The following is a 55,356-nucleotide window of genomic DNA, read 5'->3' as shown; positions in this document are numbered from 1 at the left end:
CCCATATGAAGGTGGATGTCCAGGATTTGGATTGCGATTTCTTCGCGTTTTCCGGCCATAAAATGTGCGGTCCGACCGGAATTGGGGTATTATACGGGAAAAAGCATCTTTTGGAAAATATGGATCCGATTGAATTCGGCGGCGAAATGATTGATTTCGTCCATGATTTCGAATCAACCTGGAAAGAGCTTCCGTGGAAGTTCGAGGCCGGCACCCCGATCATCGCGGGCGCCATCGGCCTTGGTGCGGCAATCGACTTTTTGCAGGAAATAGGCATGGAAACTATCGAAGAACATGACCGGAGACTTGGTGCCTACGCGCTAGACAAGATGTCCAAAATTGAAGGTATGACGATCTACGGGCCGATGGATCCTTCCAAACGTACCGGCATCGTGACTTTCAATATCAGCGACGTCCATCCGCATGATGTCGCCACTGTCCTTGACGCGGAAGGCATTGCCGTCCGCGCGGGCCACCACTGCGCACAGGTGCTGATGAGGTGGCTGAAGGCTTCGGCCACGGCTAGGGCAAGCATGTATCTGTACAACACGGAAGAGGATATTGACAGGCTCGTTGACGGCCTTGTCAAAACAAAGGAGTATTTCAGCGATGTCTTCTAATAACTTGGATCAGCTTTACCGCCAGGTGATCATGGACCACTACAAAAACCCCCGCAACAAAGGGGTTCTCGAGGATGGCAGCCTGACGGTCAATATGAATAACCCAACCTGCGGCGACCGGATCCAGCTGACAATGAACGTTGAAGACGGAATTGTAACGAATGCGAAGTTCGAAGGGGAAGGCTGCTCGATTTCAATGTCTTCCGCTTCGATGATGACGCAGGCAATCAAAGGGAAAAAAATCGAGGATGCCCTCAAGATGTCCACCATTTTCTCCGATATGATGCAGGGAAAAGACTACGGCGACGATCTTGACCTCGGCGACATCGAAGCCCTTTCAGGCGTTTCGAAGTTCCCGGCACGGATCAAGTGCGCGACACTGGCATGGAAAGCGATGGAAAAAGGACTCGCGGATGCTACTAAAGAATAGGTTTGACAGCCTTTTGCAACGCTGTGCGTGCAGGGAACAGGCCGGGCTGCCGGTACTGGGCGTGGACGCAAAGCACTTTTTCCCAATAAAGGCCTTTAAAAACCTAAGAATGGAGGAAAACGGTGATGGCTAAAAAAGCGCCAGAAATCGGTGATTATAAATATGGCTTTGCCGACAGGGACGTTTCCATCTTCCGGTCGAAGCGCGGGCTGACGCGCGAGATCGTTGAGGAAATTTCGAAAATGAAGGAAGAACCCCAGTGGATGCTCGATTTCCGACTGAAATCGCTCGAGCATTTCTACAATATGCCTATGCCACAATGGGGCGGCGACCTGAATTCGTTGAACTTCGACGAAATCACTTACTATGTCAAGCCTTCCGAAAAAACTGAACGTTCGTGGGATGAGGTGCCTGAGGAAATCAAGGCGACCTTCGACAAGCTCGGAATCCCTGAAGCGGAACAGAAGTACCTGGCCGGAGTTTCCGCCCAGTACGAATCGGAAGTAGTTTACCACAATATGCAGGAAGACCTTGAAAAGCTGGGCATCGTCTTCAAGGATACCGACTCCGCGCTTAAGGAAAACGAAGAGATTTTCCGCAAGCACTGGGCGACGGTCATCCCTCCGACCGACAACAAGTTCTCTGCATTGAACTCGGCGGTCTGGTCCGGCGGCTCGTTCATCTATGTACCGCCAGGCGTGAAGGTCGACACTCCGCTCCAGGCGTACTTCCGCATCAACTCCGAAAACATGGGGCAGTTCGAACGGACACTGATTATTGTGGATGAAGGGGCAAGTGTCCACTATGTTGAGGGCTGTACGGCACCTGTCTACACCACGAATTCACTGCATAGCGCGGTCGTGGAAATCATTATCAAGAAGGATGCCTACTGCCGCTACACAACCATCCAGAACTGGGCGAACAACGTTTACAACCTCGTAACGAAGCGTGCGGTTTGTGACGCGAACGCCACTATGGAATGGATTGACGGCAACATCGGCTCGAAGCTGACAATGAAGTATCCGGCTGTCATCCTTCGTGGTGAGGGTGCGCGCGGTTTGACATTGTCGATCGCATTGGCAGGGAAAGGGCAGCACCAGGACGCGGGCGCGAAAATGCTCCACCTGGCGCCAAACACATCTTCAACAATCGTGTCAAAATCAATCTCGAAGCACGGCGGAAAGGTTACGTACCGCGGTATCGTCCACTTCGGACGCAAAGCGGACGGTGCCCGTTCCAACATCGAGTGCGACACGCTGATCATGGATAACAAATCGACTTCGGATACGATTCCGTACAACGAAATCCTGAACGACAACATTTCGCTCGAGCACGAAGCGAAGGTTTCCAAGGTTTCCGAGGAGCAGCTCTTCTATCTGATGAGCCGCGGGGTCTCCGAACAAGAAGCAACTGAAATGATCGTCATGGGCTTCATCGAGCCATTCACGAAAGAACTTCCAATGGAATATGCCGTTGAAATGAACCGCCTCATCAAGTTTGAGATGGAAGGTTCTATTGGTTAATATTTTGGTTTTCAAAACCGTCTGCCCATGTGGCGGGCGGKTTTTTGTTTTGGCCAAGATGTGTTTGTGGGAGAGAGACTTTCCCCTCAGCTTCTGACAGGAATCCAAGTTTTCGGGCCAAAGCTGTCAGAAGTCCCTTCATCTTCTGACACGAATCCAAGTTTTCGGCCCAAAGCTGTCGGAAGTCGCCTCATCTTCTGACACGAATCCTTATTTCACGGCCCAAGCTGTCAGAAGTCCCCTTATCTTCTGACACGAATCCTTATTTCACCGCCAAAGCTGTCAGAAGTCCCGCCAACTTCAACACGAACCCCGATTTCAATGCCAGGGCTGTCAGAAATCTCCCGAACTTTTGACACGAATCCAGCTTATCCCGTCACCACTACCAAAAGCACGGCCCCTTATTATCTCGTACTGCCCCCACCCAACCCAAATCAGTGTTTAGTTTCCTCTCCCTCGGGAAAAAGACGTGAAAAAGGTGGTTTTTGGGTCTATTGTGCTATGATGGGACTGGAGGGATTGTATGATTTATATTGGAGTGACGGGGTGGGGGGACCATGACAGCCTGTATCGGCAGGGAATGCCCGCCCGTGAGAAGTTAAGCGAATATGCGGGCCATTTTCCGGTTGTTGAGGTAGACGCGGCCTTTTATGCCATTCAGCCCATAAAGAACTCTGTGAGATGGGTTGAGCAGGTCCCCGCCAACTTTCAGTTCATCGTCAAAGCCTATCAGGGAATGACCGGCCACCAGCGAGGCGACAGCCCGTTCGCGACGGAAGCGGACATGTTTGCGGCGTTTAAGGAGTCGCTTACGCCCTATTTGGAGCATGGCAAGCTTGCCATGGCACTGTTCCAGTTCCCGCCATGGTTTGAATGCAAAAAGGAAAATGTCGACTACCTACGCTTCTGTAAAGCCGAGATGGGCGATATTCCGTGCGCCATCGAATTCAGGCACCAATCCTGGTACTCACCGGCGTTCCGCGAGCAAACACTAACCTTCCTCAGGCATGAAAACTGGATACACTCCGTTTGCGACGAGCCGCAGGCAGGCTCGGGTTCCATCCCGATTGTCCTTGAAGCAACCCACCCCGACAAAACGCTCGTCCGCTTTCACGGCAGGAACGTGCACGGCTGGCAAAAGAAAAACGCAAAAAATTGGCGCGAGGTGCGCTATTTATATAAATACAACCGCGAGGAGCTGGAAGAATGGGCAAACTATCTGAAACAGCTCCAGCAACAAAGCAAGGACCTTTACGTTTTGTTCAACAATAACTCGGGCGGGGACGCAGCGGGAAATGCCAAGGAAATGATTGAAATCCTCGGCATTGAATACGACATCCTCGCACCGCGGCAGCTGGACCTTTTTTAAAAACACCAGACTTACGCCGTAAGACAAATTTTTTTTGAAAAACTGGCCCATGCCACCCATTACTATACTCATATAGAATCAGCAAACACCACGCAAACAGCACGCTGGTGCGCGCAACAATAGGAGACTAACATACAAATGGAATGGATATTCATTATATTGCTTGGAGTGGCGGCAAGCGCCCTTGGTTCACTCATCGGACTCGGCGGCGGAATTATCATCGTCCCGGCGCTTCTCTACCTTGGCTCGCTCGGCGTCTTTCCGGACATCACGCCCCAGCAAATCGTCGGAACCTCGCTTTTTACAATGATTTTTACCGGCGCCTCCTCAACTGTTGGCTATATCAAACATAAGACAGTAGACTACAAGAGCGGCCTCATTTTCCTGATTGGCAGCGCTCCGGGCGGGATTTTCGGCGCATGGATGGTCAAGCATCTTGATGTGCACACCTTTAATCTTTACTTTGGTATGTTCGTCCTGTTTGTTTCCGCCGTCATGGTCCTCCGCAACCGGATCAAGCCGCTTCCGTATAAAAAGGATTCAGGCTATGCGATGGCGTATACGGATCAGACAGGGAAAACGTTCGAGTACGGATTTAACCCGTTGCTTGGCATAATGATTTCCCTTGCGATCGGCTTCATATCCGGCATATTCGGCGTCGGGGGTGGATCGCTCATGGTGCCGGCAATGATTTTGCTCTTCTTTTTCCCGCCGCATGTGGCCGTCGCGACATCGATGTTCATGATATTTTTGTCCTCGATCATCAGCTCGGCCGCCCATATCGCGCTCGGAAACATCAACTGGCTCTATGCCGCAGCGCTCGTCCCAGGAGCATGGATCGGCGCGCAAATCGGCGTATACCTGAACAGGCGGCTGCAAAGCAAAACGATTGTCCTGATATTGCGCATCATTCTTGTCATTATCGGCTTTCGCCTCATCTATGAGGGCGTCTTCGGGTAACGCAGAACACCCACTACAGGTATACCATAATCGGGATACTCCAAAGAGTCCGATATTGCATGAACAGATTGCTTGTACCTTCTTCTAAAGCAAAGGAAGCGAACAGATGGAAAAGATACATATTTACCACACAAACGACCTACACAGCCATTTTGAGAACTGGCCGAAAATCAGCCGCCTCATCCGCGATCGTGTGAAAAAGCATCGGGAAGCAGGGGAGGAAGTTTTTGTTTTTGACATCGGCGACCATGTCGACCGCTGGCATCCGTACACCGAGGGGACGATGGGGAAGGGGAATGCCGCGCTTTTGGAAGAGGCCAGCTACACCGCCGTCACCATTGGCAACAACGAAGGAATTACCCTCCCGTATGAAGGGCTTAACACCCTTTTTCAGAAAAGAAGCTTCGACATTCTTGTTGCAAATGTTTACAACAAATATGGGCAGCGCCCCGATTGGGCAAAACCGTTTAGCATTTATACGACAGCGGCCGGGACAAAAGTTGGCGCGATTGGACTGACCGCCTATTTCGCGCTTTTTTACAAGCTGCTCGGCTGGCGTCTGGCAGACCCGTTCGAGGAACTTAAGCGCCAGCTTCCTGCCCTTAAAGAGCAGTCCGACGTCATCATTCTTCTTTCCCACCTTGGGATCTATGAAGATGAACGGATTGCGGAAGAGTTTCCCGAAATCGATGTCATTCTGGGCGGGCATACCCATCACGTCCTTCAGGAAGGCAAACTCGTAAACGGCACTCTCCTTGCCGCGGCCGGGAAATATGGAAACTTTGCCGGCCACGTCACATTGGAAATTGAAAACAGCCAGATCAGCAGCAAATCTGCCCATCTTTACCCAATAGAAGGCGTTGCCCGTGCACGATCGGAACTAAATGAAACAGAAGCACTATTCGAAATGGGCCGGAGCCTCCTTGAAAAAAAGGTCGCCGAAGTTGAGCCTCTGACCGCCGATTTCTTCATCGACTCGGATTTGCCCCAGCTTTTATGCGAAGCGTTGAGGGAGTGGTGCGATGCCGACTGCGCCTTTTTAAACGCCGGCCTGATCCTTGGCCCGCTTGAAGGAGCCGTGTCAAAGTTCGACTTGCTGTCCGTTTGCCCGCACCCAATCAATCCTTGCACGGTAACGCTCGATGGGGATGAACTGAAGGAAATCCTTCGCATGACCCGTGAGGAAAGCCTGCCGCACATCGAAGTAAAGGGGCTGGGATTCCGCGGGACGGTCATGGGGAAATTTGTGTACGACCGAATTCAGGTCCTCGAGAGGGAAAAGGACTTCCTCATTAATGGAAAACGGATTGACCCGGACGCGAAGTACATCGTCGCCATCCCCGACATGTTCACATTCGGCCGCTTCTTTCCGCAAATCGTCAGGTCCGAAACCAAATACTACTACATGCCGGAATTCCTGCGCGACGTCCTCGAATGGAAACTGAACCGAATCTAGGCACACAAGCGCCTTTTGCACGAAGCGAAAGGCGCTTTTCGCATTTTCCACCGCCGGAGATTGTTGCCAGGGCGGGGGGACAAGTTCACTCTCCCTCCGCACCCGCATACAGTAGTAATAGGGACAGGGGAAAGGAGTGGGCGGATGATTGACGTAACACCACTGGAAGTAGGCGGGAACACGTTCCTCGGAATCACAGTGAAACTCCCCAGGACGACCCTCCTCATCATCACAGGCGGCTCCGGCTACATTATGTGCGGCGCGCTCGACATCGGCCTGCTAAACCGCAAACTAAGGGACAGGAAAATCGTTGCCGGACGGGCGGTAGGCGTAAAAACAATCGACGAACTCCTCGATGCCCCGCTCGAATCCGTCACCCAGGAAGCCGAAAAGCGCGGAATCCACGCAGGCATGACCGGCCGGAACGCCCTGCCACGAATGATTTAAACACACAAGGCATCCACCCGTACACGGTGAATGCCTTTTCTTTTAAAAATTGGCCCATGAACCCGGTTCCGCTACCCCCAGCCACTCCTGCTCACACGTAGGGAAACTATGATCCCGGTCCTGCTTCAGCCCCCGTTCCCGCCATCACTTTCACTTTTAAAAAAGCATTTGTATAAAGAAATACTTTTCAACAAATAATTTCAATGAACCTTTCAATTATTTTCCAAACGTGATATTTTTTAAAGGCAAAAAAGAAAGTTATAAATTTACTGAGAAGAATCACCAATAATCCTATATTTTCCTTTTATGCTATATATTATTTAAATTTTAGTAATATTTCGGCAAAGTATTTAAATGTAAATAAAATAATTAGAAAAAATATATTAGAATAACGATTTTTTAGTTGACAGGCTACCCGAGAATCCATATACTAACGTTATGATTTCAAAAATCTGAAAAATACAAATTTTTAATCGAAAGATTCATGGGGGTATTTGTTTATGGAAAATAGACCGCAATGGGGAACACGCGCAGGCTTTGTCCTGGCTGCAATCGGTTCTGCAGTTGGCTTGGGGAACATCTGGAGATTCCCGGCGGTAGCGTACGAAAATGGAGGAGGAGCATTCTTTTTCCCTTACCTGTTCGCACTTTTGACAGCAGGGATTCCTTTGCTCATTCTTGAATTTACGCTGGGCCATAAGTATAAAGGGTCGTCGCCGCTCACATTTGCGCGGCTGAATAAAAAGTTCGAATGGCTTGGCTGGTGGCAAGTCGCCATTTCGTTTGTCATTTCAACTTATTATCCGATTATCATTGCATGGGCGCTTTCCTACGCATGGTTCTCTGTTAACCTTTCATGGGGGAAAGACCCGGGCACATTCCTGTTTGAAAACTACCTGAAGGTAGCACCAAATCCGGGTGAATTTATCGGGCTTGTCCCCGGCGTTTTCATTCCATTGCTTCTCGTTTGGGGAATTACGCTGGGAGTCCTGTTTAAGGGTGTTAAAAAAGGGATCGAGGCAGCGAATAAATTCATGCTTCCAACCCTTATTGTCCTGTTTTTGATTATTGTTGTCCGCGCCCTTACGCTTGACGGTGCTGTCGAAGGCCTTAATGCGTTCTTCAAGCCGGACTGGCATCAAATCGCGAGCCCTAAGGTTTGGGTTGCCGCATACGGCCAAATTTTCTTCAGCTTGTCGGTAGGATTCGCCATCATGGTCACGTATTCAAGCTATCTGCCAAAGAAAACGGACCTGACAAACAACGCCTTTATTACAGGCTTTGCGAACTCCGGCTTTGAACTGCTCGCAGGTATCGGCGTATTCGCTGCGCTTGGCTTCATGGCCCAGCAGCAGGGCGTGCCGGTTAACGAAGTCGTTAAATCGGGAATCGGGCTGGCATTTGTGGTATTCCCGCAAATCATCAACGAGTTTCCTGCATTTAACCAATTTTTCGGGCTTCTGTTCTTTGCCTGCCTGTTCCTGGCGGGATTAACATCACTCATTTCTATTGTCGAGACATTCGTAGCTGGAGTCCAGGACAAATTCAATGTCTCAAGGACAAAGTCGGTTATGATTGGCGGAGGACTTTCCGCTCTTGTTTCTATCCTTTATGCAACACAGGGCGGCCTGTATCTGCTTGATGCGGTCGACAACTTTATCAACCAGTTCGGTATCGTCATTGCCGGCCTCTTTGAAGTCGTCCTTGTCGCCTGGATCGCCAAAAAGCTTACGAACCTGCAGGATCACGCAAACGCCATTTCCGACATAAGAATCGGCAGCTGGTGGAAGGTTTCCCTGTCCACCATCACACCGCTTGTCCTAGGGTATATGACTGTCCAGAACTTCATTAACAATTTGAAGGAAAATTACGAAGGCTATCCAACATCCTTCCTGCTTTACGCGGGCTGGGGCGTTGCCATCGCGGCTGTTGTGGTAGGATTCGTCTTCATGTCCCTCCGCTGGGGCAAAAACAGCCTGAACGTGCCTGATGAAAGGGAGGTTTAATACTATGGCTGGAGATGCAATCGCAATGATGGTCGTCGGGATCGTCATCATATGGGGAGGCCTCGTCGCAAGCATCGCGAACGCGGCGATCAAATCAAAAAAAGCTAACTAAATGAATTGGAAAAGCCATTCCGGACAGCCCGGAATGGCTTTTTTGAATCCTTCAAGAGCGGCTACTGAAAACCAAACTCTAAAACCCAAAACAAGAAAAGAGACAAAAAAGCCGCCCGTTATCTTCGTTTGGCCTTCTTGTCCATGCGTTCCCACTTGCGCAAATGCGGATAAGGATCAAACGCCCATTCTGTAAAACCATTGTCCTTGTACATCCCGTAGTGGAGGTGGGGGGGGAATTTCCCGGACGTTCCAGGCGGCCCGTATCCTGAGCTGCCGACTCCGCCAATCAGCTTGCCCGGTTCAACAACATCCCCAACATTAATATCCTTGGCAAACCCGCTCATATGCGCGTAATAGTGATAATTATTATTCAAATCCCTTATGCCAATCCGCCAGCCGCCAAACCGGTTCCAGCCCTTCATTTCGACGGTCCCATAGCTTGTCGCCCGCACCGGAACCCCGTAGCCGGCAAAGATGTCTGTTCCTTCGTGCATGCGGCGGCCACCCCAGCCACGCGCATCACCCCATGTGTTTTTATAGCTATGGTTGCTCCGGTATGGCACAGGGAAGGCGTTCCCTTCGAGGTCAATCCGGCCAAACTGGCTGAAAACCTTTGCAAAGCCCATAATAATGCCGACAGCTTTGTCACGATGGTAATACTCCCATAGCGCAATCCGAAAGTTCTCATTATCCGAGCCATACTTAAGTACATGGTTGGCAAAAGCATGGAGGACGTCCTCATCCTCAAAACGGCTCGCCTTTCTGTTCCCGTTCCCGTCAATCCCCGCCCCATCAAAAAAGGCAATGGATACAGGATTTTTATCTTCCGGGTTAGGGTTCGCAGCGCCCGCCCATGTTTCCGGGGAAAAATAAATTGAAATGGCACCCTCCGGATCAGGCAAATCCTTGCGGGAAAGGCGGACATTCCGCTCATATCTGTCGACTGCAGCAATATAATACCACGGAATGCCGGTTGCCGCCTCCGTTTTTCTATAAAGCTGAAGCCTTGCCTTGTCCAAGTCCAGTTCCTCCGCGTAAGCACCTTCAAGACCAGGAATGGACAGCAGCACCAAAAGCGCCAGCAACGATAACAGTATCTTCAAATCAGGGTACCCTCCTTTCAGCCCGGCTTTTTCTGTATTTTGCCTCATTGGACCCCGCTTCATAAGCCACAATAATTGCCAGTGAGAGACTTATTCTTGAAAGGGTATTCCTGAGTGTGTTACAGTTCAAAAGAGATAGCATTCCGTACATAATTCATTGGAGTGGATGACATGACAACAAAAAAGACCCCATTGCGCAAGCCTGAATGGCTGAAAATAAAATTGAATACGAACGAAAACTACACAGGGCTGAAAAAAATGATGCGCAACAAAAACCTCCACACGGTGTGTGAGGAAGCGCGCTGCCCGAACATCCATGAGTGCTGGGCGGTCAGGCGGACGGCGACGTTCATGATCCTTGGCGATATCTGTACCCGCGCCTGCCGTTTCTGCGCCGTGAAAACTGGATTGCCTACCGAGCTCGACCTTCAGGAACCGGAACGCGTAGCCGACTCCGTAGCACAAATGAACTTGAAGCATGCTGTCATAACTGCGGTCGCACGTGATGACCTTCGTGACGGGGGAGCGGCCGTTTTCGCGGAAACAGTCCGCGCCATCCGCCGAAAAAATCCATTCACAAGCATCGAGGTGCTCCCATCCGATATGGGCGGCGTTGAAGAAAACCTACGTACGCTGATGGATGCCCGCCCGGATATCCTGAACCACAACATCGAAACGGTCAGGAGGCTCACGCCGAGAGTCCGCGCGCGCGCAACATACGATCGTTCGCTCGAATTTTTGCGCAGGGCAAAAGAAATGCAGCCTGACATCCCGACAAAATCAAGTCTTATGATTGGTGTTGGCGAAACTTGGGAAGAAATCCTCGAGGTTATGGACGACCTTCGCGCCAATAACGTCGACATCATGACAATCGGCCAATATCTGCAGCCGACAAAAAAGCACCTCGTGGTCGAAAAATATTACACGCCTGACGAATTCAATGAACTGAAGCAAATTGCCATTTCCAAAGGATTCAGCCATTGCGAAGCAGGCCCGCTCGTCCGCTCATCCTACCATGCCGACGAGCAGGTAAATGCAGCTGCCAAAGCACGGGCTGCGATGGCAGAAGCGGCAGGGAATGAAGCCGTAGAGGCGTAATCCAAGCTTTGCGGGAAAATCCGATTGATGCGGAACTTCCGCTTAGTCCAGTCCAAAAACCAACAAAGGCATCCGTCCTCGGCGGATGCCTTTACTGCGTTCCTTCGACCCATGTTAGGCTGCCTTTACACATGCACCTCCCCATGCCCGATCACCGCCCCATATTCCCATTCATTCCGCGCTTCATATCATCGGAAGTTTCGCCATTTTCATTTTCCGAAGCATTCATCCTCGCTCCCTGCGGCGACTTTTTCATCTCCCTGATCACAGCCGCGATGGACTCCTCCGCATTCTCATTATGCGTCGTCAGGCTCGAAAGTGTTTCCACATCGCGCATCAAGTTCTTATTGTCCGACACATACACATGGAAAAACCGCGGAACGCATGACATTGCCGTTTTCTTCACCTGGTCTGCCGTCAACTCCCGATTATTCGAATCCGTATCATAAGCGACAAGCACCTCTTCATCCGTAACAAGCACTGCCGCATCATTCACATTCGGCAACGTCGTACTGATCCGGCTGATGTCCTTCGCAATTTGCCCCCTATCAATTCGGGCCATCTCCTCCGCCGTCGACCTGTCCCCCATAACCGGGCTCTTTTGATGACGGTAAAAACCGAACCTCTGAGACTCATCTGGCCGCTTTTTATCGCCCAGGCCCCCATATACCTCCGACCGGCGGTTATCCGGATGCAAATGGCTTACGCCGCCATAATTATCCCCCTTGGGATTATCCTGGCAACCCGCAAGCAGCAGCCCACACAGCCCAGCAGCCAAAAACGCCTTCCTCATTCGCAACACCTCCTACCCAAAGTATTGCCAACCCGAAGTTATTTTCTGTTAGTAATTAGATGGGAATCGGTTATAATGGAAAAAGAGATTTGCCTGCAAATGAGGTGAGAGGAATGATAGTTGTCAACAACACCGCCTACGAAGTCATTGAAGACTTCAGGAACGGTTTCAATGAAGATGCCTTCAAGGACAGATACAGCGAAATCCTGGCAAGGTATGATTATATAGTCGGCGACTGGGGGTACGGCCAGCTCCGCCTCCGCGGCTTCTTTGACGACCAGAACCAAAAAGCCACCTTCGACACGAAAATCAGCACACTGACCGAATACCTTTACGAATTCTGTAACTTCGGGTGCGCCTACTTCGTCGTTAAGAAAATCAAGAAATAATGCTTTTTTTGGAAAAAAGGGGCAGCCATAAACCGGCTGCCCCTTGCCCATGCCATCCACCCGCGGCCCAACCGAGCAGCCGCACACAAACCGTTACACAATCTCTGCCAAAAACGACCGGAGCTCCTCCGCATCCTCCTCAGAAAGCTGGAAGGCGTACTCAAGATACCCTTCCTCCTTCAAGTCATCCTCACCAATAATCGCGAACCTGCTGCCCTGCATATCGAGGACAAGCGTTTTGCCAAAGTGCCTGCCGGTCTGGATGAGGGCCAAATCAAACCTATTGCTTTCACCAACGAAGCTCACGAACCTTGTTTTCGAAGCCTCCGTATCATCATAAAGAAAAAACCGCTCTGCCATAATCCTGCTCCTTTTAAAAAATATAATTAGTTTCAGCCCCCAAGTGATTACCGGGCCATTTACATTTTTTCAATTCTTCATTTCCCATCTTACCAAAATACTTATTGAAAATGCATGTTGATAACTTCAAATAAAGAGCGCAGATGAAACTGAAGAAAATGCATGTCGACAACTTTCAAGGAAAAGTAAAGATAAAAACGACGAAAAATGCCAAATTGTGTTACAATACGATTACAGGCACATCGGAGAGGAATGAAACGAATGGTCCGTCAGTATGTGGCAAAGGCAACACAACTTATGCAATGGGGCAAGATTGTTCTTCCCCTGTCATCCATAAAGTTTTTCCCTCCGCAATTCGTCCTCAGGAACCCGGTTGCACAGGGAGTAAAAAATGCTTTCCGGGAAGGCTATGAGGCTGCCGTTATCGTGTTTAACCTGAAAAATTTAAAGGAGCTTGCCGATTTCCTTGGTCCGGCCGAATTTCCGAAATTCATGGAGCAGTTCAGGAAGATATTCCGCGAGGCGGTTGAAACCGAGGTGGAAGAAGAGGACATCATTTCACTCCATGATTTTTATGGGGACGGACTGTCGCTTTTCGTCCGTGTCGGGCATGACCGGAACGGGCTGTCCGCGATTGATTCAATCATGAGGAAAGTGGCGGGCAAAGGACGAAGGGAGCTGCACGAAGAGTTCCCAACGGCGCAAATGGTCCTAGAAACAGGCTATATGTTCGTTGAAAAAAAGCATTATTCAATCCAGGAAGCCATTCTGAAAGCCCATCAGCAGGCTGTGGCAATGGCTGAAAAACGAATTGAATCCGAATTTAACGAAATGCTCTTCATCATGGGCAAAATCATTTCCCAAAAGGAAATTTTCCTGCTCGCCCAGCCAATTTTCGACGTGGCAACGAATGAAGTCCACGCATGGGAAATGCTGACACGGGGCCCGGCAGGCACAATGCTTGAAAGTCCGTTCACGCTTTTTTCCGTCGCAAGGCAGACGGGCAAGCTATATGAATTGGAACTCATCGTGCTCGAAAAGGCACTTGAGGAAATCGGCCAGCTTGAATGCAAGCAGAATTTCTTTATCAATTTCACTCCGCTGACGCTTGGTAACCCGCGGTTCATCCGCGACGTGAAAAGGCTGATGCATAAATATAAGAATATTTCCCCGAAGCGAATTACATTCGAAATCACGGAACGGGATTCAATTGAAGAGATGCGGGACTTCATCTATAACATTAAAGTTCTTCGCCTCATGGGGTTCCGGATTGCGGTTGACGATACGGGTTCCGGCTATGCAAGCCTGAACACGATCAACGAGGTGATGCCGGACATCATTAAAATCGACCGCTCCGTCATTGAAAACATCGACAAAAACTCCGTGAAGGAGTCAATGCTAAAGGGGCTTTTGCTTGTCGCCAGGGAGGCAGGATCGCTTGTTGTCGCGGAAGGCATTGAAAATGAAGAAGAAGCTTCCGTCCTAACCCGCAATAAGGTTGACCTTGCCCAGGGGTACTTCTATGCAAGACCTAGAATGCTCGCAAAAAAAATTGCTACTTAGGGATGTGGACATAAATGTACTTTGTCGATCGGGATCAAATGGAACAGAGGCTCCTCTACATAGAGCAGCTGACCGGGCTGTACAAGGCGCAAGAAAAGTGGGACTCCCCGCTTGAAAAAGCCGCCCTGGAAAGGATCACGCATATGCTGGCCGAAGCCGTACTCGATGTAGGCAATGCAATGATTGACGGCTTCATCATGCGCGACCCGGGCAGTTATGAAGACATAATTGACATTCTCCTTGATGAAAAAGTAATTGATGAGCCAATATCCGCTAGCCTGAAGTTGCTCGTTTCCCACCGGAAACAGCTTGTCCAGTATTATACAGCTATCGACCACGTACAGCTCGCGGCTGAATTGGCGGCAATAGTGGATGGGGTCGAGGCTTTCCCTGGCCTGGTCAGGACATACCTTGCCAACGAACTGGGGCCCGTTTCGGCTTTTAAAAAATAACAACCAACCCGGCCGCAAAATAGCGGCTTTTTTATTTTTTTTGTTTTCTGCCAACTCATGAACACCTGAACATATTAAGCAATTCGCCAGGGCTATACTAAATGAATGGACACTTTACCGGGAGTGATTTAGTTGAAAACATATAAAGGCTACATGATTGACCTTGATGGGACTATGTACAGGGGGACGGAACGGATAGAGGCTGCTTCCGATTTTATAAAAAGGCTGCAAACCAATGGGATTCCGTATTTGTTTGTTACGAACAACTCGACCCGTACCCCAGCCCAGGTCGCGGAAAAGCTCAGCCGCTTTGACATCCCTGCCACCACGGAGCAGGTGTTCACATCAAGCCTGGCTACAGCCAGCTTCATTGCGGGGGAGAAGCAAGGTGCATCCGTGTATATGATTGGGGAAGAGGGGCTCCGCCATGCCCTTCGCGAAAAAGGGCTTGTTCCGGGAGCGGAGCATGCCGATTATGTCGTCGTAGGGCTAGATACGGCTTTGACGTATGAAAAGCTCGCTGTCGCCTGCCTCGCTGTCCGCAACGGGGCGCGCTTTCTGTCAACGAACAGCGATTTGGCCGTCCCGACCGAGCGGGGAATGCTGCCGGCAAACGGGGCGATAACCGCTGCGATAACCGCATCTACCGGGGTGCAGCCGACATTCATAGGTAAGCCTGAATCAATCATCATGGAGCAGGCGTTGAAAGTTCTCGGAACAAACAAGGAAGAAACCATTATGGTCGGCGACTATTATGATACCGATATACTGGCGGGAATGAATGCCGGCCTTGACACTCTGCTTGTCCATACCGGCGTGACGAGCCGCGAACGATTGGCTAATTACGATAGAAAGCCAACATACTCAGTTGATTCCCTTGATGAATGGGACGTATGAATGCAAAAAGTCCAGCCGCTTCATGGCTGGACTATTTTTGAAACAAATAATCTTGTTACTCCGCATTTTCAGCACGGTGAGCGAGGCGGCTCGATGCGGCCGCGGCAACAGCTCCGACAATATCGTCCAGGAAGGTGTGCACCTCTCCGGTCGATTTATCGTTCAATCGCCTTAAGATCCCCGGTTTTTGCTTATCAATGTACCCATAATTCGTGAATCCGATCGAGCCATACACGTTCACGATTGAAAAAGCAAGAATTTCATCCACACCGTACAAGCTTTCATCCGTTTTTATAATAGACTGGAGCGGCTCCTCCAGAAGGCCTTTCTCGGCAAGCATGTCGAGCTGGATGCCGGTAATGATTGCATTTTGGACTTCCCTTTTTGAAAGAACGCGTTCCACATTGTGGAGGCAGTCTTCAATTTTCAAGTCTTCGTGGTATTTTTGCTGCAAGAAATAGACGAGGTCAGCGATATCCTGCACCTCGACCCCCCGCTCCTTCAGCCATCTGCGGGCGGTAGTTTCCGTTAAGTTTACGTTCTTCTTCTCAGACATGTGGTAGTCACCTTTCCCCGTAAGTTTCACTATATATATAACCCTATTTCTTTACATTATGCCTGACCTCTCCAAAAGGAACAAATTTGGGGATTCTTTCATATTGTTTGCAAGTGCTGCCGGTTCATCCGTTTTTTCTAAAAAAAGGGCGAAATAAGTTTGCCTCGCTTAGGCATATACATAGTAGGGAATCCGGGAAGGCAGGTGGTTTCATGCTCGGGCAAATGCTTGAAAAAGTGTACGGGATTTCAGCCGGTGAATATACGAGGATTGAATCCTATGATGCATTCAGGGGGAATGGCTTTTACTACTTTGTCGCCAACCCCCGAGGGAAAGACGAAGAAGAAGCGGCCGAGCTGCAAAAAATAGCCGCCCATTTAATGGCGTACGGGGACAGGAATGTTCCGGCGGTCCTTCCGACAAAAAGCGGGAGCATCGTAGCCGAATGGGAAGGAGGGAGGTATTGCCTGCTCGCTTCTGCCCAACCGATGCGAAAAGGGCAAATGCGGCTTGGGCGGAAACTCGCGAAATTTCACGAGCGGGGCAGGATGGTTCCTTTCCAGGTCGAAAAAACGGCGCGGATTGGCCAGTGGAAAAATATGTGGGAAACAAGGCTTGACCAAATGGAACGGGTATGGTCGGAACGGATTTTCCAGCCTGCCTCTGATGAGTTTGAACGGATGTTCATTGAATCCTTCCCATACTTTGTGGGGCTAGCTGAAAACGCAATTCAATATCTCGTGGATACTGAGCTTGATGAGGAGGCGGAAATCGTTGATGGCGGGACGGTCTGCCATGAACGGTTTTCGGAAGGAACCTGGGGTAGGCAATATATTTTTAAAAACCCAATTGATTGGGTTTTTGATCACCGAAGCCGTGATTTAGCGGAATGGGCGAGAAGCAGGTTTTTTCATAACAGCAGGACATGCGGCCCGGAAATCACGCAGTTCTTTTCGGATTACCGCAGCATTGCACCGCTGTCGAAGTTTTCATGGAGACTCCTGTATGCAAGGCTCCTGTTTCCTCTTCATTATCTGGAAACGATTGAAACGTACTACAGCTCAAACCGGGAGTCAATTCAAAAGGCGCTTGAAGACCGCCTCGTTGCCATCCTGAAGCAAACGTCCGACTACGAGCAATTCACCGCATCATTTTTCACAACAGCCGGTTCGCCGTTTATAGCAGCGCTCCCAAAGCCGGAGTGGCAGGCCATCCGCTAACCGCTGCAGAGGTATAATGGCTTCCTGATGGCAGGCAGCCGCTAAACCAGGCAGGGTGGCTGCAGAGGTATAATGGCTTCCTGGTGGCAAGGGCCACCGCTTTCCCTCCTCTTGGTTAGCCATTGCTGTTTCGCCTCAGGCAAACCGATTAGTCATTTTTACCCGTCATAGTGTGATACTATAAAGGTATGACGGGTTTTTTAAAAAAAGGACAGGCTCTGGCCCTGAACGGTGCTTGGGCTCTATGGAAGGGGTAAAAAAGTGAAGCCATACATATTTATAACACGAAAATTACCTGAGGAAGCAGTGGAAGGATTGCGCGGAAGCTATGAGGTTTCCATGTGGGACAAGGAGGAGATGCCGGTCTCGAGGGATAGGCTCCTTGAAGAGGCAGCCAAAGCGGACGCCCTTTTAACGATGCTTTCCGACCGGATTGACGAAGAAGTCTTTAACGTGGGGAAAAACCTGAAAGTAGTCGCGAATCTCGCGGTCGGTTTTGACAACATTGATGTGCCCGCTGCTACGAAAAGGGGAATTGCAGTTTGCAACACGCCCGATGTCTTAACGGATACGACTGCTGACCTGACGTTTGCGCTCCTGATGGCGGCAGCCAGGAGAATCGTCGAAGCGGCAGAATTTATCAAGGAAGACAAATGGAAAAGCTGGAGTCCGCTCCTTTTGGCTGGGCGGGATATCCACCACAAGACAATCGGGATTGTCGGCATGGGCAATATCGGTGCCGCTGTGGCAAAGCGCGCAACTGGTTTTGACATGACGATCCTTTACCATAACCGTTCGCGGAATATGGAGGTCGAGGAGGCAATCGGCGCCCAGTATGTATCCTTTGATGAACTTGTAGCCGAATCAGATTTTGTCGTGTGCATGACGCCGTTAACAGAGCAAACTAGAGGGATGTTTACCCGTGATGTATTCAGGAAAATGAAGAAAACTGCCATATTTGTCAATGCCGCCCGCGGCCCGGTCGTAGACGAAGAAGCCCTTTATGACGCTCTTGTTGAAGGGGATATTGCCGGAGCGGGGCTTGACGTATTCGACAAAGAACCAATCAGTGCCAGCCATCCGCTTCTGAAGCTGGACAACGTCACCGCGATCCCGCATATCGGCAGCGCCAGCATCGAAACGAGAATGACCATGATGAATTTGTGCGCGTACAATATCAGCCTCGTCCTGTCCGGAAAGGCCCCAAAAACACTGGTGAACAAGGATTGGAAAACTTCTTGATCAGCGCATAAAAAAGCGATTGCCTGCTTTAGGCAATCGCTTTGCTATGCATAATTAGAATACCTGTTCAACTTCGACAACGCCAGGTACTTCTTCAAGAAGCGCGCGTTCAATCCCGGCTTTCAGTGTGATTGTCGAGCTCGGGCAGCTGCCACATGCACCAAGCAAACGGAGTTTAACAATCCCATCCTCGATATCGACTAATTCACAATCGCCGCCATCGCGAAGGAGAAACGGGCGCAATTTATCGAGAACTTCCTGAACCTGTGCAATCATTTCCTGTTCTGTCATGAAAATCGACTCCTTTCATACTATCTATTATAATCTGATAGAGGGTAAAAATCCATTCTTCGGAATAGGAAAACTTTGAATAAAGAGCTTATTTATATAATTGCAGTCAAAATGTTGTAAAATTTGTTCAAGGGGGAATGGTTATGGGAGAAAGGAAAGTTGAAATAATCGTATACGGAGCGGACCAGCTTTGTCCAAGTTGTGTGAATCTGCCTTCGTCCAAAGAAACTTATGAGTGGCTTGAAGCGGCGGTAAGCCGGAAATTTCCGGACCAGCCGTTTGATATAACCTATGTGGACATTTACAACCCGCCGGAAATGGAAGAAAAAAAGTCATTTGCCGAGCGCGTCATCGAAGAGGACATGTTTTATCCTGTTGTCCTCATAGGTGACAAGATTGTCGGCGAAGGCAACCCGCGGCTCAAAACAATTTTTGCCGAACTCGAAAACCACGGTTACCGCGCCGAGTAGGATGAATGGCGGGCGGATTGGGCTCATGTAGCCAGCCACTGCTTTTAAAATGAATGAAGGAACCAGTTTTGTAGATTAATAGCCAGTGCCAGGCACGAGGGGCATTCCCGAATTACCAAGGGGGATGCCTTTTGTTTTTTTATAGGCAGCCAAAAAACCGCCAATTCGGCGGTTCACAGCCATAAAAAAAACCAGGCACACCACCTGGTTTCTCCATCAGCCCTTATGATATTTGTATAACCACAGTACGCCGGATTTAAGCAGCCTTGCGACACGGCCAGTAATTGCGTGTTCAGCCATCATGCCAAATCCTTGTTTTTTCCCAAGCGATCCGAGGACGCCCTTCAATTTAATCGGCGGCAATGTATCGGGAAGTTTCTCGCCGCTCCATCTTTTTTTGAGAACCTCCGCGATTTGTTCGGCTTGCCCCTCGGCAAGCTGCGCGCTTGGCGCATGCGGGAGGCTTGCGCAATCCCCGACAACAAATACATTCTCATAACCGGGAAGATGATGGTGTGGAGTCACGGCTAACCTTCCGGATGAATCCTTCTCCACATTGAGTTCACGAACAATCCTGTTCGCCTGGATGCCGGCGGTCCAGACAATCGCATCGCAATGGACCGGTTCGTCATGGTTATAAAGTATGTTCTTTTCCACCTTCGTAATATTGGAATTATTGATAATCTCCACACGATGGCGGACAAACCAATTTTCCACGTACTCGCTGAGGCGGTCGGGGAAATCGGAAAGGATATGATTGCCCCTGTCGAAAAGCTTGACTTGAAGGTCCGGACGGCTTTCGCTCAGCTCACTCGCCAGTTCAACGCCGCTCAGTCCCGCGCCGACAATGCCAACAGTCGCGCCGGGAGCAAGGTTGCTTAACGTTTGATACGTCTGGCGGGACTTTTCGATGCTTTGGATGCTGAGAGTGTACAGGTCTGCGCCTGGAACGTTATGATACTTATCCTCGCAGCCAAGGCCAATCACGAGAATGTCATAAGCCATTTTGTCAGAGCCGTTCAACTCAATTGATTGTTCGTAAAGGTTGATTCCAGTCACATCGCCGTATTTAATGGAAAGGCGCGGATGTTCGGGAAAATCAACACGGAGTTCCTTGTCTGAAACCGTTCCGGCGGCGAGCGCATAATATTCTGTTTTAAGACAATGGTAAGGATTTTTGTCCACAAGCGTTGCCGATACCCCCGCTGGCAAGTGCTCCGGCAGAAGCTTGTTCAAAAGCCTCATACCGCCATATCCTCCCCCAAGGATAACTAAATTCGTCATAAAAATAATCCCCTTTTGTTTGCGCAAATGATTTTCGTAGAGCGGGTAAAATTTTCGCGGCATAATTTTAAAACACGCACTGTTACTCAGTTTGAGTATAGCTAAATTGTGTCAATATCTCAACAATTTCAAACGCCGTGTTGACAATGGCCAGGAGCATATGGTAATTGACTGGGATGGGCAAAAGGAGTAGGATAATAGGGTGCATAAAATGAGGTGAGTGAATGATTAACCCGATAATAGAGTTCTGCATCAGCAACCTTGCGAGCGGCGCCCAGGCTGCCCGAGAAAAGCTCGAACGGGACCCGAACCTTGATATCGTAGAATATGGGTGCCTTGGCTATTGCGGAAAATGTGCTTCCACCATGTATGCCCTCGTCAATGGGGAACCTGTCACCGGCAGCACGCCGGACGAGCTTGTGGAAAATATTTATCAGTACCTGGATGAAAACCCAATGTTCTAATTTTCGCAAAAATGGGCAGACATGTTGAGAACCGATACTCAACTGAAATATACTATAACTAAGGCAAGGAAAAGGAGGGATTTGGATGGAAAACCAGATTGTAAACCTTACAGAAGCGGCAGCCCTGCAAATAAAGGATATGATGAAGCAAAATGAAGAGGAAGGTGCGTTCCTTCGCGTCAGCGTAAAGGGCGGCGGTTGCAGCGGACTTTCATATGGCTTGGGGATTGACCACGAAATTGGTGAAAGCGATATCCAACTTGAACAGTTCGGGATTCACATTTTGGTCGACAAGGAAAGCGGCCCGATCCTGAACGGAACAAAGATTGATTATAAAGAATCCTTGATGGGCGGGGGCTTCACAATCGAAAACCCGAACGCCATCGCTTCATGCGGATGCGGCTCATCGTTCCGTACAGCAACAGCCGCCGGTACTCCGGAAGATTGCTAAGGCGGAAAACCGCGTCATTACAAAGTTTTTAAGTCAGGGATAGATGTCCGATAAGCTAAACGGCAACAGTGGCTAAGGGCTGCGATTCCGCGACGAATATTCTTCGATTAATAAATATAGCAATAAGCAGTAGTAAACGGCCACCCTCGCGGTGGTTTTTTTATGCGACATTACTTTACCCTGGAACCTGCGAATGTATATGTAAGGGGATATAGGCCAGTATGTGAAGTAATATTGCTTAATGTAGCTTGCAGAAACAAGCCGTTATCGACTCCCAGAATGTTTGGCCGGGCGGAGCCACCGCATATCCGAGTCAATTGTTCGTAAAATTTAGTAATGTTCTTGGTTACGTTAATGCTTTGATGGGATATTCTATCTATTAAAATTGCAAAAACTTGTAGTTTTTTGATTATACCTAAGGTAAAATAAGGTAAAATAAAACTCCTGAGGTATAAGAATGGTAAAATCTTGGCTAAACTGGGCTTGGGCCATCATATTTACAATTTTAATGACTATACTTGGCAATGAAGCAAATGCCAAATTAGGGGATATTGCAAATTGGTATCAATTCCATATGCTTATCTCATTCTGGATTTTAGTGGCATATATTATAATCGGCACACTGTTTTTTTCGGTTAAATTTTGGGTAGGTAAGATTTATAAGGACCAAAAAAGCCAATTAATTGATGAATTAACTAAAGAAGTGCAAAATAAGATTAAGAAGGACTACAGAACAAGTTTAAGTAGTGCAAAAAGCACTTTGAAAAATGAAGCGGAACAGAAAGTAATTAGTACTTTAAAAGAAGAAAAGCCACACTTCAAAAAAGAAATAAAAGAAATAGTAATTAAGGAACTTCGTGATGAATTCAGACATGAAATAGACCGAGAAAAGAAACACTTTATTGAACTTATTGAGGAAAAAATGGCTAGGTTTGATGATAAGAAATCTGAAATCGAAAAAATTATTGGTGCACAACAATATCAACAGAGTATTACGCATGTTCAATCAGAGCCGAAATTTACCATAGAGGAATTTACAAGAATTATTACGGAAATAGGAACTCAGCACAAACAAATACCTGTGCCGGAGGGGATAAAATGAGTTATTTAGTTTTTACAAAATATTTTGTAGATAGGTTTAATGAGATTATCGATTATAAAGGGAAAAGTGAATCTATATTTAAAGTATGGAGCATGATAAGGGAAATTGATCAACTGGGTGAAGATTTTCTGGATTCGCCCTATTTAGAAAGAATAAATATTGACAATGAAGACGTCTTTCTTATTCAATCTAATGAATTAAGGCTTTTGGCACAATTAAAAACAGATAAGCTTGAGTTTTTAACTATTTATGAGTTTGGGGAAGAAGTATATAACCATATGATGGATATCATTGTAGATGACACGAAAAAAAAAGCATTGGCCAATAACTATGCATAATTGGTAATGATTATCGAGCTGCCACCTTATGGTAGCTTTTATTTTTTTATTAGTTTAGGGAACGTAGGTTTGTGTTTAAATGCCTTTAAACAACGCGGAAGGACTGACCAAGTATGAGGTTAAAAGACCGCGGAAAACTAAAATGAATGCCGGCAGTAGCAGGGGGAAATTGATGAGCAGTAGTTAGTGGAATTAAGTGAGCGAATCTGTTGTGATATTCAATTTACACTACATTTAAAGAGGTAGCTTCAAATGACGAATATTCATACGATTTAATTGGGCGCGTCCATTACGTCAATGAGCTAACTTGGCAAATGCTCATTGAGCAGGGTGACAGTGGTTTTCCACGGACGTGGTTGAGGATTAGGTTTACTTTCATTATGTCGAACGTTTGGGGAAATTAGAGTTAACTAAATTCGTCGTCCATTATAGGCGCGATTAACATCCTGACAAATAAAAATAACTGTTCAATGAGTGCTAAAACGTTGATATGTTCGTATTTAAACTACTGGTGGCTTTACAATCGAGAACCAGAACGCCATCGCTTCATGCCGATGTGGCTCATCGTTCCGCACAGCAACAGTCACCGGCACCCCGAAAGAATGCTAGAGCGCTTTTTTGAAAAATAAAGCAGTGCCTTCCTAACCATTTTGGGAAACCTTAGCGAATGGGAAGGTTTTTTCTTTTTAAAAATAAAACTGGGAAGCGGAAAAAATAAACGCTGCCGAGTAACAGAGACACAGATTCGGTTTCAGGATCCAGGTGAGTCCTGATAACCAGAAACTGTACCGAAACCTCTCGGGTCCAAGCAGAAGCTGGCCTACGTCAAGAGACAATAATCGGATCTCCCACTAATTACAATAAGCGCTCCAAATAACGAAAAAGCCTCCCGGAAAAACCGGGAAGCCTTAAATAAATCAACCAAACATTGACGAGCTGTGGAGCGGCTGGATTTTTGCTTTTGGATCGATATACGCCTTGGCGTTGTTGACCGCCGTCGGTGCTTCGCCAAATCCGCACGCAATCAGCTTTACTTTTCCGTCATAGGTGCAAATATCCCCGGCGGCATAAATCCCAGGCACATTTGTCTCCATTTTCGAATTAACTAAAATGGAGTTCTTTTCAATTTGCAGGCCCCATTCCTTGATTGGGCCGAGCGAGGAAACAAAACCATAGTTGACGATAACCGCATCAACATCGATTGCCTCCCTTGTAGAGCCGTCGACGCTGGCGATGACGACCTGTTTGATTTCGTCTCCGCCAATCAATTCTTCCGGAACAAAAGGAGTCTTGATTTCGACCTTCGAATTGTGAAGGTTCTCGACGCTGTGCTCATGGGCGCGGAATTTGTCGCGGCGATGGATGATCGTCACTTTTTCAGCGATTGGCTCAAGCATAAGCGCCCAGTCGACTGCTGAATCTCCTCCGCCAAACACGACAACCTTCTTGCCGGCAAATTGGTTCAGGTCATCAATGAAGTAATGAAGGTTCTTTCCTTCGTATTGGGAAGCGCTTTCTAATTCTAATCTGCGAGGCTGGAATGCGCCGTTCCCAGCGGTGATGATAACCGTTTTTGAAAAATGCGTCTCCTTATCCGTTGTCAGTTTGAAAACGCCATCCGCTTGCTTTTCGACCTTCTCAACCGACTGCTCTAGTGCGATGGCCGGCTCGAATTTGGCCATTTGCTCCTTTAGGTTGTTGACGAGTTCCTGGGCACGGACCTTCGGGAAACCAGCAACATCATATATATATTTTTCAGGATAAAGGGCTGACAGCTGGCCGCCTAGTTGTGGAAGGCTCTCGATGATTTTAACCGAAGCCTGTCTCATACCCCCGTAAAAGGCGGTAAACAGGCCAGTTGGCCCTCCTCCAATAATGGTAATATCATAAACCTTTTGCTCTTCTTGCACGTGTGTATCCCCCCAACAAAGTAGTAAAGGTAGTCCAGAGATAATCATACCACAACTGTGCCAATACAAGCCATATGGTGCTAGTTTAAGGAAGGGGCTTGTATTGATTTCCAACACAACCCCTTCCTTTTTAAGTAAAACCCTTGCCAGTAAAGGGAAAAATAAATAAACTGAATTGTTGAACATTTTAAAAGAGGCATTTTGGTTGAAGAATTCGCTTGAAAATGCGTAAGAAAAAGAATAAGATGGGATATGGAAATATTGTTACTAAATTGTGACAAAACAAGCACATTTTTTTGAACATCAAAGTGAAGAAAATCACAATCTCTGTTATTGTCTATGTTTCTTCCAAATTAAGGGTAACCGAAAAATTATTGGTTAATTAAATTGGAGAACTGGGGCAGAAGCTAAAAGCACTCGTATAAAATATAATGTAAAGGTGGAAGTGATTGCGTTGAGAATCCCTAAAATCGTCATTCTTGGGGCCGGCTATGGCGGGCTCATTACCACAGTCCGACTTCAGAAACTGATAGGGGTAAATGAAGCGGAAATCGTCCTGGTAAACAAAAATGATTACCACTACGAAACAACGTGGCTGCACGAAGCCTCCGCTGGCACCCTGCACCACGACCGTGTCCGTTATGACATTGATACCGTCATCGACCGGCACAAGGTTGAATTCGTCCAAGGTACGGTCAACGAAATTAATAAGGAAGAAAAGAAGGTCGTCCTTGATAAAGGAGAAATTAACTACGATTATCTTGTGATTGCCTTGGGCGCCGAGCCTGAAACATTTGGGATCAAAGGCCTGAAGGAATATGCGTTCGGGATTACGAATGTTAATTCTGCCCGCCAGCTTCGTGAACATATCGAGTACCAGTTTGCAACTTACAATTTTGAAGAAGAAAAGAAAGACGAGCGCCTGACAATCGTTGTTGGCGGCGCAGGCTTTACCGGAATTGAATTCCTTGGTGAATTAGCGAACCGCATTCCTAAGCTTTGCCAGGAATACGATGTTGATTTCCACAAAGTGCGCGTTGTCTGTGTAGAAGCAGCACCAACCGTACTTCCAGGTTTCGATCCTGAACTCGTGGATTATGCTGTTGCGACGCTTGAGCGCAAAGGCGTGGAATTCATGATTGGAACAGCCATTAAGGAATGTACTCCTGACGGCATCATCGTTGCCAAAGGTGAAGACGAAGTAATGGAAATCAAAGCTGAGACGGTAGTTTGGGCAGCGGGGGTACGTGGAAACTCCATCATCGAGAAATCCGGTTTTGAAGCGATGAGAGGCCGTGTGAAGGTCCAGCCTGATCTTCGCGTCCCAGGCTATAATGATATTTTCATCATTGGCGATTGTTCATTGATCATCAATGAAGAAATCAACCGCCCATATCCTCCGACAGCGCAAATCGCCATGCAGCAGGGCGAAGTTGCCGCGAAGAATATTGCCGCGCTTGTACGAGGCAAAGAAGATCTTGAGACATTTGTCCCTGATATTAAAGGAACTGTCTGCTCTCTTGGCGAGGATGATGCAATCGGCGTTGTGTACGGCAAAAAGCTGACCGGCGGCAAAGCATCGATCATGAAAAAAGTCATCGACAACCGTGCGCTTTACCTCGTTGGCGGCGCAGGGCTTGTTTTGAAAAAGGGAAAATTCAACGTGCTATAATCTGAAGGGGCAGAGCAATCTGCTCCTTTTTGCATTTGCAACCGAGTGTTGCTAAAGCTTTTTCCGGTAAAAGAAAAACGGTTTGTTCCGGTCAGCCAGATAGGTCTTTTTCAAAGATTGTAGTCATTTTTTTAACAAAAAATACATATGAAAGAAAGTTATTTTTGAAAGGGTGGGGAAAATGGCGGCGAATAAGCGTGGGAAGGTTTGGCTCGCTGCGGCTGGCCTTGTAATATCTGAGCAAGGAAAATGGCTCGTTGTTAAAAAAAGCTACGGGGGCCTAAAAGGAAAATGGTCGATTCCGGCAGGATTTGTGGACGAGGGGGAAACTGCGGATGAAGCGGCTGTCAGGGAAGTAAAGGAAGAAACAGGCGTTGAATGCACGGTAAAAGGACTCATTGGCCTCCGTACCGGGGTCATTCAATCCGATTTCAGCGACAATCTCCTGTTGTTTTTACTAGAAGCGAAGGAAGGTGGAGCCATTCATCCCCAGGAAAATGAAATCGTTGAGGTAGCTTACATTTCACCGGAGGATTTGATGCTCGATAAGGAAGCATCCATTCTTATCCACTATCTAATTGGCCTCGGAAATCTTGTCCATCTTCCCGGCAAAGACGGACTTAACCCTGGAAACGATTTCGGCTATACATCCTATAAGCTCTTTTTTTGAAAAAATTGTCTCTGAAAATCGCTGATATGTGGCAAACGTATGTCGCTGCAAACAAAATTATTTAAATTTTCAGTAATTTTGAGAAAGAGCGAGAAAATGAAAGCTTGAAGTGCATGTATACGTTTTCATTGGGCGAAAACAGGCGAATATTCTGCTTTTCGTTTTCATATATTCCTGTTATATTATCAGAAAATTAAGTTAATATTTCAAAGGAGAGATACGATATGAAAACAACAAAGACAGATGCAAAAAAGTGTATGTATTGCGGAGGGTTTGGTTATTTCCAGCTGCTTCTTGGCGGTTCGGAAACGTGCACATGCTGCGGTGGTTCCGGCAAAAAGAAGGAGTAGCCAAAAAAAGAATCAGCAGCCGGGAATTCAGGCAGGGCTGTTGACTGTCCCAACGGGCTTGAGTAAACTATAACTTGAGTGCCTGAGGGGGATGAATGATGAGTATTGTTGAACTGGTCTTATCGATGCTTTTATTCTTTGTACTTTTTTTCGGAATTGGTTTCCTTTTGAATATGCTTTTGAGGATGTCGTGGATCATGGCTGTCCTTTACCCAATCATTGTACTGCTGATTGTCGACAAGGTCAGGTTTATCGAGTATATCACCAATACAAAAACGGCTTTTGGCGAACTGGGGAACAAGATTGGTTCATTAGGCTCAGCCGATGTGATTATTCTATCCAGCGGTTTTGCCGGGGCAATTGCCGCGGGGGCTGCCATAAAGCTTTTACGGAAAAATGGGTACCAAATGTTCTAGCCTTTTCCTTCGTGGAAACGGCTATTTTTATGTCCGTATAGGCAAATTTACCTGTTAAAAATCATTTTTTTGCTCCTTTTATGAATATTCTCCTGAAACTTGGGGAAGATTGTCATGGGAGGAGTGAAAATATGAACCATAAAAAGGCATGGGCTAGGCGATTTGCCATGGTACTCTTGTTTGTTTTGGCACTTACGACCACCTTTCAATCAATTTCCGGAGTCGAGGCGAAAATGTTAATCTCCTACTCTGGACTTGGACAGGAAGGCCCACAACATGAGAAAAGCGTTCACACAATATTTGCCCATAAATTGAAATCGGTTGGTTTGAAGCTAAAAAAAATCAGGCACGCCATCAGGCCGCAAAGCTTGATATCATCAAGTGAAGCAGTTGCAGCGGCACCGCCAAAGCTCGAGGAAGCGATTGACTGGAGCAAGTACAGGAAAAAGAAGGTCATGGCAACCGGCTACACGGCTGGGGTTGAATCGACTGGAAAGGACAAAAGCCACCCGGCATACGGAATTACATACTCAGGGGTCAAGGTTAAACGGGATCTTTTTTCAACGGTCGCCGCTGACCCGGCCATATTCCCAATCGGGACCGTGCTTTTCATCCCGGACTATGGGTACGGAGTCGTAGCCGACACCGGTAGCGCCATCAAAGGACATAAGCTCGACCTTTATTTCGAAACGGTAGAAGACGTTTTCAGGGAATGGGGCAAAAGGACCGTTGATGTTTTCATTATTAAAATGGGTAATGGAAAGCTGACCGAAAAGGAACTGACTGTCATGAATGAAACGGAATCGCTTCAGGTTTTCCGGCAACAATACATAAATTCAGAAAAAAAATAAATGGAGCGTTGAGCTGGCAATGCGATTGCCGGCTTTTTTTTCATTGTCTAAGTTGGTTATTCACTAGAAAAATTGAGTTAAGGCTAACTTAGTGCTAGAACAGCAGTTGGCAATCGATCCTTTGGGCATTAAAAGCCAACTTAAGGCCCGAACAGCACTAATATGCCCCTCCTTCGGGCACTCAAAGCCAACTTAACGCCCCAATACCACTAATATGCCCTTCGAAAAACACTTTCGCGGTGAAGAGCCAAACCATTCACCCAACTCATGAACCTCGGCTGGAGAGGCTTGATTCTTTGAGGAAAACAAGAACCGGCAGTATGATGGATAAAAGGCATCAGGCAAAGAGGGGAGGGTGGCTAAACTGGAACTTTATCCGGACCAGTACTATGAATTCTTTATCCACTTTAATGAAGGCGACTATTATACATGCCATGACCTTCTAGAGGAAATGTGGATGGAAGAGAAAGGTAACTTGTTTTTCAAAGGCCTTTTGCAAATGAGTGTCGCCCTTTACCATTACGGCTATGGCAATGTGAAAGGAGCCCGGGCGATGATGAAAGCGGCTCATATCTACTTGCAGGGGTACAGGCCGAGGCATTGGGGATTGGATCTTGAGAAGGTGATTGCTTATATTGAGGAGTGCCAGCTGCTCATTCCGGATGGTATTGACAAGGTCCCTTTTGAACAAATTCATATCCTTCCGCCACTCCCTTTGCTCTATTTATATCTTGAGGATTAGGGCGAAACGGCTATATATGAATTTTTCATACTTTTCGATATAATTGAAAGGTATAAAAAGGGAGGTTTTGAGATGTTTACGGTTAAAACGGAAGTGGATTTTTCGGCAAGCCATGAAAACCTGGTTGTTGGCCTTTTTGACAAGCCGGTCAAATTTGAAGGCGGACTCGCTGCTCTTGATGAAATGTTTGGCGGACAGCTGAATGACCTTGCCAAAAATGGTGACATTTCAGGAAAGCTTAAGGAAGTTGGCAAATTACATACACTGGGGAAGGCAGGAGCGAAAAAAATCTGGTTTGTCGGCCTTGGCAGGGAAAAAGAGTTTACCTTCGGAAAATTGCGTGAAGCTTTGGGCCGAGCGTTCAAGGCGCTCAAAAACGCGAAACAGGAAGAAGCGGCGCTCTTGCTTGATTCGTTCGTATCCGGCGATATCGACACGGAGGAGGCGGCTTACGCGGTAAGCGAAGCATTCGCCCTTTCCACCTATGTCTTTGAAGGGTATAAACAAAAGCCGAACGAGCCGGAGAAAAAGCTTGAAACAATTACTGTCTATACGGAAGCAACCGACGAACAAGCAATTAACGCATCGCTTACGGTTGGGTACGCATATGGGCAGGGAACAAATTCAGCAAGAACACTAGTCAACACGCCAGGCAATATGCTCAAGGCAACGGATTTGGCGGAGTATGCCCGCAAACTTGGGGAAAAGTACGGCTTTGAAACAGAAATCCTTGGCCTTGAGGAAATCAGGAAGCTTGGCATGGGAGCGCTTCTTGCTGTTAACCAAGGATCCCTCGAAGAACCGAGGATGATTGTCCTGAAATACCAGGGAAAGGAATCTTGGGAGGATGCGATTGGCCTTGTCGGCAAAGGCATCACGTTTGATACAGGCGGTTATTCCATCAAGACGAAAACAGGCATCGTTGGCATGAAGACGGACATGGGCGGTGCTGCGGCGGTTCTTGGCGCGATGGAAATCATCGGCCAATTGAAGCCTGAACAAAATGTCGTTGCCGTTATCCCATCGACCGACAATATGATCGGCGGCGGCGCCTTCAAGCCGGACGATGTCATCACATCAATGAGCGGCAAGACGATTGAAGTATTGAATACGGATGCGGAGGGCCGTTTAGTACTTGCGGATGCAATGACTTATGCGAAGCACCACGGCGCAAAATACCTCGTTGATGTGGCAACCTTGACTGGCGGGGTCATCACTGCGCTCGGCCTGCATACAACCGGTGCGATGACGAACAATGAAGAACTGTTTGAACAGGTCCTTGAAGCATCCCATGAAGCGGGTGAGCAAATGTGGCGCCTTCCGATATTTGAAAAAGACCTGGAGCGGGTCCGCGGCAGCAAAATTGCTGATTTGAACAATTCGCCGGGCTCTGAAGGCCATGCCGTAATGGGCGGGGCGTTTGTCGGGGAGTTTGCCGAAGGGACTCCATGGGTTCACCTCGACATTGCCGGGACGGCTACCTCAAGGCAGGACACTGACCTTGGCCCATCTGGGGCAACGGGTGTCATGTCAAGGACGCTTGCGCTGTTTGTTGAGCGCTTCGAGCCTTTTGCAAAATAAAACTAATAGTGTTTAAAACGCAATTGCCCGCCGGTGTCTGTACTGGCGGGTTTTTTTTCGCAAATCCCTGAAAGCAAGAGCCCGCCCACTCAAACTTCTCTTCTCTCGCATATGAAATAGGGAAGGCGAGTGCACAGAAAAGGAGGTTCCCAATATGTACGACATGAGAAATCAGTATCACTACGGAGGGGATCAGCGGTTTTTCGCGGGGCCATTTCTTGGCGGCCTGCTTGGTGGAGTGTTGGGCAGCGCATTGTTCTTTCCGCGTCCGTTCGTCCCATTCGGTGGCTATCCAGGGTTCGGTTTTCCAGGATACGGGTACGGATATGGCTTCGGATTTCCATATTATTAAAAAAATCCGTAGGCCATCCAGACTGAGCCCTTTCGCTCTTATTAGGGATGGAAGGAATAAAGAGAAGGGGCTGCCCATAAAGGGATCAGCCCTTTTTTCCTTATAGCAGCCTTAGGAAATCCCTTCCTTCTGTGATAGAATTGTAGTAAGGAAATTCCGAAAACGGACGCGTGGCTATTTCCACCTGAGCGTAATTGAAACACCGCAACAGCCGGGATCGGCTAAAACAATTGTAATTCCATCTGGGTCGTAGATAATCCTGACATCTTTCCTGATCCCGGCAGAGGCAATCAGGCTTTTGACAATTTCTGTTTTTGATGCCTGCGCCGCTTCCATAATCCGTTTGGAAAAATCGCGGGAGCCAGCTATTTTATCCGCTAAAATGCCAGCTTCCGTAAGGGCGGGCCTTACTTTCCGCGCCGAGGCCATCAACATGTCGGGAACAGCCGGGGGGTATACCCTCCCGAAATGCCCGTTATATATGGAATAGGGATAGCCGTAATAGTGCACATGCAACACTTCCTTTTGAAAAAGTGATAAAGATTTTTTATAAAACGGGTTGTGGCTTGATGTGCGTTGCCTTGGACGCTTCAATTCATTAATGTATATGAAATTCACAGCTGGCCTATACGGCTTGGAAAAGGATTGCCTTTAACAAAAAGGGGAATGGGTAAGAAAGGAAAATTTACTGGGAGGGAGGAACAATGGATGGATCTCGATTTTCTCTTGAATATCCTTGAAGAAAGCGGCTATGCCGGTTTGTTTTTATGGATTCTGCTTGGTTCCTCGACCCTTCCGGTACCCAATGAAATCATTATGATGACGATCGGGGCCGCAGCATCCAGGAGTGCTGCGGAAACACTTCCAATATTTCTTACTACGCTCGGAGGAGTGCTGACCGCTTTGACGGCCAGCTATTTTTTAGGTAGATTCATCGGCTGGCCATTGCTGAATTTTTTGGCCAAAAAGGAGCGGTTTGCCAAGAAGATTGGCGTTTCGCTCAAGCTTATGGACAAATACCATGCTTTTTCCCTTTCGCTTAGCTATTTTGTACCGGGGGCAAGGGCGGTTGTTCCTTTCCTCTATGGGTTCAGCCGGCTTTCTTTTAGAACATTCATGCTCTTCGCATACAGCGGAGCTACGGCCTGGCTTTTAATTATGTTTTTTGCGGGTTATTTGTTTGGTGAGCATGCGAGGGGATATATGGGGGAGTTTTTCCTGGGGGTGATCGTTGTGGCTGCCATCATTTATGGTTTTGTTAAAATGCACCGCAAAAAACGGGGAATAGAAGGCAAAGATGAGGAGCCGATTCATCCGGGCTGCCTGTCCGCCATACAGAAAGGCAGCCCGGATTAAATCCGGCCTGCCAATCCAACTGTCCAGTTACATTTCCCTTCGGTGTTCGAATAGGTCGATTGTTCCAAGAACAACGTGTGCCAGGCCAAAGCCAAGCACAGTGTTGGCAACCATTTTGTTGACTCCGTTGTTCCGTGACATTGCATAGCCAGCAGCAGTAACAGCCGATCCGAGGATTGTCGGGATTAGCCCTTCCCTGAATCTATTCATCCGCGCTCACCTCATTCGAATAATTTCCGTTGGTCCATTGCTGGACATACATAGTATAAGTAGAAAATGGATTTGTATAGATAGAACATTTTTCAAAGAAAGTTGGGAGACGATGGAAACAAAGAATACAATGATTGAAGCACTGGGTATCGAATTAACATTGCTGGAAAAGGGCAGGGTGGAGGCGACGATGCCTGTCGATGAACGAACGAGGCAGCCGTTTGGCGTTTTGCATGGTGGAGCATCCGTCGCACTTGCCGAAACGGTTGCAAGTGTGGGAGCGTATCAGCTTGTGGACCATGAAACCGAGTCGGTGGCAGGGCTTGAAATTAACGCGAACCATGTAAGGGGCGTCAAGGAGGGAAAGGTCAAGGCAATCGCCACAGTGCTTCACCAGGGAAAAACAACCCAGGTATGGGACATAAAGATCTCAGATGAACAAGGAAAACTCGTTTGCATTTCCAGATGCACAATGGCCGTGCTCAAATTGAAAAAATAAGGCAGCGATTTCGCTGCCTTTACTCATTCCCACCGTTGCAATTCACTTAAAATGTTGTTAAAAAATTTAAAAAATTTGCCCACTTCCATGCTATAATAAAGTGAAACTGCCATCAGCGGTGCTTTCTCGCTGAAGGCTAGTTCCATTACTTAAAAATAAAGAAATATTTAAAAATAGAGCACGCGCACAAGTAATTGTACATGTTCCAAATATACTATAGTACAGGCGCAGGGGGAGGAGTGAATGGATTGTCTGCGAAAAAACAATATTTGTTTATTGACTTTGAATTTACGATGCCGGAAAAAAACGTCAGGACAAGAGAGTTTTTTCCGGAAATCATTGAGGCGGGCATCGTTTCCGTAATCGACAACAAGATTCAATCCCAGTTCTCGGCATATGTAAGGCCACTAAGGTTTCCGATTCTTTCCGACCGTTGCAAATCATTCCTACATATTTCCCAGGAGATGATTGATACGGGGATACCATTTGCAGATTTGGCCAAGTACATTGAGGAACTTGGACGGAATCAGGATAACACGATTGTTACCTGGGGGAACATGGATATGAAAGTGCTTCGCCATAATTGCGAGGCTGCGGAGCTGGCTTTTCCGCTGAGGGGCAAAGAAATCGACCTATCGATGGAATATAAGCGGTTTTTCGGAGACCAGAATCAGACGGGGCTGTGGAAGGCCGTCCAGGAATACGGTAAGGAAGGGACAGGGAAGCATCACCGCGCCCTTGACGATGCATTGACAACATACAATATTTTCAAGCTTGTCGAGAAGGACAAACGATATCTTGAAAAGCCGAAACCGACGACAATTGGTGACAGGATTGATTTTTCAAAGCTTCTCAATGAATTTGTATAAAAGGCCAAATCACCATTTACGTGATTTGGCCTTTGTGTTTTATGGCTGGAAGTATTCTTTCTCAAGAACTTCCAGATTGCGGAGACTCATTTCCGCCCACGTTCCCGAATCATTTTGGAGTTCAGCTTTCATTTTTTCCAGCGATTCCTTGAGTGAGTCTTTATAATCCGGGACGTCTCCGCCATATTTTTTCACCATCTGTTTCGGAATCATTGCTCCTTCCCGATACGATAGCGCCCGGCGTTCATGAAAAAAGCCAACCTCCGCATCTTTTGGATGGTGAAGGTCACCCTGCATCGGGTGCTTTAGTACTGCGAGAATTCGGACCAGGACGCCATTCGGGCGCTCCTCGGTATATTCGGCAATGTATTTTCCTGTTTTATAAATGGCGGTTACGATGTCGCCCTTTTGAAGCTCAGACATACGGATCTCTCCTTCCAAAATAAAGTTCATAGTTGTCTTCATTATGGATGAACCTGCAGGAAAAACAAAGTGCAAAAGCTCGCGAAATCGGTTACATTAGTAAAATGGAGGGATGATTTGTGAAAATGAAAATAGTGGCTTTACTAGCCAGCGCAATGCTGGTTCTATCGGCCTGCGGGTCCTCTGGGGAAAAAGCGGACGATAACAAGACGACCGGATCGGGGAAAAACACGGCCGAACAAACGGCAAAAAACGATAACAAGCAGGGACCGGAAGTAAAAACTTACCCACAGCTATCGAACGAGGTAGCGGAAAATGAAAGGCTCGTTGAAATGGTGACGTCGATGGGGACGATTAAAATCAAACTGTTCCCCGAACTCGCGCCAAAAACGGTCGAAAACTTCATCAAGCTTAGCGAAAAAGATTACTATGACGGAGTGACTTTCCACAGGGTTATCAATGACTTCATGATTCAGGGCGGAGACCCAGAAGGTACTGGCCGCGGCGGTGAAAGCATCTACGGCAAGCCATTCGAGGATGAATTTTCGGAACAGCTCCTCAATTTCCGCGGTGCCCTGTCCATGGCGAATTCGGGCCCGAATACGAACGGGAGCCAATTTTTCATCGTCCAGAACAAAAACCTCGATCCTGACCTGAAAAGCAAGATGGAAGAAGCAGGCTATCCGCATGAAGCAATAGTCGGATATGAAAAAGGCGGAACACCATGGCTCGATTTTAAGCACACGGTCTTTGGCCAGGTCATCGAGGGTATGGATGTCGTGGATAAAATCGCAGAGGTAAAGGTAGGCGAGGAGAACAAGCCTGAAGAAGACGTAATCATTAAGGATATCAAAATCCTGAAATAACGAACCATTCCAGCCAAGCGATTTTCTGAGCCTCAGTGCTGCTGATATGGTATACTTTACGATGAACTCAGGCTTAAAGGGGAAGAATTGAGATGGACTCCTTGGTATTGGCACTACTGAACCTCTATTTTCCAGAGGATAAAACCGAATACATTCCCGCCGTAATCTGGTTTCTCTTGTTCTTACTTGGCGCCATTGCAATGATGTGGCTAATATTCCGTGTCTCTAAAAAAGAGGCGAGGAAAGCAAAGGAACTTGAAGAAAAGCTAGCAAAGAAAGGCGGACAAGAAGGAAACAGCTGAGTGGCTGTTTCCTTTTAAAGCAGAATCTTTAATTCTTAAAATCAGGGTTGCTTGTTGCGTAACCCGGATTTCGGGACTGCCATCAGCTCGAAAATCAAGCTGGCTACTCGCCTTTGGAAACCTGCTCATGCTTTGTGGATTTTTCTTCAGTCCCGATTTCATTTCCGGTTGTGTACTCATACGATGCCTCGACCCCCGAGTACTTCGCTTTCTTCCCTTTCCGCACCCGATACTGGGATAAATTCCTATAGACCATTTTAAGCTGGCCCCCCTTCTTTTTAAAAAAACCCCATCAGTTACCTATAGCCTTTTAAGTTCGCCCCTATGAATCCTTTTCCACCGATATTCCTACTTTGTGCGAAATCCCTTGCACTGATGCAACAAAGCGTGCATTTCTAACAGATTTTCGCCTGGGCAAAAAAACTTCCCAAGCAGATTAGAAAAGTTGATTAAGAACTGATAAAATAGATGAGGCGAAAAATTTTTTTACACACATAAGGAGCGAGTGTTCAGATGAATAAGGTTCTTGTTTTTGGACATAAAAATCCCGATACAGATTCGATTTGTTCGGCTATTGCATATGCGGAACTAAAGAAAAAACTCGGCGTGGATGCGGAGGCTGTACGCCTTGGTGAAATTAACGGCGAGACTGCGCATGCGCTGGAAACGTTCGGCGTTGAAGCGCCCCGCCTCGTTGGCAAGGTATCCGGAGAAGCTGCCGGCGTCATTCTAGTCGACCATAATGAACGCCAGCAAAGTGCCGATGATATTGGCGAAGTGGGCATACTCGAGGTTATCGACCACCACAGGATAGCAAACTTTGAAACGAGCGACCCGCTTTATTACCGCGCGGAGCCAGTTGGCTGCACGGCTACAATCCTGAACAAAATCTACAAGGAAAAAGGGATTGCAATTGACAAGGCGACAGCTGGTCTGATGCTTTCGGCAATCATTTCGGATTCGCTGCTATTCAAGTCCCCGACTTGCACGCAGGAGGATATCGATGCGGCGGCAGAGCTTGCCGAAATAGCTGGCGTTGATGCCCAGAGCTACGGCCTTGCGATGCTGAAGGCTGGCGCTGACTTGAGTGACAAAACAATTGCCCAGCTGATTTCGCTCGATGCGAAAGAATTCCAGATGGGTTCGGCAAAAGTTGAAATCGCGCAGGTAAATGCAGTTGATACAAACGACGTCCTTGCCAAGAAAGAAGAACTGGAACAAGCGATCCAGGCAGTTGTCGATGAAAAAGGGCTCGATTTATTCCTTTTCGTTGTAACCGACATCCTGACAAACGATTCAATTGGGCTTGCTGTTGGGCGCGAGGCTTCCGCAGTCGAGCAGGCCTATAATGTTGCACTTGAAAATAACACCGCCGTACTGAAGGGCGTTGTTTCAAGGAAAAAGCAAATTGTCCCTGTCCTTACGGAAACATTCCAGAAACGGAATCAATAACAAACCATCAAAAGGCCATCCCGGCAATCGGGGTGGCCTTTTTGGTTTTAAAAATATCGTGCTAAGTTAATACGCATGCCAGCTATCCTTTATATAGCTATCTCCTTCTAAGGGGCTTTAGCTAAACGCCTTTTTAAGTCGGCCAAGCCCGTCTTCGAGGACGTCCCTTGGACAAGCGATGTTCATCCTGACAAATCCTTCCCCGCCCTGGCCGTACTTGATCCCGGGTTCAAGGGCAAGCTTGCCTTTTTCAAGAAGCCTTCGCTGAATTTCTTCATCCGAAAGCGACAATTCCCTGCAGTCAAGCCATAAAAGGAATGTCCCGTCCGGTTCGATCAGTTTGACAGTTTGAAGATTGTTTTTCAAAAAGTCCCTTACAACCGAAACATTTCCCTCTATGTATTCCAATAATGCATCCAGCCAGGCGGCGCCATGCATGTACGCGGCTTCGGTCGTGACGGCCGCAAACGTGTTCAATGTTTTGAACCCCTGCCTTTTCTGGGCATCCTTGAACTTATCACGAAGCTTTTCATTCGAAATAATCGCAACCGCGGCCTGGATGCCGCCAAGGTTAAACGTTTTGCTCGGTGCGATGAAGGTGACGGTTCTGTCCGCGATGTCCTCACCGAGGCTTGCGATTGGCACATGGCGCCCTTTGAAAATAATATCGGAATGAATCTCATCGGAAACGATCAGGCAATTATGCTTGGCGCAAAGTTCGGCGAGCCGTTTGAGCTCATCTTGTGACCAAACACGGCCGCCCGGGTTATGCGGGTTGCAAAGCAAAAACAGTTTGCAGCCTTTCTTCAATGCTTCTTCAAAATCAGCGAAGTCAATTTCATAGCGTCCATCTTTTAAAACGAGAGGAGATGTTTCAACCAGCCTGCCATTTGCTTCAATCATTTCAAAAAACGGATTGTAGACGGGCGGCTGGACAAGCACTCTATCTCCCGGCTCTGTATATGCCTGTATTGCGGCGGCAATCGCCGGTACGACCCCACTCGCGTATACGAGCCAATTTTGGCCGATAGTCCAACCGTGCCGCGTCGATAGCCAGCTGCTGATTGCCTCATGTACGGACGGCTGGACAAACGTATAGCCAAAGATTCCGTGCTCCACCCTTTTTTGTACCGCATCAATCAACTCCTGGGGCGGGCGGAAATCCATGTCCGCAATCCACATAGGCAATACATCGTCGGTTCCGTATATTTCTTTAGTCATCTCCCACTTGATGGACCCTGTGTTCATCCTATTGATTTTTTCATTGAAATTCATGAGCAACCCCCGTATGGAAAAATTTATTTCGGTTTTAAAGTATGGTAAAATACAATGACTTAATCGAATGGCAGGTGATTGGATGGAAACAGCGATAATGAACCTTCTTCTGGCGGATGAGTTGAATGAATGGGACCCGTTTCAGATTGGAGGCGGCTCCTATGACACAGAAATAGCCGATGCCATCCAGGCCGTTTACACGCTAAATGATGAAAAAGAGCTTGCAGAACGGCTTCAGTCTATATATGAATTCTCCTTCGAGCAGATTATTCCTTTCGAAAATTGTCTGATCGTCGCGAAAAAGCTTCTTTCCATTAAAAACAATAGCTCGTGCGCTCTTTAGAAAAAGAAGAGTGGCGCTCCTGCCGTCCGTGAGAAGCGGCATGTAGCAGTTTAATAAGTACAGCGGCTAACTCTTATGAGCGATAGCCGCTGTTTTTGTAAGGCCGCAATTCCACAGCCGCAGCCTCCAAAATTCAGATCCTCCACCACGCCAATAGGCTTTCCGACCGGGTCCTTCACGAAAATGCAATCCAACGGCGTTCCAAGCCTAATCCAAGTGAAAGGCAATCCAACCGGGTTCCAGTGCCCACCATGTGAAAAAGTAAGCCCATAGCGTTCCTCACTCCTGGCTCTCAATAAACTCCTTCATATACTGATACACTTCCTCGGGACGTTCTTCCGGGACGAGATGCCCAGTATTGTCCAGAACGACAAGCTCGGAATTTACCAAATCGTTATTCAGCCTTTTTCCGACTGCAAGAGGGACAACCCGGTCATGCACTCCCCAAATGAGGAGGCAGGGTGTCCTGATTTTTCGGAGCGCTTCCGGCGGCAGCTCACCTTCACGATCATGGATAAGGCGGCCGAGGCCACGGAACATTTGCTTGTCCAAAAAAGGCTGCATATACCCTCTCAGCATATCCTCATCAATGAGCGACTGGTCGTGAACGACAAGCTTTAAATTCTTTTTGACTCCGCCCGACCGGACAAGCCAGCGCTTGACGGCCAGATGGAAAAAAGGCAGCCGGCTTCCAAAGGACAGAAGCTTTCCAGGAGGCTCCAGATAACTCGAACTGCAGAATAGCACCGCCTTGTTCGCCAAATCAGGCTTGAGTGCAATCATATTAAGGACATATTGCCCTCCCATCGAGTGCCCAGCCAGTATCGGTTTTTTTATTCCAAGCTCATCGAGAAGGGCAATCATGGTTGTGGCAATATTTTTGTAGGAATATAAAAACTTTGTTGTCTTGCCACTTTTCCCAAAAGGGGGCACATCGATGTTCAGCACGTTATAATCCCTCTTTAGAAGCGGAACAAGCTTCCTGAAACTGAAGGAAGATGATAGAAAGCCATGCAGGAGGACGACTGTATCGGCCTTTGGATTGTACGGGTGCCATTCATAGTAAACGTTGATTCCATTTATCTCTTTTATTGTTGCTTCTGCTGTGTGGCTCATGTGGCCCTCCCTTTGTCGAAAATTATCTTTCTGTGTATATGTAATACCATACCCACTATCATGGCTCAAGCATCGCGAAAAATAATAAAAGCAGTTATTTGCCTTTGTGCATTTTAGTTTCATTGAGAAAATCCATTACTTTCAGTTAATCCTGCACACTTTGTTTACAATCATTTATTGTGGCAGCTTGCAAAATCCGTTTCCCTTCGACATGCCCTATAAAGCGTTTACACGTAAAGGTTCAGTGGAATACGAGTAATGGAAGAGGCTTTAGGGCCTTTTTGATTTAATTGGCCAGTTGTGTTATAATTTTTTATTGCGTATAAATGGGATTAAAAATTTACAAAACTTAGGAGTGTTTTTATGTCGGAGAAAATTGAAGCAGGCAGCGTCCTGACCGGAAAGGTGACGGGAATCCAGCCTTATGGAGCATTTGTCGCCCTTGACGGGAATACCCAGGGACTTGTCCATATTTCGGAAATCACACACGGCTACGTTAAGGATATCAATGAATTTTTAAAGGTTGGGGACGAGGTTAAGGTGAAGGTCCTGTCCGTGGACGAAGAGGCGGGTAAAGTTAGCCTTTCCATCCGCGCAACCGAAGAAGCACCGGTCCAGCAGGCGAAGCCAAGGAAGCCGCGCCAAAAACGCCAGCCAGCGGTCATCATGCCCGAAGCTGAACAACAGCAGGGCTTTAACACATTAAAGGAAAAGCTGCAGGAATGGATTGACCAATCCCAGCAGGAAGAAATCAACAAGTAAGCGTAGAAGGCCTGTTCCCATTTCGGAACGGGCTTTTTTTTTATTGGGGGAGCATTCGATTTATGGCCACCCCCCGGCGTGTCGATAGTGGTTGTCCATGCGGAAATAAAGAATTATCAGACTGTTGCGCCATATAATTGTTTCAATAATAGCCGGTTGTTATGTACAATAAAGATAACTGTCTATCAGCGGTCTTTATGTGTGGGGACGGTTTCTTTTTAAAAAATGGAGGGATTTCAATGGTACATATGGCAAAAACCAAGGATGTAATTGAACAAACGGAAAAATACGGCGCGCGCAACTATCATCCGCTGCCAATTGTCATCTCAAAAGCGGAAGGCGTTTGGGTTGAGGATCCAGAAGGCACCAAATACATGGATATGCTGAGCGCCTATTCGGCTGTCAACCAAGGGCACCGCCATCCCAAAATCATTCAAGCGCTGAAGGACCAGGCGGACAGGGTGACCCTTACATCCCGCGCATTCCATAACGACCAGCTTGGACCATGGTATGAAAAAATTTGCAAGCTTACAAATAAGGACATGGCCCTTCCAATGAATACGGGCGCCGAGGCTGTTGAAACCGCGGTCAAGGCTGCGAGGCGATGGGCTTATTTTGAAAAAGGCGTCGAAGAAAACAAGGCGGAGATCATCGGCTGTATCGGAAATTTCCATGGCCGCACAATGACAGCGGTTTCACTTTCTTCCGAAGAGGAGTATAAAAAAGGATTCGGCCCAATGCTTCCTGGCATCAAGCTTGTCCCATATGGTGACCTGGATGCGTTGAAAGAGGCGATTACACCAAATACGGCCGCTTTCATTATCGAGCCAATCCAGGGTGAGGCCGGCATCATCATCCCGCCGGAAGGGTATTTGAAAAAGGCATACGAACTGTGCAAGGAAAACAATGTCCTGTTCATCGCGGACGAAATCCAGGCGGGGCTGGCGCGTTCCGGTAAAATGTTCGCCTGTGAATGGGAAGGCTTCGAACCGGATATGTATATCCTCGGAAAAGCGCTGGGAGGCGGCGTATTCCCGATTTCCTGCGTCGTCGCAGACAAAGGCATCCTTGGCGTGTTCAATCCGGGCTCCCACGGGTCAACATTCGGGGGGAACCCAATGGCATGCGCGGTATCCATCGCCGCCCTCGATGTCCTGATTGATGAAAAACTCGCGGACAGGTCTCTTGAGCTTGGAGAATACTTTATGGAAAAATTAAAGGAAATCTCGAATCCTAGAATTAAAGAAGTACGCGGGCGTGGCCTGTTCATCGGGGTTGAACTGACGGAACCCGCCAGGAAATATTGCGAACAGCTGAAGGAAGAAGGCCTTCTTTGCAAGGAAACACACGACACGGTTATCCGTTTCGCACCGCCGCTCGTCATCAAAAAGGATGAACTGGACTGGGCGATTGAGCGGATCAAAAAGGTACTAGAACAGGAGTAACTTGAATTAGCCCCAATTTTCACGGAGATATTCTTTGGGACAGCGAATTAGTCCAATTTTACCCGAAACAAAAGCCTGATATTCAGGCATTCGCCTTTGAGGAGAATCCCATATGCTACAAGCGACGCAAAGTGTCATGAAGGAAGCGCTTAGGAAACTGGGCTACAAAGAGGACGTGTATGAACTGTTGAAAGAACCGTCCAGGCTGCTTGAAGTCCGCATCCCGGTCCACATGGACGATCGATCCGTTAAAGTATTCACGGGCTATCGGGCGCAACACAATGATGCAGCGGGACCTATAAAAGGCGGCGTCCGGTTCCACCCCGATGTGGATGCCGAAACAATCAAGGCCCTTTCCTTGTGGACAGCGCTGAAATGCGGGATTGCCGATCTCCCTTTTGGCGGCGGAAAAGGTGGAATCGCCTGCGACCCGAGACGGCTGAGCCTTGGGGAACTCGAACGCCTAAGCAGGGGATATGTGCGCGCTGTCTCCCAAATTGTTGGCCCTGCAAAGGATATCCTCGGTCCCGACGTATTCACCAACTCGCAAATCATGGCCTGGATGATGGATGAATACAACTGGCTGAAAAAATACGATTCTCCCGGTATTATCTCAGGGAAGCCCCTTTCGCTTGGCGGTTCCGAAGGCAGGGAAAAGGCGAGCTCGCTCGGGATTGCCATTTGCGTCGAGGAGGCCGCCAAAAAGAAGCGGCTAACGATAAAAGGGTCCAGGGTGATCATCCAGGGGTTCGGCAATGCCGGAAGCTACCTTGCCAAGTACCTCCATGACGCCGGGGCCATTGTCACAGGTATTTCGGACGCATACGGAGCGCTCTATGACCCGGATGGCCTGCCGATTGAGTATTTGCTGAACCGCCGGGACAGCTTTGGAACGGTTACGTCCCTTTTCGAGGGAACAATCACGAATGCAGAGCTGCTTGAGCAGGAGTGTGACATCCTTGTGCCCGCGGCTGTTTCCGGACAGATTACCGAAGAAAACGCCCATAATATCAAAGCTTCGATCATTGTCGAGGCGGCGGGGGGCCCGACGACGCTTGAAGCCGGGAAAATCCTCGACAGCATGGGTATCCTGGTTGTCCCGGATGTCCTCGCGGGCTTAGGCGGGATTGTCGTTTCCTATTTCGAATGGGTCCAGAACAAGCAGGGGCTTTATTGGCCACTTAAGGAAATTGAAGAAAAGCTCCGGTTGAAAATGACCGTAGCATTCAATACTATTTACGAATCCGCCAAAGCAAGGCGAATCAACATGCGCATGGCCGCTTATATGGCCGGCGTGCAAAAAATGGCCGAAGCCTCCATCAAACGGGGCTGGGTTTAAAGGAAAAAGAAAATCCCCGCTCATCCAGCGGGGATTTCATTGTGAAAAACGCATAACCATACTTTTTGAAGGTGGTACAAATACGCTTCCTTACCTTGACGGATTCGTTTGGGCCGATTCTTCCCTCTCGTGGCTTGGGGCAAACAGCAGGCCAAGGTTAATCAGGCCGGCAATGCCGACAAGGCCGTAGATAATCCTTGAAACTCCGGAATCCTGTCCGCCAAAAAGGGAAGCAACCAAATCAAATTGGAAAAAACCGACAAGGCCCCAGTTAATAGCGCCAATAATTGTTAGGACAAGTGCAATCCTTTGAATCGTGCTCATCTAGATCCTCCTTTAATCGTTATCACTACTAATGTGGACACGATTAGGAATTTTATACATGCCTGGCACCAAACCATGCGAACTTTTTGCAATCCAATGTACGATAATAAATAATAGTGTGTGTAAAGGAGGAGATTCCATGGATAATTTTACTTTTTACAATCCAGTGCGATTGATTTTTGGAAAAGGCCAGCTGGCGGAATTAAAAAATGAAGTCCCGAAATACGGGAAAAAAGTGCTTCTCGTTTACGGCGGAGGAAGCATTAAACGAAATGGCCTATACGACCAGGTTATCATGCTTTTGAATGAAGCCGGAGCCGAAGTGTTTGAACTGGCCGGAGTCGAACCGAACCCGCGTGTCTCCACTGCCAGGAAAGGAATCGAAATCTGCAAGACGGAAGGAATCGAGCTTCTGCTCGCTGTCGGCGGCGGTTCAGTCATTGACTGCACGAAGTTAATCGCAGCTGGGGCAATGTATGAGGGCGATGCATGGGATATTGTCGTGAAAAAAGCCGAGGTGAACGATGCCCTCCCATTCGGCACCGTATTGACACTCGCTGCGACCGGCTCGGAAATGAACGCCGGTTCCGTCATCACAAACTGGGAAACGAATGAGAAATATGGATGGGGCGCCCCGCCTTACTCCATGCCGAAATTCTCCATCCTTGACCCGGTCCATACGTTCACCGTTCCAAAAGACCAGACGATTTACGGGATTGTCGACATGATGTCCCACACATTCGAACACTATTTCCACAAGGCCGGGAATACGCCATACCAGGATCGCATGTGTGAATCCCTCCTGCAAACGGTAATGGAAATAGCTCCGAAAGCGGTGGAAGACCTTGAAAACTATGAGTACCGCGAAACTCTGCTTTACTGCGGTACAATGGCATTGAATGGCATTATCAACATGGGCTTCCGCGGCGACTGGGCGACCCACAATATCGAGCACGCCGTCTCGGCTGTCTACGATATTCCGCACGGCGGCGGCCTCGCGATCCTGTTTCCGAACTGGATGAAACACAACCTCAAAACAGATCCGGCCAGGTTCAGGCAACTGGCAGTCAGGGTCTTCGGCGTCGACCCTTCCGGAAAAACCGATGAAGAGGCCGGCCTTGAAGGAATTGAAAAGCTCCGCGAGTTCTGGTCAAGCATCGGCGCCCCGGCACGACTCGCCGACTACGGCATCGATGACAGCAAAGTCGAACTCATGGCCGACAAAGCAATGGCCAACGGCGAATTCGGCGGCTACGTTACCCTCAACAAGGAAGATGTACTTGCCATCCTCCGCGCATCACTATAATTTGAACGGCTGTCCTTCCAAAGGGCAGCCGTTTTAACTCTGCAAAGGATTTCCAATTATGGTGCAATCAATGAAAAAACAGTTGTGCGAAATTTGACGGAATTGGTCGCGCTTTCACGGCAGCCTGTTCCTTGCTTATCCTATTTCCATTGGGTAAAGTGGGTATGATAACACTAAAATACGGAGGTTTCCAAATGACACATATCCGTTTTGACTACACAAAAGCACTCGGCTTTTTCGGCGAGCACGAACTCACCTACCTGCGTGACGCGGTAAAAGTAGCCCATCACTCCCTCCACGAAAAAACCGGAGCGGGCAGCGACTACCTCGGCTGGATCGACCTGCCTGAAAACTACGATAAAGAAGAATTTTCCCGAATCCAGAAAGCCGCGGAAAAAATCAAATCAGACTCCGATGTCCTCGTCGTAATCGGCATCGGCGGCTCCTACCTGGGCGCCCGCGCCGCAATCGAATTCCTTGGCAACAGCTTCTACAACTCGATGCAGGCAGAGAAGCGCGGCACACCGCAAATCATCTTTGCCGGTAACAACATCTCGTCCACCTACATGCACGACATCATCGGCCTCCTCGAAGGCAAGGACTTCTCCATCAACGTCATCTCGAAGTCCGGCACAACAACCGAACCCGCCCTAGCCTTCCGCCTGTTCCGGAAGCTTCTCGTGGAAAAATACGGGGAAGAAGAAGCGCGGAAGCGGGTCTACGCCACCACGGACAAGTCGCGCGGAGCCCTGAAGACGCTCGCAAACGAGGAGGGCTACGAAACCTTCGTCATTCCGGACGACGTCGGCGGCCGCTACTCCGTTTTAACAGCAGTCGGCTTGCTGCCAATCGCGGTTTGCGGAGCTGACATCGAGGCGATGATGAAAGGCGCGGCGCAGGCAATGGAAGATTACAGCCATTCCGAGCTTGAGGACAATCCTGCCTACCAATACGCAGCGGTCCGGAATGCGCTCTACAACAAAGGCAAGACAATAGAAATGTTGATCAACTACGAGCCTGGCCTTCAATATTTCTCTGAATGGTGGAAACAGCTCTTCGGGGAAAGCGAAGGAAAAGACCAGAAAGGGATTTTCCCTTCCTCGGCCAACTTCTCGACTGATTTGCACTCGCTTGGGCAATATATCCAGGAAGGCCGCCGCGATATGTTTGAAACAATCATTAAAGTGGAAAAACCACGATATGAGCTCACAATCGAGGAAGAAGCGAACGACCTCGACGGCCTGAACTACCTCGCCGGGCAAACAGTCGATTTTGTTAACAACAAAGCCTTTGAGGGAACAATGCTCGCCCACACCGATGGCGGCGTACCGAACCTGATTGTCTCCATCCCGCAAATGGACGAGTATACATTCGGCTACCTGGTTTACTTCTTTGAAAAGGCATGCGCAATGAGCGGCTACCTGCTCGGCGTCAACCCATTCGACCAGCCGGGCGTTGAAGCATACAAGGTCAATATGTTCGCGCTCCTCGGCAAGCCGGGCTACGAAGAAAAGAAAGCCGAACTGGAAAAACGACTGAAATAACCTTGATTTCTAAACGTCTTTAAGAAGGAAAGAAAGCCGATTTGAAGAAGCTTATATTTCTAATCTCTTTTAAATTCCTGAAAATAGGCTTTTAGGTGCCTTTTTTACAACAAAATGAAAAAGGAAAGAGGGGGCTGCTATGATTCCTGTAAAAAGCAATATTGAAGGGAAAGATTTTTCCTTTAAGGTTCTTGAGGATACCCTGAAGCCGCTCGGCTATAGCGTCGGCGGCAACTGGGATTACGACAAGGGCTTCTTTGACTACAAGATCAATGATGACGGCGCGTACCACTTTTTCAGGGTGCCATTCCAGGCAGTGGATGGCCAGCTCGACGGCGGAAATCCAAGAGTCCGGATCGGCACGCCGTTCCTGCTCGCCCATGAGTACGAGGATGGAGTCGATAAGGAAGGCAACATCGGCAACGTGTCCGCCTCGGTCAACCAATTCCAGTCACCCGAAGACAAGGACGCCCCAATTGACTCCGAGTATCTGAAAATCGCGGACGATCTCATCGCAAAGCTTGAGGCGGCCCTTCTGTAAAACCTTATTCATCCTGAAAGCGCGGGAGCTTCGAGCTCCCGCGCTTTTCTTTTATTGCTTCGGACAGCAACTAGGCAATTTTGTGGTTTCGAGTCAAAAGATGCCCCAAGTTTGGACAGAAAGCCGGAGTTTCGTGGGTTTCAAGTCCAAAGATGCTCCATGTTTGGACAACAACCATGAGTTTCGGTGGTTTCTAGTCCAAAGATGCCCCAAATTTGGACAGCAACCCGGAGTTTAGGCGTTCTGGGTCCAAAGAAGTCCCCATCCATTTTCTTTTTAAATAGAGTCGATATTTTTAAACGCAGCAACGCCGCAGTTTAAATATCCCCAATTACCTAATCGCAATAAATTCATCGCCAGGCTCTATTGTAAACGCAAGCGGTGGGTTGATGACCAATTCTTCTCCTCTTTTAATGCCAATCAACAGCTTTTCACGGCCCGCCCAAACCACTTTTGCCTCTGCGAAGGTCCGCCCCACCATATGTTCCGCAACCTGCTCGGATGCAAGGCGGTTTTCCTGAAGCCCGCCGATGATATCCAGCAGCAGCCCTGTTCCCCGCGAGTGAATACTGCTGAGCATGAAAATGCTGGCCAGTTTATTTGATTGCAGCACCTGGTCGGCACCGGCCCGTTTCGCATTCACAACCTGCTCGGGTGTGAGAATTTCGACGATACATTTTACTTCCGGGCAAATCCCCTTTATGGTCAGCAAGGTCAAAATCGAGTTCATGTCCGCGAGCAGCTCCTCGTGGCTGTGGTCTGACGTAATGAGCACCATTTCGGCCTTTGGGACATTTCCTTTTAAAATGGTTTCGTCAACGTGGGGCTTGCCCTGAACGAAGTGGACATAGCGTGACTGGGTCGGGTTTTCATCAAGCGTCTCATCAATTAGAACAATTTCGATAGGGCTGCCGGAATTGTTCAGCTTGCTGATGATTTCCCGGGACCGCTCATTCCAGCCCACAATCACCATATGCCCGGTGCCTTTATACGCAAGCTTGCCTTCCGACAACGCGTTCTGCTTTGTTACTGCGGCGGTGGCTAGAGATACAAAATAATAGGAAACGAGCCCTGCGCCAAACAAGATTAGGAGAACCGCGGCGAGCCTGCCTAAAAGAGAATGGGGGACAAAATCGCCATAGCCTACGGTCGTGGCTGTAATAATCGCCCACCAGATCCCATCGTATACAGTCACAAACGTATCGGGTTCAAGGAAACGGATTCCCACCCCAAATGTTAGAAAAAAGAAAAGCGTAATGAACAAAATCCGAACCTGGACGGGCAGTCGCAAAAATTGGATATACAAGCGGTTTGGCATGGCAATCTCCTTAACGGCGGGCAGGGCCTCTTTGGAATAGCAGTGGCTGGATTCCACAAATGGAAAAAGGGTTTTATGACCCGGTCTTTTTTTTACAAGTATGGACAAAATCAATCTTTCCCAAAACGGGATATGCGGTCACTGTTAAAATTCCCGTAAAACAGAAAAACACTTCCCCACACGGGAGGAAGTGTAAATTTCCTAACGAACGTATCATCGTACGCCATCTACCAAAGATATTCGCCTTCCTTCATTTCATCCGTATGGAATAGATATTCAACATTTGCCTTATGGATAAACTCGCGGGCGCGGTTGTCGATGTAGCCGGCGCCGCGTGTCGTGTCCTGTGGCACCCATTTGCCGTCGATCCTGATTTCATTCCAGGCATGGTCACGGCCATAGACAACCTTTGCTTCAATTCCGGCAGCCCTGTGAAGCGCTGCATTCAAATGGGAAAATCCCATGCACATTGCTTTCCCTGACCCGAGCGCCTCAAGCGCTGATTTGAACTCAAATGGCCTGCCTGCGATCGCGTCAAAGTAAGTCGCCGCATCATATTCAAGATTTTCAGTTACCCATTTATAGATTGCGATAGACTTTTCTTTCGGCGTTTTCTTTCCATATGTAACTTCTTCAGCAATCCGAACAATTTCGGCGTCGCCGCTTTCGACGACTGAGCTTGGAAGCAGGAATGGATTTCCTTCCATTGTCCTCGTGACATGAAAGGAAAGGGTGGTTAAAAGACCGTGATCTTTGGTGCGGAGGGAGCTGGCTTCGTATGCGAGGTCTTTTGACAGGCTGGTTGCCAGCGCAAACGGAAGGCCGGGCTGGGCCACAACGATGGCGAGGAAACCGAAAAACACAATTAGAACAAACTTTTTCACGAAGCTCCTCTCCTTGCAAAAGAAATATAAATATAATATTTATTGTAAATATAGTAAAAAACCCCTCCTTTTGTAAAGAGTAAAAAACTCGAACATTCAGTTTTTTTGACAAAAACGCCCGATATATGAAAAACAACAATTATTCAGAGATAACAGCAAAGCTTTTTTCAAAAGAAAACCTCCCGTGGAAAGTAAGGAATAATCCACTAAATCTGGACAAATACTAAAACGGGTCTGAAGGGTTAAAAAAAGATGAAATAGCATCGAAGTGAGGGGAAGGGATGGTTGCAAGAAAAGAGTGGCGGCATATTGCCTTTGCTTCCATAGCGCTCGCTGTTTACTTGGCGCCGCTGTTCCTGCTCGGGGAGGATGCCCATATCCGGGTGCATGACAACCTCGATTCAAATATTGCCTGGTACAAGGTGCTTGCGGACAGCGGGGAAATCTTCGGGCCAGTGGACGCCTCCATTCCGCAAATCATCAATGGGGAGCTGTCGAGGAATGCGTTTGGACCAGAGCTGAGCGGGATAGTCTGGCTGCACGCGCTGCTCCCACAGATGGCCGCCTACGCTGTGAGCCAGGCGATTACACGGATTTTGGCTTTTATCGGCATGTATCTTTTGCTAAAAAAACATACGGCCCATGAGCCGCGCCATCAATGGGTTGCCACAGCTGCCGCGCTGGCGTTCGCGCTGACGCCATTTTGGCCATCTGGGATGCTCAGTACGCTCGGCATGCCTCTCGCGCTTTGGGCGCTTCTCAATATCCGGGCCGGGGAAAACCGCCCAATCAATTGGATTGTTCTCATGCTATTGCCGCTATACTCAAGCTTTGTGCTCGGGTTCTTTTTCTTCATCGTGGCGGCGGGGCTATTCTGGCTGGTTGATGTCATCAAAACAAAGAAGTGGAACCTCCGTTTTTTCCTGGCGATAGCAGCGATGACAGCGTCGTTTTTGCTGGTAGAGTACAGGCTCGTTTATTCATTTCTATTTGATGATGAGCCGAACAGCCGGGATGAGTATTTCCATGCGCGGCTTTCGTTTTGGCAAGCGGTAAGGCTGGCTATGAAAAATTTCTTGCTTGGCCATACACATGTCATGACGGTCCACGGGCTGTTCATTATTGCCGCCACTGTTATGGCATTAGGGGTTGTTTTTACAAAAAAAAGCTGGCGCCAGGAAAAGCTGTTCCTGCAGCTGCTGCTATTGAACATCGCCCTTTCCATCTGGTATGCGTTCTGGTTTTACAGGGGCTGGCTGCCGCTGACGGAACGGTTCCATTTCCTGGATACGTTTAATTTCGCGCGGTTCCATTTTTTGAGGCCGCTTGTCATTTACACCGGATTCGCGCTTGCCTTGAAAATTATCGCTGACTCAGGCATGGCCTGGAGGAAAACGGCTGTGGTCCTTGCGGCAGGGCAAATCGTGCTCCTGTTCCTTTTTAACGATGAAATCATTTACCGTGACAAGCCGACATTCAGGCAATTTTACGCCGAAAAGCAATTTGCGGAAATCGGACGCTATATTGGCCATCCAAAAGAGGAATACCGGGTCGCGAGCATCGGAATCCATCCGGCAATCGCCCAGTACAACGGATTTTACACGCTCGATACATACAACAACTTCTACCCGCTATCCTATAAGCATGAATTCCGGAAGATCATCGCCAAAGAGCTCGAGAAGAACAAAACTATCCGTGAGTACTTTGACGAATGGGGAGGGCGCTGCTATCTTTTCACAGCAGAGCTCGGCAAGCGGTACATGTTTAAAAAGAACTCGAAAGCATCCTTAAAAAACCTTGAGCTGAATACGAGCCAGTTCAAAAAAATGGGCGGCACATACATTTTCTCTGCGGTCCCGATTATGAATGCTGAGGAAAACAGGCTTCAACTGGAGCGTACCTTTACGTCAAAGGAGTCCGCCTGGAAGATTTACCTTTACAAAGTATTTTAGCCGCCAAGGCGGATCCATTTTTAAAAGGTATTTCAGCGCTAAGGTACATCCATTTTTAAAAAGTATTTTAGGCACCAGGGCACATTCATTTTTAACTAAAAAGCTTTAACCACATCAGGAGGATCGAACCATGAGTGAACCAGTCCTTACAATTGTCGTCCCTTGCTACAATGAGGAGGAAGTGCTGCCGATTACGATACCGGAGCTTTCGGGCTTGTTATCAGCGATGGTTGGCGATGGACAAGTTTCGCCTCTAAGCCGGCTTCTATTTGTCGACGATGGAAGCAGGGACAGGACATGGGAGCTTATTTATAAAACAAGCTTGGCGAACCCACTCGTAAAGGGCCTGAAGCTTGCCAGGAATGCCGGCCACCAGAACGCGCTTCTGGCGGGAATCTTTACCGCGAAGGATGCTTCCGACTGCATTGTCACAATCGACGCCGACCTCCAGGATGACATTGCGGCCATCCCCGAATTTATCAAAAAATACAAGGATGGCTGCGAAGTCGTGTACGGAGTTAGAAAGAGCCGGAAAAAGGATACATGGTTCAAGCGGTGCACCGCCCAGGGCTTTTATAGAATGATGGCTAAGATGGGTGTCAACCTCGTTTACAACCATGCCGATTTCCGCCTGCTCGGCAAACGTGCCGTCACCGAACTCGAGCGCTTCCGGGAAATCAATTTGTTCCTGAGGGGCGTCATCCCGCTAATCGGCTTTAAATCAGCCGAAGTTTTTTACGACAGGAAGGAACGCCAGGCGGGGGAATCGAAATATCCTTTCCGCAAAATGATCGCCTTTGCCTTTGACGGGATTACATCCTTCTCGGTAACGCCAATCCGCCTTATTCTTACACTTGGAATTGCGGCCTGCATGCTCAGCATCCTTTCGGGAGCGTATTACTACTTCCTGAAATATTACGGCGAGCCCGATTCGGGGTGGACGACGCTGATAATTTCAATCTGGCTGATCGGCGGCCTTCAGCTTGTCGCTATCGGACTAATCGGCGAGTATATCGGAAAAATCTACACAGAATCGAAGCAACGCCCAAAATTCATTATCGACATCGACATGTTCAATCTGCCTTTTGGCCTAAAGAACCAATCCGAACCGGGAACGGAGCGATATCGCCTTGATAGCGGCAAACTCCCTGAAACAAACTAACTCATTCTTCCGCTTTGCGCTTGTTGGCGTGGCCAACACCGCGGCAGGCCTGATCATCATGCTAACGCTATTGAACATTGCCGGCGCCTCCTACTGGCTCTCGACATTCATTGGCAACACTGCCGGCGCGGCACTCAGCTATTTTTTAAACCGGTCGTTCACCTTCAGAAGCTCCGTCCGTTTCTCGGATGGGGCGCCGAGGTTCATTGCCGTTATCCTCATCTGCTACTTTGCCTGCTACTGGGTAAGCGGGCAGGTAATCGGCGCCGGCGCAGCTGATTTCCTGCCCGCCGCTTACCGTGATGATGCAGCCGTCCTCGTCGGGAGCTGCCTTTACACACTCACCAACTATTTCGGGCAAAAAAAATATGTCTTCCGCGAAGGGCCTGCCATGCGATAGATGCGTGGCACGGCTTTTTTAAAAGCAGCGGACAACATCCCCAGCGATATTAAAAAGCAAAAAACGGCAGTGAACTTTTTCAAAAAACAAGCCCGCCTCAGGCATAGGCCCCCATCCAAAAACATGACAAAAAACAGTCGTACAAGCCCGCTTCCCTGAATACATTGTGTAGACAAGCTTTTTTTCAGGCAGGGGAGTGGAACGTCATGACCGTCTATTTAAGCTATGTATTGCTTGGCCTATCGCTAGCCGCGCCAATCGGGCCAATCAACGCCGCCCAGCTCGACCGGGGCATCCGCTATGGATTCTGGCACTCCTGGCTCACCGGAGTCGGAGCGGCCGCGGCTGACGGCATCTACATGATCATCGTCTACGCCGGAACCGTCACCTTCATCGATGCCCCAATTGTCCAGACCTTCCTATGGCTATTCGGCGCATTCGTCCTGCTCTACACAGGAGTAGAAAGCCTCATCAACATCAAAGGGCTCACAATAAGCGGCGACAAGAAAAAAGAACCGCTCTTCAAATCCTTTATGTCCGGCTTCTTCATGTCACTGTCCAACCCGCTCACCATCCTGTTCTGGCTCGGCATCTACGGCTCCGTCCTCGCCAAAACCGCCGCCACATCCGGACACGGACAACTCATCCTGTACAGCGCCGCCATCTTCTCAGGCCTCCTCATCTGGGACATCTCGATGGCCATCCTCGCAACAGGCGCCAAACGCTACCTCACATCGGCCTTCCTGACAGCCATATCCGTCATCTCCGGCCTCTCGCTCATCGGCTTCGGACTCTATTTCGGCTGGCAGGGAATCGCCGCCCTACTATCCTGGTAAGGCCAACCCCTCTTTTTGGAAAAAGCCCGGCTTCCGCCGGGCAGGCCCACGCCATCAAACCTCAATCAAAACCTCGGCCGGCACACCCTCAAACCTTGCGGCCAGTCGCACCGGGCGACTTATCCGTATTTCCCTGGCCATTATAATCCGTCCTGCCGGCGCCACGCACCTGGTCCCGGTCGGTGCCCACATACTCGCCCTGATGCTTCTCCTGTATTTCATGAAACTTCTTCTTATCCAAGTTTGGCATACTACCCACACTCCTTTCAGGTTAGGTTGCGCCCCAAGCTCTTTTTTATCCTTGCCCGGCATTTAACCTGGCATATAAAGCTGCTGAAACAGCTGAATAATAAACGGGAATTTAATTGAAACTAAAAAGAGGACCCGGGCCATGATGCGCGGATTTTTTAGGAAAGGGGCTTGCACATGTTATCTTCAGCACAATTGGAGGAGCTGCAGTCACGGCTGCTTAAGGAAAAGGCTAACCTTGAAGGCCATTTGGAGCAAAATGATGAATACGGGCTGCAGAGGGGGCATTCACATGAATCGATGGGCGAGCTCTCGAGCTACGACAACCATCCCGCCGACGAGGCGACCGAGCTGTACGAACGCGAAAAGGACATTGCCTTGAATGAACATACCAACAACCAGCTTGATAATATAAACAGGGCGCTTGAAGCAATTGCGCACGGCACATATGGCAAGTGCCAGGTGTGCGGCAAAGAGATCCCGTTTGAACGCCTGGAGGCGCTTCCCGATACGACGTATTGCAAGGAACACAGCCCGGACCAGGTGACATCGCACACCCGCCCGGTCGAGGAAGGCGTCCTCATGCCGCCATTCGGGAAATTCGATAAGGATGAAGAAGATGAAAGTGTATCTTATGATGCCGAGGATACGTGGCAGGAAGTAGCTTCCTACGGGACATCGGAAACGCCATCCGACTTTGCCTTCACGGACCAAAAGGACCACTACAATGACGATTATATTGAAAGTGAAGACCCGGTCGGCTACGTCGAGGATTATGAAAACTTCGTCGGAGTCGATATGTATGGTAAAAATGTAACGATTTATCCGAACGGCCAACACCGCAAATACGAGGATGAACTTGACGCGGAAGGCCTCATGACCGCTTTCGGCGACCTGCCCGCGTTCGAGCATGACCCGTATGTCGATGACGACCCCGATGACGGCCTCCAGGACCGCCACAAATATGAAAAATAAGAGAGTCTTCACCAACGAATGGGCTGCGCCCGCACCATCCGCATTCGACCCAACAGCAGTGTGCAG

64 protein-coding genes and 1 pseudogene (1 of these 65 running past the window's edge) are annotated in these 55,356 nt (G+C 48.4%); 48 read left to right on the top strand and 17 right to left on the bottom strand.

Annotated elements, in window-relative coordinates:
- The 9 genes from ADU24_RS16295 to ADU24_RS23095 all read left to right on the top strand — a co-directional run.
- On the top strand, positions 1-620 hold the 3' portion of the coding sequence (locus tag ADU24_RS16295) for a cysteine desulfurase (protein ID WP_442853743.1). The gene continues 613 nt to the left of window position 1, outside the view; 620 of the gene's 1,233 nt are visible here — the last part of the coding sequence; its start codon lies beyond the left edge, outside the window; the stop codon is at positions 618-620.
- Entirely contained in the window at positions 610-1,050 is a 441-nt protein-coding gene (sufU, locus tag ADU24_RS16290) for a Fe-S cluster assembly sulfur transfer protein SufU (protein ID WP_053367605.1), read from the top strand. Before ADU24_RS16295 ends, sufU begins: the two co-directional genes overlap by 11 nt.
- A gap of 125 nt (positions 1,051-1,175) precedes the next feature.
- The gene (gene sufB / locus ADU24_RS16285) at positions 1,176-2,573 is read left to right on the top strand and encodes a Fe-S cluster assembly protein SufB (RefSeq protein WP_053367604.1); all 1,398 of its coding nucleotides are present in this window, start codon (positions 1,176-1,178) and stop codon (positions 2,571-2,573) included.
- Positions 2,574-3,096: 523 nt separating this feature from the next.
- Complete coding sequence (locus ADU24_RS16280; protein ID WP_053367603.1) at positions 3,097-3,942, top strand: DUF72 domain-containing protein; 846 nt, start codon at positions 3,097-3,099, stop codon at positions 3,940-3,942.
- Positions 3,943-4,080: 138 nt separating this feature from the next.
- The gene (locus tag ADU24_RS16275; RefSeq protein WP_053367602.1) at positions 4,081-4,902 is read left to right on the top strand and encodes a sulfite exporter TauE/SafE family protein; all 822 of its coding nucleotides are present in this window, start codon (positions 4,081-4,083) and stop codon (positions 4,900-4,902) included.
- Between the two features lie 106 nt (positions 4,903-5,008).
- Complete coding sequence (locus tag ADU24_RS16270) at positions 5,009-6,358, top strand: bifunctional metallophosphatase/5'-nucleotidase (RefSeq protein ID WP_053367601.1); 1,350 nt, start codon at positions 5,009-5,011, stop codon at positions 6,356-6,358.
- 144 nt (positions 6,359-6,502) lie between these two features.
- Positions 6,503-6,805: a YunC family protein gene (locus ADU24_RS16265; protein WP_053367600.1), complete on the top strand. Its 303-nt coding sequence runs from the start codon at positions 6,503-6,505 to the stop codon at positions 6,803-6,805.
- A 500-nt stretch (positions 6,806-7,305) separates the two neighbouring features.
- Positions 7,306-8,811, top strand: coding sequence for a sodium-dependent transporter (locus ADU24_RS16260; protein WP_053367599.1), 1,506 nt, complete (start codon positions 7,306-7,308; stop codon positions 8,809-8,811).
- A gap of 4 nt (positions 8,812-8,815) precedes the next feature.
- Positions 8,816-8,923, top strand: coding sequence for a methionine/alanine import family NSS transporter small subunit (locus tag ADU24_RS23095; protein WP_156324605.1), 108 nt, complete (start codon positions 8,816-8,818; stop codon positions 8,921-8,923).
- A gap of 118 nt (positions 8,924-9,041) precedes the next feature.
- Here the strand turns inward: ADU24_RS23095 and ADU24_RS16255 are convergent, their stop codons facing one another.
- Positions 9,042-10,076: a M23 family metallopeptidase gene (locus ADU24_RS16255; RefSeq protein ID WP_082306948.1), complete on the bottom strand. Its 1,035-nt coding sequence runs from the start codon at positions 10,074-10,076 to the stop codon at positions 9,042-9,044.
- 123 nt (positions 10,077-10,199) lie between these two features.
- Between ADU24_RS16255 and lipA the strand changes: the two genes are divergently transcribed.
- The gene (gene lipA, locus ADU24_RS16250; RefSeq protein WP_053367598.1) at positions 10,200-11,126 is read left to right on the top strand and encodes a lipoyl synthase; all 927 of its coding nucleotides are present in this window, start codon (positions 10,200-10,202) and stop codon (positions 11,124-11,126) included.
- Positions 11,127-11,277: 151 nt separating this feature from the next.
- Here the strand turns inward: lipA and ADU24_RS16245 are convergent, their stop codons facing one another.
- Positions 11,278-11,919, bottom strand: a complete 642-nt coding sequence (locus ADU24_RS16245) for a YhcN/YlaJ family sporulation lipoprotein (RefSeq protein ID WP_053367597.1) — start codon at positions 11,917-11,919, stop codon at positions 11,278-11,280.
- A 113-nt stretch (positions 11,920-12,032) separates the two neighbouring features.
- Between ADU24_RS16245 and ADU24_RS22690 the strand changes: the two genes are divergently transcribed.
- The gene (locus tag ADU24_RS22690) at positions 12,033-12,308 is read left to right on the top strand and encodes a YutD family protein (RefSeq protein WP_082306947.1); all 276 of its coding nucleotides are present in this window, start codon (positions 12,033-12,035) and stop codon (positions 12,306-12,308) included.
- 93 nt (positions 12,309-12,401) lie between these two features.
- Here the strand turns inward: ADU24_RS22690 and ADU24_RS16235 are convergent, their stop codons facing one another.
- Positions 12,402-12,668 (bottom strand): DUF3055 domain-containing protein, encoded by a 267-nt coding sequence (locus tag ADU24_RS16235; protein ID WP_053367595.1) that lies wholly within the window; start codon positions 12,666-12,668, stop codon positions 12,402-12,404.
- A 261-nt stretch (positions 12,669-12,929) separates the two neighbouring features.
- On the opposite strand from ADU24_RS16235, the gene ADU24_RS16230 reads away from it, so the two are divergent.
- The 3 genes from ADU24_RS16230 to ADU24_RS16220 all read left to right on the top strand — a co-directional run bounded on the left by ADU24_RS16230 (position 12,930) and on the right by ADU24_RS16220 (position 15,580).
- Positions 12,930-14,231 carry an EAL domain-containing protein gene (locus tag ADU24_RS16230; RefSeq protein ID WP_053367594.1) on the top strand — a complete coding sequence of 434 codons (1,302 nt, stop codon included), beginning with the start codon at positions 12,930-12,932 and terminating at the stop codon, positions 14,229-14,231.
- A gap of 14 nt (positions 14,232-14,245) precedes the next feature.
- Complete coding sequence (locus ADU24_RS16225) at positions 14,246-14,683, top strand: DUF86 domain-containing protein (RefSeq protein ID WP_053367593.1); 438 nt, start codon at positions 14,246-14,248, stop codon at positions 14,681-14,683.
- Between the two features lie 132 nt (positions 14,684-14,815).
- Complete coding sequence (locus ADU24_RS16220) at positions 14,816-15,580, top strand: TIGR01457 family HAD-type hydrolase (protein ID WP_053367592.1); 765 nt, start codon at positions 14,816-14,818, stop codon at positions 15,578-15,580.
- A gap of 55 nt (positions 15,581-15,635) precedes the next feature.
- Here the strand turns inward: ADU24_RS16220 and ADU24_RS16215 are convergent, their stop codons facing one another.
- Complete coding sequence (locus ADU24_RS16215; RefSeq protein ID WP_053367591.1) at positions 15,636-16,136, bottom strand: phosphatidylglycerophosphatase A family protein; 501 nt, start codon at positions 16,134-16,136, stop codon at positions 15,636-15,638.
- Positions 16,137-16,348: 212 nt separating this feature from the next.
- On the opposite strand from ADU24_RS16215, the gene yutH reads away from it, so the two are divergent.
- Complete coding sequence (gene yutH / locus ADU24_RS16210; RefSeq protein ID WP_053367590.1) at positions 16,349-17,356, top strand: spore coat putative kinase YutH; 1,008 nt, start codon at positions 16,349-16,351, stop codon at positions 17,354-17,356.
- Between the two features lie 261 nt (positions 17,357-17,617).
- Entirely contained in the window at positions 17,618-18,598 is a 981-nt protein-coding gene (locus tag ADU24_RS16205; protein ID WP_053367589.1) for a 2-hydroxyacid dehydrogenase, read from the top strand.
- 54 nt (positions 18,599-18,652) lie between these two features.
- On the opposite strand, the gene ADU24_RS16200 is transcribed toward ADU24_RS16205, so the two are convergent.
- The gene (locus ADU24_RS16200; RefSeq protein ID WP_053367588.1) at positions 18,653-18,889 is read right to left on the bottom strand and encodes a NifU family protein; all 237 of its coding nucleotides are present in this window, start codon (positions 18,887-18,889) and stop codon (positions 18,653-18,655) included.
- A gap of 143 nt (positions 18,890-19,032) precedes the next feature.
- Here ADU24_RS16200 and ADU24_RS16195 point away from each other — a divergent pair, with 143 nt between their 5' ends.
- Positions 19,033-19,359 carry a YuzD family protein gene (locus tag ADU24_RS16195; protein WP_053367587.1) on the top strand — a complete coding sequence of 109 codons (327 nt, stop codon included), beginning with the start codon at positions 19,033-19,035 and terminating at the stop codon, positions 19,357-19,359.
- A gap of 216 nt (positions 19,360-19,575) precedes the next feature.
- Here the strand turns inward: ADU24_RS16195 and ADU24_RS16190 are convergent, their stop codons facing one another.
- The gene (locus ADU24_RS16190; RefSeq protein ID WP_053367586.1) at positions 19,576-20,643 is read right to left on the bottom strand and encodes an NAD(P)/FAD-dependent oxidoreductase; all 1,068 of its coding nucleotides are present in this window, start codon (positions 20,641-20,643) and stop codon (positions 19,576-19,578) included.
- A gap of 224 nt (positions 20,644-20,867) precedes the next feature.
- Here ADU24_RS16190 and ADU24_RS16185 point away from each other — a divergent pair, with 224 nt between their 5' ends.
- From ADU24_RS16185 to ADU24_RS22685, 5 genes and pseudogenes are all read left to right on the top strand, one after another.
- Complete coding sequence (locus ADU24_RS16185; protein ID WP_053367585.1) at positions 20,868-21,107, top strand: YuzB family protein; 240 nt, start codon at positions 20,868-20,870, stop codon at positions 21,105-21,107.
- 85 nt (positions 21,108-21,192) lie between these two features.
- On the top strand, positions 21,193-21,558 hold the full coding sequence (locus ADU24_RS16180) for a HesB/IscA family protein (RefSeq protein WP_053367584.1): 366 nt from the start codon (positions 21,193-21,195) through the stop codon (positions 21,556-21,558).
- 457 nt (positions 21,559-22,015) lie between these two features.
- Positions 22,016-22,660: a hypothetical protein gene (locus ADU24_RS16175; RefSeq protein WP_053367583.1), complete on the top strand. Its 645-nt coding sequence runs from the start codon at positions 22,016-22,018 to the stop codon at positions 22,658-22,660.
- Positions 22,657-22,998: a hypothetical protein gene (locus tag ADU24_RS16170; protein ID WP_053367582.1), complete on the top strand. Its 342-nt coding sequence runs from the start codon at positions 22,657-22,659 to the stop codon at positions 22,996-22,998. Before ADU24_RS16175 ends, ADU24_RS16170 begins: the two co-directional genes overlap by 4 nt.
- Before the next feature lie 510 nt (positions 22,999-23,508).
- Positions 23,509-23,607, top strand: a pseudogene (locus ADU24_RS22685) (iron-sulfur cluster assembly accessory protein); the annotation flags it as partial.
- 308 nt (positions 23,608-23,915) lie between these two features.
- Here ADU24_RS22685 and ADU24_RS16165 read toward each other — a convergent pair.
- Positions 23,916-24,908: an NAD(P)/FAD-dependent oxidoreductase gene (locus tag ADU24_RS16165; RefSeq protein WP_053367581.1), complete on the bottom strand. Its 993-nt coding sequence runs from the start codon at positions 24,906-24,908 to the stop codon at positions 23,916-23,918.
- A 454-nt stretch (positions 24,909-25,362) separates the two neighbouring features.
- On the opposite strand from ADU24_RS16165, the gene ADU24_RS16160 reads away from it, so the two are divergent.
- The 8 genes from ADU24_RS16160 (at position 25,363) to ADU24_RS16130 (ending at position 31,542) form a co-directional block, all read left to right on the top strand.
- Positions 25,363-26,580, top strand: coding sequence for an NAD(P)/FAD-dependent oxidoreductase (locus tag ADU24_RS16160; protein WP_053367580.1), 1,218 nt, complete (start codon positions 25,363-25,365; stop codon positions 26,578-26,580).
- A 181-nt stretch (positions 26,581-26,761) separates the two neighbouring features.
- Positions 26,762-27,250 carry an NUDIX domain-containing protein gene (locus ADU24_RS16155; RefSeq protein ID WP_053367579.1) on the top strand — a complete coding sequence of 163 codons (489 nt, stop codon included), beginning with the start codon at positions 26,762-26,764 and terminating at the stop codon, positions 27,248-27,250.
- 224 nt (positions 27,251-27,474) lie between these two features.
- Positions 27,475-27,600, top strand: coding sequence for a YuiA family protein (locus ADU24_RS23375; protein WP_197277518.1), 126 nt, complete (start codon positions 27,475-27,477; stop codon positions 27,598-27,600).
- 98 nt (positions 27,601-27,698) lie between these two features.
- Complete coding sequence (locus tag ADU24_RS16150) at positions 27,699-28,016, top strand: YuiB family protein (protein ID WP_053367578.1); 318 nt, start codon at positions 27,699-27,701, stop codon at positions 28,014-28,016.
- Positions 28,017-28,147: 131 nt separating this feature from the next.
- Positions 28,148-28,867 carry a 3D domain-containing protein gene (locus ADU24_RS16145; protein ID WP_053367577.1) on the top strand — a complete coding sequence of 240 codons (720 nt, stop codon included), beginning with the start codon at positions 28,148-28,150 and terminating at the stop codon, positions 28,865-28,867.
- Positions 28,868-29,231: 364 nt separating this feature from the next.
- Positions 29,232-29,609, top strand: a complete 378-nt coding sequence (locus tag ADU24_RS16140) for a DUF309 domain-containing protein (protein WP_053368971.1) — start codon at positions 29,232-29,234, stop codon at positions 29,607-29,609.
- Between the two features lie 72 nt (positions 29,610-29,681).
- Positions 29,682-31,190 carry a leucyl aminopeptidase gene (locus ADU24_RS16135; RefSeq protein WP_053367576.1) on the top strand — a complete coding sequence of 503 codons (1,509 nt, stop codon included), beginning with the start codon at positions 29,682-29,684 and terminating at the stop codon, positions 31,188-31,190.
- 154 nt (positions 31,191-31,344) lie between these two features.
- Positions 31,345-31,542: a hypothetical protein gene (locus ADU24_RS16130; RefSeq protein ID WP_156324603.1), complete on the top strand. Its 198-nt coding sequence runs from the start codon at positions 31,345-31,347 to the stop codon at positions 31,540-31,542.
- A gap of 174 nt (positions 31,543-31,716) precedes the next feature.
- Here ADU24_RS16130 and ADU24_RS16125 read toward each other — a convergent pair whose 3' ends face one another.
- Positions 31,717-32,052 (bottom strand): hypothetical protein, encoded by a 336-nt coding sequence (locus tag ADU24_RS16125; protein ID WP_053367575.1) that lies wholly within the window; start codon positions 32,050-32,052, stop codon positions 31,717-31,719.
- Between the two features lie 198 nt (positions 32,053-32,250).
- Here ADU24_RS16125 and ADU24_RS16120 point away from each other — a divergent pair, with 198 nt between their 5' ends.
- Positions 32,251-32,898, top strand: a complete 648-nt coding sequence (locus ADU24_RS16120) for a DedA family protein (RefSeq protein ID WP_082306946.1) — start codon at positions 32,251-32,253, stop codon at positions 32,896-32,898.
- Positions 32,899-32,925: 27 nt separating this feature from the next.
- Here the strand turns inward: ADU24_RS16120 and ADU24_RS16115 are convergent, their stop codons facing one another.
- Positions 32,926-33,108, bottom strand: a complete 183-nt coding sequence (locus tag ADU24_RS16115) for a hypothetical protein (protein ID WP_053367574.1) — start codon at positions 33,106-33,108, stop codon at positions 32,926-32,928.
- A gap of 112 nt (positions 33,109-33,220) precedes the next feature.
- Here ADU24_RS16115 and ADU24_RS16110 point away from each other — a divergent pair, with 112 nt between their 5' ends.
- Together ADU24_RS16110 and kapD are read left to right on the top strand one after the other, a co-directional pair.
- Positions 33,221-33,607: a hotdog fold thioesterase gene (locus tag ADU24_RS16110; protein ID WP_053367573.1), complete on the top strand. Its 387-nt coding sequence runs from the start codon at positions 33,221-33,223 to the stop codon at positions 33,605-33,607.
- Positions 33,608-33,807: 200 nt separating this feature from the next.
- Positions 33,808-34,476, top strand: coding sequence for a 3'-5' exonuclease KapD (gene kapD / locus ADU24_RS16105; RefSeq protein WP_082306945.1), 669 nt, complete (start codon positions 33,808-33,810; stop codon positions 34,474-34,476).
- A 39-nt stretch (positions 34,477-34,515) separates the two neighbouring features.
- On the opposite strand, the gene ADU24_RS16100 is transcribed toward kapD, so the two are convergent.
- Entirely contained in the window at positions 34,516-34,899 is a 384-nt protein-coding gene (locus tag ADU24_RS16100) for a kinase-associated lipoprotein B (protein WP_053367572.1), read from the bottom strand.
- 119 nt (positions 34,900-35,018) lie between these two features.
- On the opposite strand from ADU24_RS16100, the gene ADU24_RS16095 reads away from it, so the two are divergent.
- A complete protein-coding gene (locus tag ADU24_RS16095) occupies positions 35,019-35,765 on the top strand; it encodes a peptidylprolyl isomerase (protein ID WP_053367571.1) in 747 nt (248 codons plus the stop codon).
- Positions 35,766-35,857: 92 nt separating this feature from the next.
- Complete coding sequence (locus ADU24_RS16090) at positions 35,858-36,067, top strand: preprotein translocase subunit YajC (protein WP_053367570.1); 210 nt, start codon at positions 35,858-35,860, stop codon at positions 36,065-36,067.
- Between the two features lie 103 nt (positions 36,068-36,170).
- Here ADU24_RS16090 and ADU24_RS23090 read toward each other — a convergent pair whose 3' ends face one another.
- Positions 36,171-36,323: a hypothetical protein gene (locus ADU24_RS23090; RefSeq protein WP_156324601.1), complete on the bottom strand. Its 153-nt coding sequence runs from the start codon at positions 36,321-36,323 to the stop codon at positions 36,171-36,173.
- 257 nt (positions 36,324-36,580) lie between these two features.
- Here ADU24_RS23090 and ADU24_RS16085 point away from each other — a divergent pair, with 257 nt between their 5' ends.
- Entirely contained in the window at positions 36,581-37,519 is a 939-nt protein-coding gene (locus tag ADU24_RS16085; RefSeq protein WP_053367569.1) for a manganese-dependent inorganic pyrophosphatase, read from the top strand.
- Positions 37,520-37,636: 117 nt separating this feature from the next.
- Here the strand turns inward: ADU24_RS16085 and ADU24_RS16080 are convergent, their stop codons facing one another.
- Positions 37,637-38,794, bottom strand: a complete 1,158-nt coding sequence (locus ADU24_RS16080; protein ID WP_053367568.1) for a MalY/PatB family protein — start codon at positions 38,792-38,794, stop codon at positions 37,637-37,639.
- Between the two features lie 82 nt (positions 38,795-38,876).
- On the opposite strand from ADU24_RS16080, the gene ADU24_RS16075 reads away from it, so the two are divergent.
- A complete protein-coding gene (locus ADU24_RS16075; RefSeq protein WP_053367567.1) occupies positions 38,877-39,137 on the top strand; it encodes a DUF1871 family protein in 261 nt (86 codons plus the stop codon).
- A gap of 279 nt (positions 39,138-39,416) precedes the next feature.
- On the opposite strand, the gene ADU24_RS16065 is transcribed toward ADU24_RS16075, so the two are convergent.
- Positions 39,417-40,253 (bottom strand): alpha/beta fold hydrolase, encoded by an 837-nt coding sequence (locus tag ADU24_RS16065; RefSeq protein ID WP_053367565.1) that lies wholly within the window; start codon positions 40,251-40,253, stop codon positions 39,417-39,419.
- Positions 40,254-40,616: 363 nt separating this feature from the next.
- Between ADU24_RS16065 and yugI the strand changes: the two genes are divergently transcribed.
- From yugI to ADU24_RS16050, 3 genes are all read left to right on the top strand, one after another.
- Positions 40,617-41,015, top strand: a complete 399-nt coding sequence (yugI, locus tag ADU24_RS16060; protein WP_053367564.1) for a S1 domain-containing post-transcriptional regulator GSP13 — start codon at positions 40,617-40,619, stop codon at positions 41,013-41,015.
- Between the two features lie 239 nt (positions 41,016-41,254).
- Complete coding sequence (locus tag ADU24_RS16055; protein WP_053367563.1) at positions 41,255-42,460, top strand: ornithine--oxo-acid transaminase; 1,206 nt, start codon at positions 41,255-41,257, stop codon at positions 42,458-42,460.
- A gap of 112 nt (positions 42,461-42,572) precedes the next feature.
- The gene (locus ADU24_RS16050) at positions 42,573-43,799 is read left to right on the top strand and encodes a Glu/Leu/Phe/Val family dehydrogenase (protein ID WP_053367562.1); all 1,227 of its coding nucleotides are present in this window, start codon (positions 42,573-42,575) and stop codon (positions 43,797-43,799) included.
- Between the two features lie 90 nt (positions 43,800-43,889).
- Here the strand turns inward: ADU24_RS16050 and ADU24_RS16045 are convergent, their stop codons facing one another.
- Positions 43,890-44,123 carry a DUF378 domain-containing protein gene (locus ADU24_RS16045; protein ID WP_053367561.1) on the bottom strand — a complete coding sequence of 78 codons (234 nt, stop codon included), beginning with the start codon at positions 44,121-44,123 and terminating at the stop codon, positions 43,890-43,892.
- A gap of 139 nt (positions 44,124-44,262) precedes the next feature.
- Here ADU24_RS16045 and ADU24_RS16040 point away from each other — a divergent pair, with 139 nt between their 5' ends.
- From ADU24_RS16040 to ADU24_RS16030, 3 genes are all read left to right on the top strand, one after another.
- Complete coding sequence (locus ADU24_RS16040) at positions 44,263-45,429, top strand: iron-containing alcohol dehydrogenase (RefSeq protein WP_053367560.1); 1,167 nt, start codon at positions 44,263-44,265, stop codon at positions 45,427-45,429.
- A gap of 194 nt (positions 45,430-45,623) precedes the next feature.
- The gene (locus tag ADU24_RS16035) at positions 45,624-46,973 is read left to right on the top strand and encodes a glucose-6-phosphate isomerase (RefSeq protein WP_053367559.1); all 1,350 of its coding nucleotides are present in this window, start codon (positions 45,624-45,626) and stop codon (positions 46,971-46,973) included.
- Positions 46,974-47,112: 139 nt separating this feature from the next.
- Positions 47,113-47,514 carry a YugN-like family protein gene (locus ADU24_RS16030; protein WP_053367558.1) on the top strand — a complete coding sequence of 134 codons (402 nt, stop codon included), beginning with the start codon at positions 47,113-47,115 and terminating at the stop codon, positions 47,512-47,514.
- A gap of 331 nt (positions 47,515-47,845) precedes the next feature.
- Here the strand turns inward: ADU24_RS16030 and ADU24_RS16025 are convergent, their stop codons facing one another.
- A complete protein-coding gene (locus tag ADU24_RS16025; protein WP_053368968.1) occupies positions 47,846-48,832 on the bottom strand; it encodes a potassium channel family protein in 987 nt (328 codons plus the stop codon).
- 227 nt (positions 48,833-49,059) lie between these two features.
- Complete coding sequence (locus tag ADU24_RS16020; protein WP_053367557.1) at positions 49,060-49,716, bottom strand: transglutaminase domain-containing protein; 657 nt, start codon at positions 49,714-49,716, stop codon at positions 49,060-49,062.
- A 281-nt stretch (positions 49,717-49,997) separates the two neighbouring features.
- Between ADU24_RS16020 and ADU24_RS16015 the strand changes: the two genes are divergently transcribed.
- The 4 genes from ADU24_RS16015 to ADU24_RS16000 all read left to right on the top strand — a co-directional run bounded on the left by ADU24_RS16015 (position 49,998) and on the right by ADU24_RS16000 (position 54,066).
- The gene (locus ADU24_RS16015; RefSeq protein WP_053367556.1) at positions 49,998-51,668 is read left to right on the top strand and encodes a DUF6044 family protein; all 1,671 of its coding nucleotides are present in this window, start codon (positions 49,998-50,000) and stop codon (positions 51,666-51,668) included.
- 130 nt (positions 51,669-51,798) lie between these two features.
- The gene (locus tag ADU24_RS16010; protein ID WP_053367555.1) at positions 51,799-52,830 is read left to right on the top strand and encodes a glycosyltransferase family 2 protein; all 1,032 of its coding nucleotides are present in this window, start codon (positions 51,799-51,801) and stop codon (positions 52,828-52,830) included.
- Positions 52,799-53,230, top strand: a complete 432-nt coding sequence (locus ADU24_RS16005) for a GtrA family protein (protein WP_053367554.1) — start codon at positions 52,799-52,801, stop codon at positions 53,228-53,230. The genes ADU24_RS16010 and ADU24_RS16005 overlap by 32 nt, the downstream gene beginning before the upstream one ends.
- A 206-nt stretch (positions 53,231-53,436) precedes the next feature.
- Positions 53,437-54,066: a LysE family transporter gene (locus ADU24_RS16000; RefSeq protein ID WP_053367553.1), complete on the top strand. Its 630-nt coding sequence runs from the start codon at positions 53,437-53,439 to the stop codon at positions 54,064-54,066.
- An 88-nt stretch (positions 54,067-54,154) separates the two neighbouring features.
- On the opposite strand, the gene ADU24_RS23085 is transcribed toward ADU24_RS16000, so the two are convergent.
- Entirely contained in the window at positions 54,155-54,316 is a 162-nt protein-coding gene (locus ADU24_RS23085) for a hypothetical protein (RefSeq protein WP_156324600.1), read from the bottom strand.
- Positions 54,317-54,492: 176 nt separating this feature from the next.
- On the opposite strand from ADU24_RS23085, the gene ADU24_RS15995 reads away from it, so the two are divergent.
- Complete coding sequence (locus tag ADU24_RS15995; RefSeq protein WP_053367552.1) at positions 54,493-55,290, top strand: TraR/DksA C4-type zinc finger protein; 798 nt, start codon at positions 54,493-54,495, stop codon at positions 55,288-55,290.
- The last annotated feature ends 66 nt before the right edge of the window (positions 55,291-55,356 follow it).

It is taken from the genome of Bacillus sp. FJAT-27245 (assembly GCF_001273955.1).
Lineage (GTDB): Bacteria > Bacillota > Bacilli > Bacillales > Cytobacillaceae > Bacillus_D.
This window is presented reverse-complemented; position numbering and strand designations above follow the sequence as displayed.

Bases quoted from the DNA above. Each gene is read 5' to 3' on its own strand.
- ADU24_RS16150 (WP_053367578.1), top strand. From the start codon at position 27,699: ATGAGTATTGTTGAACTGGTCTTATCGATGCTTTTATTCTTTGTACTT.
- ADU24_RS16235 (WP_053367595.1), bottom strand. From the start codon at position 12,668: ATGGCAGAGCGGTTTTTTCTTTATGATGATACGGAGGCTTCGAAAACA.
- lipA (WP_053367598.1), top strand. From the start codon at position 10,200: ATGACAACAAAAAAGACCCCATTGCGCAAGCCTGAATGGCTGAAAATA.
- kapD (WP_082306945.1), top strand. From the start codon at position 33,808: ATGTTCCAAATATACTATAGTACAGGCGCAGGGGGAGGAGTGAATGGA.
- ADU24_RS16085 (WP_053367569.1), top strand. From the start codon at position 36,581: ATGAATAAGGTTCTTGTTTTTGGACATAAAAATCCCGATACAGATTCG.
- ADU24_RS23090 (WP_156324601.1), bottom strand. From the start codon at position 36,323: ATGGTCTATAGGAATTTATCCCAGTATCGGGTGCGGAAAGGGAAGAAA.
- ADU24_RS16195 (WP_053367587.1), top strand. From the start codon at position 19,033: ATGGGAGAAAGGAAAGTTGAAATAATCGTATACGGAGCGGACCAGCTT.
- ADU24_RS16000 (WP_053367553.1), top strand. From the start codon at position 53,437: ATGACCGTCTATTTAAGCTATGTATTGCTTGGCCTATCGCTAGCCGCG.
- ADU24_RS16265 (WP_053367600.1), top strand. From the start codon at position 6,503: ATGATTGACGTAACACCACTGGAAGTAGGCGGGAACACGTTCCTCGGA.
- ADU24_RS23095 (WP_156324605.1), top strand. From the start codon at position 8,816: ATGGCTGGAGATGCAATCGCAATGATGGTCGTCGGGATCGTCATCATA.
- ADU24_RS16180 (WP_053367584.1), top strand. From the start codon at position 21,193: ATGGAAAACCAGATTGTAAACCTTACAGAAGCGGCAGCCCTGCAAATA.
- yugI (WP_053367564.1), top strand. From the start codon at position 40,617: ATGTCGGAGAAAATTGAAGCAGGCAGCGTCCTGACCGGAAAGGTGACG.
- ADU24_RS16055 (WP_053367563.1), top strand. From the start codon at position 41,255: ATGGTACATATGGCAAAAACCAAGGATGTAATTGAACAAACGGAAAAA.
- ADU24_RS22690 (WP_082306947.1), top strand. From the start codon at position 12,033: ATGATAGTTGTCAACAACACCGCCTACGAAGTCATTGAAGACTTCAGG.
- ADU24_RS16110 (WP_053367573.1), top strand. From the start codon at position 33,221: ATGGAAACAAAGAATACAATGATTGAAGCACTGGGTATCGAATTAACA.
- ADU24_RS23375 (WP_197277518.1), top strand. From the start codon at position 27,475: ATGAAAACAACAAAGACAGATGCAAAAAAGTGTATGTATTGCGGAGGG.
- ADU24_RS16245 (WP_053367597.1), bottom strand. From the start codon at position 11,919: ATGAGGAAGGCGTTTTTGGCTGCTGGGCTGTGTGGGCTGCTGCTTGCG.
- ADU24_RS15995 (WP_053367552.1), top strand. From the start codon at position 54,493: ATGTTATCTTCAGCACAATTGGAGGAGCTGCAGTCACGGCTGCTTAAG.
- ADU24_RS16100 (WP_053367572.1), bottom strand. From the start codon at position 34,899: ATGTCTGAGCTTCAAAAGGGCGACATCGTAACCGCCATTTATAAAACA.
- ADU24_RS16115 (WP_053367574.1), bottom strand. From the start codon at position 33,108: ATGAATAGATTCAGGGAAGGGCTAATCCCGACAATCCTCGGATCGGCT.
- ADU24_RS16155 (WP_053367579.1), top strand. From the start codon at position 26,762: ATGGCGGCGAATAAGCGTGGGAAGGTTTGGCTCGCTGCGGCTGGCCTT.
- ADU24_RS16120 (WP_082306946.1), top strand. From the start codon at position 32,251: ATGGATCTCGATTTTCTCTTGAATATCCTTGAAGAAAGCGGCTATGCC.
- ADU24_RS16190 (WP_053367586.1), bottom strand. From the start codon at position 20,643: ATGACGAATTTAGTTATCCTTGGGGGAGGATATGGCGGTATGAGGCTT.
- ADU24_RS16050 (WP_053367562.1), top strand. From the start codon at position 42,573: ATGCTACAAGCGACGCAAAGTGTCATGAAGGAAGCGCTTAGGAAACTG.
- ADU24_RS16230 (WP_053367594.1), top strand. From the start codon at position 12,930: ATGGTCCGTCAGTATGTGGCAAAGGCAACACAACTTATGCAATGGGGC.
- ADU24_RS16175 (WP_053367583.1), top strand. From the start codon at position 22,016: ATGGTAAAATCTTGGCTAAACTGGGCTTGGGCCATCATATTTACAATT.
- sufB (WP_053367604.1), top strand. From the start codon at position 1,176: ATGGCTAAAAAAGCGCCAGAAATCGGTGATTATAAATATGGCTTTGCC.
- ADU24_RS16130 (WP_156324603.1), top strand. From the start codon at position 31,345: ATGTACGACATGAGAAATCAGTATCACTACGGAGGGGATCAGCGGTTT.
- ADU24_RS16260 (WP_053367599.1), top strand. From the start codon at position 7,306: ATGGAAAATAGACCGCAATGGGGAACACGCGCAGGCTTTGTCCTGGCT.
- ADU24_RS16065 (WP_053367565.1), bottom strand. From the start codon at position 40,253: ATGAGCCACACAGCAGAAGCAACAATAAAAGAGATAAATGGAATCAAC.
- ADU24_RS16080 (WP_053367568.1), bottom strand. From the start codon at position 38,794: ATGAATTTCAATGAAAAAATCAATAGGATGAACACAGGGTCCATCAAG.
- ADU24_RS16280 (WP_053367603.1), top strand. From the start codon at position 3,097: ATGATTTATATTGGAGTGACGGGGTGGGGGGACCATGACAGCCTGTAT.
- ADU24_RS16225 (WP_053367593.1), top strand. From the start codon at position 14,246: ATGTACTTTGTCGATCGGGATCAAATGGAACAGAGGCTCCTCTACATA.
- ADU24_RS16270 (WP_053367601.1), top strand. From the start codon at position 5,009: ATGGAAAAGATACATATTTACCACACAAACGACCTACACAGCCATTTT.
- ADU24_RS16090 (WP_053367570.1), top strand. From the start codon at position 35,858: ATGGACTCCTTGGTATTGGCACTACTGAACCTCTATTTTCCAGAGGAT.
- ADU24_RS16200 (WP_053367588.1), bottom strand. From the start codon at position 18,889: ATGACAGAACAGGAAATGATTGCACAGGTTCAGGAAGTTCTCGATAAA.
- ADU24_RS16040 (WP_053367560.1), top strand. From the start codon at position 44,263: ATGGATAATTTTACTTTTTACAATCCAGTGCGATTGATTTTTGGAAAA.
- ADU24_RS16025 (WP_053368968.1), bottom strand. From the start codon at position 48,832: ATGCCAAACCGCTTGTATATCCAATTTTTGCGACTGCCCGTCCAGGTT.
- ADU24_RS16145 (WP_053367577.1), top strand. From the start codon at position 28,148: ATGAACCATAAAAAGGCATGGGCTAGGCGATTTGCCATGGTACTCTTG.
- ADU24_RS16275 (WP_053367602.1), top strand. From the start codon at position 4,081: ATGGAATGGATATTCATTATATTGCTTGGAGTGGCGGCAAGCGCCCTT.
- ADU24_RS16045 (WP_053367561.1), bottom strand. From the start codon at position 44,123: ATGAGCACGATTCAAAGGATTGCACTTGTCCTAACAATTATTGGCGCT.
- ADU24_RS16185 (WP_053367585.1), top strand. From the start codon at position 20,868: ATGATTAACCCGATAATAGAGTTCTGCATCAGCAACCTTGCGAGCGGC.
- ADU24_RS16035 (WP_053367559.1), top strand. From the start codon at position 45,624: ATGACACATATCCGTTTTGACTACACAAAAGCACTCGGCTTTTTCGGC.
- ADU24_RS16215 (WP_053367591.1), bottom strand. From the start codon at position 16,136: ATGTCTGAGAAGAAGAACGTAAACTTAACGGAAACTACCGCCCGCAGA.
- yutH (WP_053367590.1), top strand. From the start codon at position 16,349: ATGCTCGGGCAAATGCTTGAAAAAGTGTACGGGATTTCAGCCGGTGAA.
- ADU24_RS16030 (WP_053367558.1), top strand. From the start codon at position 47,113: ATGATTCCTGTAAAAAGCAATATTGAAGGGAAAGATTTTTCCTTTAAG.
- ADU24_RS16075 (WP_053367567.1), top strand. From the start codon at position 38,877: ATGGAAACAGCGATAATGAACCTTCTTCTGGCGGATGAGTTGAATGAA.
- ADU24_RS16015 (WP_053367556.1), top strand. From the start codon at position 49,998: ATGGTTGCAAGAAAAGAGTGGCGGCATATTGCCTTTGCTTCCATAGCG.
- ADU24_RS16170 (WP_053367582.1), top strand. From the start codon at position 22,657: ATGAGTTATTTAGTTTTTACAAAATATTTTGTAGATAGGTTTAATGAG.
- ADU24_RS23085 (WP_156324600.1), bottom strand. From the start codon at position 54,316: ATGCCAAACTTGGATAAGAAGAAGTTTCATGAAATACAGGAGAAGCAT.
- ADU24_RS16255 (WP_082306948.1), bottom strand. From the start codon at position 10,076: ATGAGGCAAAATACAGAAAAAGCCGGGCTGAAAGGAGGGTACCCTGAT.
- ADU24_RS16010 (WP_053367555.1), top strand. From the start codon at position 51,799: ATGAGTGAACCAGTCCTTACAATTGTCGTCCCTTGCTACAATGAGGAG.
- ADU24_RS16135 (WP_053367576.1), top strand. From the start codon at position 29,682: ATGTTTACGGTTAAAACGGAAGTGGATTTTTCGGCAAGCCATGAAAAC.
- sufU (WP_053367605.1), top strand. From the start codon at position 610: ATGTCTTCTAATAACTTGGATCAGCTTTACCGCCAGGTGATCATGGAC.